The organism is Burkholderia sp. MSMB1072 (assembly GCF_001524725.1).
In the GTDB taxonomy this organism is placed as follows: domain Bacteria; phylum Pseudomonadota; class Gammaproteobacteria; order Burkholderiales; family Burkholderiaceae; genus Burkholderia.
The window spans coordinates 110,827-157,868 of the sequence record NZ_LOYC01000012.1 but is presented as its reverse complement, the minus strand read 5'-3'; the positions used below and the strand labels follow the sequence as shown (position 1 = coordinate 157,868).

Here is a 47,042-nt window from a genome sequence, read left to right as displayed (position 1 = left end):
TCCTTCGCAAGCGTCGCCTTCGCGCTGTTCAGCGCGGCGATGTACGGCGCCGGATCGATCTTGTAGAGGCGCTGGCCGGCCTTGACGTCGGTGCCTTCGGTGAATTCACGGCGCAGCACGATGCCGTCGACCCGGGCACGCACTTGCGCGACGAGAAATGCACTGGTGCGGCCCGGCAGTTCCGCCACCGCCGGCACGGCTTGCGGCTGGACGGTGACGACGCCGACTTCCGGCGTGGGCGGCGGCGGTGCCGATTCTTTTTTCCCGCACGCGGCCAGGAAAACGGCAGCCGTTGCGGCGGTGATTAAGCGGTATGGAACCCGTTCGACGCGCATGGAGCGACCTCTCACAATTAGACGACCTTCAATGGGAATCACCAGATCTCCTCATGGCCCTGACGCGCGGCGGACCTCCAGCTTCCTGTCCACCGCGGATGCGGACGCGTGTTGCGGGTGTGCGTTGCACCCTGCGAAGCGTTCGTGTACCGAACTGCTTCCGAAAAAGAACGGCAAGCCCGCGGTCCGGCGGGCTCGCGTTGCCGCGGGTTCAGCCAGACCGCTGGCTCGCGGGCCGGAACGCAGCGCCGACGAATTCGATGAACGCACGAGCGGCGGCCGGCAGACGCGCAGCGCGCGCATGCGCGAGCTTCAGCGTGACGGGCGCGAGCGGGTGGGCCGGCGCAACACGCACCAGCGTGCCGGCCGCCAGATCGGCGTCGACGAGATACGCGGGCAGCACCGTCGCGCCCATGCCGGCCACGGCCAGCCGCCGCGCCATCTCGAGATGGCCGACGCCCGTATTGCCGGGCGTCGCGCCGGACCGATTCCCGGCCGCGTGATCGTCGACAGCCGTCGGCTGCTCCAGCCGCACGGCCGCGATGTCCGGCCAGTCGCCCGACGCAGCCGCGCCTCCGTGCGCGGCGACGTAACCTGGCGCCGCGACCCGCACGGATTCGTACGCGGCCAGCGTATGCAGCGCATGGGCGCCGGACACCGGCATATCGTCCGTCAGGAACGCGACGTCGATGTCCTCGGCGGTCAGGTCGATGTGGGTATCGGTCAGCGTCACCGTCGGCCGCACGTCCGGAAACCGGTGCACGAAGCGATCGAGCAACGCGCTCAACTGGCTGAGCCCGAACGCGACCGGCGCGGCCACGCGCAATACGCCTTCCGGCTTGCTGCCCATCGCGACGAAGCGGCCGTCGATCTCGTCGATCGCGCCGAGAATCCGCTCGACGCGCGCGAGATACAGCTCGCCGATTTCCGTCAGCGACTGGTGGCTCGTGCTGCGTTGAAGCAGGCGCGCACCGAGGCGCGTCTCGAGCGCATCGACCAGCCGGCTCGCCATCGCCGTCGACACGCGCAACCGCGTCGCCGCCCGGCGAAACCCGCCTTCTCTTGCCACCGTCACGAATGCCCGAATCGATTGAAGTTGGTCCATTTGTCCGGATTTCCCTGCGCGAACGACTGCCCGTATGCCTGCACCGCCGCCGCGCCACAGCCGGCCCCCAACGGCCCGGCCAATGCGGCGGCACCGACACCGGCTCAGCCGGGTCGGCCGACACGTGCGACACGCACGGGCCGGCTTGCAACGGACGCAAACCGGCCTCGGCAAGCCCGATGCACGATCGTTCAATAGCAGTCCTGAGTCTTTTCCGGCGATTCGCGGGGCGACGCACGCGGCATGGCGGCGGCCGCGCATCACGCGGACGATGTTGCCCGCATCATCCGGGCGCGCTGAATCGCATTTCCTTCAGCAGGTGCAATGGTAGGGAAACCACCGAAAAATGGCTTGCCCGATCCTGCGATTGTTTTGCCTTAATTTCCGAATTTGTGCGCTGCACACCGTGCAACGACGACAGCACGATCGCCGACCATGCAGGTCCGGATGATCGGGCTAATTTCGGACAGGTTTAGGCAATCCCGCGCACGCAACTGGCCGTACGATGTGACCGCCGTGCCTGCACCGCGACAGCGGATCGCAGCCGCGCACATTGCATCGACCACGCCGCCACCCGCTTACGCAACATGGAAATCGACGCCGAAACGCCACCGCAACCGCGCAACCCGCCTGATCACGATGCTCGGACGCGCGCTCTGTCGCCCGCGGCCCGGCTCGCGGCGCTGATCGCTGCGTACGCGCCGCACGACGGCATGTTCGACCTCCCGTTGCGCGGCATGCGCGTCGCGCGCGCTTGCGCGCCGTCGCCGCAGTGGAACCACGGCGTGCACCACGCGTGCCTGAGCATCGTCGGGCAAGGCGCGAAGTCGATGCGGGTCGGCGACGAGACCTACCCGATCGACGAATCGCGGATGCTGGTCGCCACCGCCGACCTGCCCGTGACCGGACGCGTGACCCGCGCAAACCCGGCCGAGCCGTTCCTTTACGCGCAACTCGCGCTCGATCCGCACCGCATCGCGGCGCTCACGCCGGTGGTCTTTCCGCACGGGCTGCCGAAAACCGTCGACTACCGCGCGCTCGACACGCTCGACGCGACGCCCGAAATCGTCGACGCCGTCGCGCGGCTGATGCAACTGATCGCACAGCCCGACGACCTCGACCTGCTCGCACCGCTGATCGTCGACGAAATTCTCATCCGGCTGCTGCGCGGCCCGTCGGGCACACGCGTCGCGCAGATCGGCGACGCCGGTTCGACGACTCAACGGATCTCGCGCGCCGTCGCATGGATTCGCGACCACTACCTCGATCCGATAGCGGTCGACGCGCTCGCGCGACGGGTGGAGATGAGCCCGTCGACTTTCCACCATCACTTCCGTGCGGTCACGTCGATGAGCCCGTTGCAATGCCAGAAGGTGCTGCGGCTGCAGGAGGCGCGCCGCCTGATGTGCCTGTCGGCGATGGACGCGCGGCAGGCGTGCCGAAGCGTCGGCTATGTGAGCGCGTCGCAGTTCAGCCGCGAATACGCGCGGCTGTTCGGCGACGCGCCGGGCCGCGACGTCGCGAGACTGCGCGGCGAAGCGGTACCGCTGTCGCGCGTCGCACCATGAACGGATATCGCGACGGGTTCGCTGCTCACCGCGAACCCGATCGTCGGGCCGGCTCCCGGCTCATGCGAGCGAGGGCGGTGCGGCCAGGCTGACGTCGACGCGCTTCGGCAGGATGCCGGCCTGATGGAATACGTCCGCGATGCGCTGCTGGTACGCGAGCGTGTCGCGGGTGACGGGCTCGACACCGAAGCGTGCGCGGCGGAATGCGAGCGCCACGGCCGGCTCCGGAATCCCCCATAGCTTCGAGAATTCGGCCGCGCCCTGCGCGCGGTTCGCATCGAGCCAGCGCTGGATCGTCGCCAGTTCCGACACGGCCGCATCGAGCACGTCGGCATTGCGCTGCGCATACGTGCGCGATGCAAAGTAGTAGCCGCGGTTCTCGACGAGCCCCGTACCGTCCGCGACGATGCGCGCGCCGAAGGCCTGCTGGACCACCGCGAGAAACGGATCCCAGATGATCCACGCATCGACCGAGCGGTTCTCGAATGCGGCCCGCGCATCGGACGGCGACAACCAGACCGGCGTGACGTCGGTATAACCGAGCTTCGCGGCCTGCAACAGCCGGACCAGCAGGAAGTGCGTATTCGATCCCTTCACCAGCGCGATGCGCTTGCCGCGCAGGTCGGCAAAGGTCTTGACCGGCGAATCCTTCGCGACGACCACGGCTTCGGCTGCCGGACCGGCCGGCGTCTGCGCGTAGTAGACGAGCGGCGCGCCGGCCGCGAGCGCGAAAATCGGCGGCGCTTCGCCGACATCGCCGAAATCGATCGATCCCGCGTTCAGCGCCTCGAGTTGCGGCGGGCCCGACGGGAATTCGGTCCACGTGACGTTCACGCCGAGTGTCGCGAGCTTGCCCTGCAGCGTGCCGCGCGCCTTCAGCAGGCTGAGCGGCCCTTTCTGATAACCGATGCGCAATGTACGCGTGCCGGCCGAACTGGCCAGCGCAAGGCCCGGGTGGGCGGCGGCGCCTGCCGCGATTGCCAGGCCGGCATGAAGCAGCCGGCGGCGGGTACTGGAGTATCGATCTGCCATGTCGTTTCGGTTCGATGAACTGGGCGCGAGCGGAGCGCGCGCAGGCGATGAAGCAGGTCGAACCGATTCTAAAAGGCGGCCGCCGCACGCCGAACCAACGATGTTCGATATCGAAAGCAAGCGTTTTCATAAGGACCTGCCGCCGGCACGAGCAGCGTTGTCCGGAACCGTCCGTGTGCGCATACATTCGTCTCCCGATTTTAATGCAGGATTCCGAATCAATTACACCGGAAGACGGTGGTCGGTACTCACGATACCGACCTTGCGTAAATCAGGCCCTGTGTAAATCAGGAGTGACGGGACGGGCAGCAAGCGTTCAATGCGGCCTCGTCGGCGGCGAGCAGCTCGGGCACGCATTCCCGCAGGAAATCGACGAACGTGCGGATCTTCGCATCGAGATACTGACGCGACGCATACAACGTATAGACCGTCAGCTTCTGCAGCCGGTAGTCGGGCAGCACGCGCACCAGTGCGCCGCTCGCGAGCGCGGGCAGCGCAGCCGGTATCGGCAGCGAGCCGATCCCGAGCCCCGCGCGCAGAGCGGCGCCGAGCGCATCGGCGATATTCACCTGGAAATCGGGCACCGGTAGTTCGAACGTTTCGCGACCGTTCGGGCCGTCGAGATGCCAGCGGTCGCGCGGAAAAAGCGGCGTGACGATCTGCAGGCACGCATGGCCGGCGAGATCGCTCACCGTGCGCGGCGTGCCGCGCGTCTTCAGATAGGCAGGCGACGCGCACAACACGCTGCCCACGTCGCCGAGCCGCTGCGACACCAGCCCGGAATCGGGCAGCTCCGTCGTGCTCAGCTGCAGCGACACGTCGTAGCCTTCGTCGATGATGTCGGGCACGTGCTGCGACAGCGTCAGCTCGACCGCGACCGACGGATAGCGCTCACGGTAGCGCACGACCGCGGGCACCACGTAAGACTGGCCGAAGCTCGTCGTCGCGTGAACGTGCAGCCGTCCGGACGGCTTCGCCTGTGCATCGGCCGCCTCGGCTTCCGCTTCGTCGATATAGCCGAGGATACGCTGGCAGCGGTCGAGATAGCGCTGCCCGGCGTCGGTCAGCGCGATGCGGCGCGTGCTGCGGTTGAGCAGGCGCGTGCGCAGATGCGTTTCGAGTTGCGCGACCGAGCGCGACGCATAGGCCGTCGTGATGTCCAGGCGCTGGGCCGCGCTCGTGAAGCTGCCCTCCTCCGCGACCCGGACGAAAATGCGCATCATCTGTAACGTGTCCATCGACCTGTCCCCGGGATTGTCACGTCGCGCCACCGTGCCGCCGGCACACGCCGGTCTGGCGCGAATCGTGCGGAACAGTACAGCAGCGTTGCAGGCGTGTCCAGTTCGCCGTATGCGGCACGATCCGGATGCGGAATCGTGCCGCCGAGCCGCGCGTACATGCGTATCGAAGGTGCCGACAGCCAACGGAAGCGGTCGGCAAAAACCACCCGCCGACCATGAGCCCCTCGGCGCCCTTCGCGTCTCTCGCGCGTTACGCGGCGCCCGCCGCATCGAACGGATTGCACAACACGATCGTATCGTCGCGCTCCGCGCCGGTCGTGATCATCGAAACCGGCGCGCCCGCCACCGCTTCGATGCGCGCGATGAAGTCCTGCGCGGCTCGGGGCAGCGCCGCACGCTCGCGCACGCCCTTCACGGAGCCTTGCCAGCCTTCGAACCGTTCGTAGAGCGGCTTCGCGCGCGACTGCGCGTCGAGGCTCGCGGGCAGATGGTCGACACGCACGCCGTCGAATTCGTAACCGACGCACAGCTCGATCGACTCGAAGCCGTCGAGCACGTCGAGCTTGGTGAGCGCCAGCGAATCGATGCCCGAGACCCTCACGGCCTGACGCAATTGCGCGGCATCGAGCCATCCGCAGCGTCGCGGCCGGCCGGTATTGACGCCGAACTCCTGTCCGCGCGCACGCAGCGTTTCGCCGGTCGCGTCGGTCAGCTCGGTGAGGAACGGGCCGCCGCCGACCCGCGTCGCATACGCCTTCGTGACACCCAGCACGTGGCCGAGCTTCGCCGCACCGAGCCCGGTGCCGGCCGCCGCGGCCGACGCGACGGTGCCCGACGACGTCACGAACGGATACGTGCCCCAGTCGATGTCCAGCATCACGGCCTGCGAACCCTCGAACAGAATGCGCTCGCCTCGATCGGCCGCGTCGTTGAGGTCGGCCCAGACGGGACGCACGAACGGCAGGATCTTCGGTGCAAGCGCAACCAGCGTCGTCAGCATCGCGTCGCGATCGTACACGTCGAGCCCCAAGCCGCGGAACCACGCGTTGTGATGGTCGACGAGCACGTCGAGTTTGGCCGCGAGCCCGCCCGGTTCCGCGAGATCGCCGACGCGCAGCCCGCGACGCCCGACCTTGTCCTCGTAGGCCGGCCCGATCCCGCGCAGCGTGGTGCCGATGGGTTCGCGGCGCAAACGCTCCTGCGCCTGATCGATCGCACGGTGAATCGGCAGCACCAGCGTCGCATTCTCCGCGATCGACAGGTTGTTCGGCGTGACCGACAACCCGAGCGCGGCCATTCGCCCGATTTCCGCGAGCAGCGCTTCCGGGTCGAGCCCCACGCCGTTGCCGATCACGCCGCGCTTGCCGCGCACGATGCCGCTCGGCAGCAGCGCGAGCTTGTACGTGCGGCCACCGACGACCAGCGTGTGACCCGCGTTGTGGCCGCCGTTGTAGCGCGCGACGAGATCGGCCTGTGCGGCCAGCCAGTCCACGATGCGCCCCTTGCCTTCGTCACCCCATTGGGCGCCCACGACCACCACGTTCGGCATGTTCCGTACTCCATGTGAGAAATTCAGACACTTGTTCAGCCCAGGTCGGCCGTTTGTGTGCCATATTGGCGTAGCCGAATCGCCCGATCAAACGATTAAACCTGAACCCTCGTGTGAGTAAATTTCACGCGAACCGATGCAATGGCCCGACGACTCCCTCCGTTGAATTCGCTGCGCGCGTTCGAAGCCGCCGCGCGGCTCGGCAGTTTCACGCTGGCCGCCGACGAGCTGTGCGTCACGCACGGCGCGATCAGCCGGCATGTGCAGCAACTGGAAGCATGGCTCGGCCGGCCGCTGTTCGAACGCCACAACCGGCGCGTCGAACTGACCGCGGCCGGGCGCGCGTACCTCGCCGAGGTCGGCGCTTCGTTCGACCGGATCGCACTCGCCACCGCGCAGCACTTCGGCCATGCACAGCAGCGCGTACTGCGCGTCAGCGCGCCCGCGACGTTCTCGCTGCGCTGGCTCGTCCCCAAGCTGTCGTCGTTCCAGGTTGCGCATCCGGCTATCGAGGTGCGGCTGTCGACGTCGAACGAGCCGATCGAAAAGCTGCGCGACAAGGTCGACCTCATCGTTCGCGGCGGCCCGCAGGCCATCGATGGATACGTCGCGGAAGAGTTCCTGTCCGAAATCCGGCTGCCGGTGTGTGCGCCGAAGTTGCTGGAGGGCCGGTCGCTGGATACGCCCGCCGATCTCGCGGGCTTCACGCTGCTGCACGCGGCAACCTATCCGGGCATGTGGCCGGAATGGCTCGCCGCGGCCGGGCACCCGAATCTCGTCCCGCGACACTCGCTCACGCTCGAGCATTTCTACCTGACGCTGCAAGGCGCGCTCGACGGTCTCGGCGTCGCAATGGGGCCGATCGCGCTCGTGGCCGACGACATCGCCGAAGGCCGCCTCGTTCAGCCGTTCAGCGAACCGGCGCTGCCGCCGTGGCGCTACTTCACGTATGTGGCGTCGGCGCGGGCGGACGACGACGCCGTACGCGCGTTCAAGGACTGGTTGAAGGCAACGGGAAGCGCAACTGCGTCGGGTAGGCGGCGCTGACAGCCGCTGCATGCGTGTCGTGCCGTGCCTCTTCACGATAGGCAGGATTCCGAATCGAATTGGGTAAACGTGCGGACGTGCTTGCCTTCGTGCATCGCGACCGCGACGCACGCGGCAAGCCGCGGATCGAACCGTGGCTTGCCGCCGGACGACGCTTACCGGCTTACCGGCTTACTGGCTGGCTGCGGCGCCGGCCTTCTTTTCCGCGTTTTGCAGATTCTGCGGATAGTTCGGATCATTGGCCGCGGGCTTGTAACCGGCGTCTTCGAGTTTCTTCAGCTCGGCGGTGTTCTTCGCACGCGCAGCCTTGTGCTCGGCCTTGCGTTTGGCCCTGGCCGCCTTGCGCGCTTCGCTCTTCGCGGCCTTGGCGTCCTGTGCAGCCGGTGCGCTGGCGGCGTCGGTCTGCGCAAACGCCGGAACGGCCGAGCCGAACAGGAAAGCGGCTGCAGTCGCAGCCAGCGTGAGTTTTCTGATCTGGATTCGCATCGCTGAACTCTCTTTTTTGATGACCATCACGGTTTGAAAACCATCGAGATACCGCCCCTGCCCTGACCAGTCGTCATGTCGCGATCAGGACCAGAGCATCATAACCGTGTCGCAAAAAATGTGGCGCCAACGTGCTGACGGAATTGGGATACACGTATGGGAGACCCTTGGTTCGCGGGTTCGATGACGGAAATCGTTGGGCACGCGGCGACGCGCGGCGCCGACGGCTGTTTCACTGGTGGTGATATCGATACGCTCGTGCGCGACGTGGGTATCGTCGTGCTTGCACGATCGCCGCACAGTAGTCGATCCGTGCGTCGCGTCATCGTTCGACGCGGCTCGAACGACGGTTCCTCCCATAAACGACCACGATTCGCGTCGTCGGCGATCACGCTTATGTTGCGTCGTTGCGGCGTGCGGCGATTCGTCCGGCAACCGTTGCCGCCTTGTGACACAGAAGGCTGGCTGTGGAGGCAACGCTTGTTGTCGACTGGCAAGGTCTGACGAAAATGGCGGGGCTGTGGGAGTGGTGAAGACGTCGCATGATTGATTACACGAATGGGCCGAAATCCATCGTGAACGAGCAGCGCTCGTCTCGCGGATGTGCACATGGCTCTGTGAAGGCCGGTCTGCCCATGCGACGACCGGGCTTGCCGACGCATCGGGCGTCACGTATGGGGATGCTGATCGTTTCTTGTTTGCTCCCATCGATGATGCTTTGGCGGACGGAACGGCAATCTACACAGCTTGCTGATACCTGTGCTTCGCTTGATCGGTGAGCTTTTACGGGATTCCGGTTTTCGGAAAGGTGAGCATGTCCGGGAGCATCGTGGAATTCGATTACGGTGAGCTTCGGCACCGACGGCATCTTCACGTTGGCTCGCAACGATCTCGATGCATCCCGTCAAGATCGTCCCCGGCCGGCCCCACTCTGTGCGGTGGCATTTCGGCACCCGGTTCGTTTTCGAGCCTCGTGTGAGTCCCTCGTTGCCTGTGACGGGTACAGCACGACTTCCCGGGTGGGGCTCCAAAGGTAGAAAAACGGATGGGCGTGGAGATGAAAAACAGCCCGGCGCGGATTCCTCGCGGCACAGTCCACAGGCTAAATTTGACGAGCGGCATCACAGGCGATCGACAAAAACTTGTCCGCAGACGATGCGGCGCGAGTACAAAAAACCACTCGTAGGCAATCCGGGATGATTTCGAACTGCAGTGGAGGAAAGCAAGGGATCCATGCCGCCGGTCAATCACAGGTGCCAAGAGGGCCACCGGGCAAGTTTTTGGGTCCCATAAACGGGAACCTCTACGCTGAATCCGGGGATTTCTTCCCATAAGTTTCTACGTTTCGATATTTGTGAGTGGGCGCTCACCTCTTCGGGAAGTCTTGTCAGGCTTGAAGTCGTCCAGGAACAGGCCTCAAACGGGGGCCGCGTCAGCCTGGGTCGAGCGTTCCGGGCGTCTGGTATCCCACAGACGGCTCCCATTGGTAGCGGTTTATGGGGTTCGTCTTTCTGTGCAAGCACACGTGTGTTTACATCTTTGGTAAACCACGTTTACTTCTTTAACTACTTTTAGACGGCTCACAGCCTTGTCGGGTAAGGGTTTGAGCGGTGTTCGGTACCCATTTATGGGAGCACAGGTGGAAGGACATGGGGTTTCAGGTCTGTGGATTTGGGGTTTGGGGTACCGGGTTATGGGGAATCAGGGTTGTGGATATGGGGCGAACGTATCCGGTTATGGGAAATCGACCGTAGATCGCGCTGGGTAGTCGTCTATGGGAACCCATGAAGGTAGCCTTTTCTGGGATGTTTTTCTCGGTCGGTAGTTGGATATTGGCACAGCGATTTTCGTAGGGTAGCCAGTTATGGGAAGCCTCGAAGGTACCCATTCATGGGAGTGGGTCTTGATCAATTCGGCGCCTTTTGCACAAGGACCCCGCGAAGCGTTCCCATAGACAGGGCCGAGGCCGTGGACAGGTTACCTTTTATGGGGAAAATAGATGGTTGCCGTTTATGGGAGCGTTTTCTACCGTCAGGACGAAAAACAATTCCGTCGACGATGCTGACGGGTAGCCTCCTATGGGAATCGATGAAGGTAGCAATTTATGGGAGAAACCTCGGTCGTGTTGCAGGGCACCACGCATCCTCCCGGCGCTCTCGATTCCGCTCATTTTCTCCCATGGATGGGTACCTTCGCGGTGGCAAATCTTGTGCCGGGTTTCTCTGTCCACCCGGGAAAGGTAGCGGCTTTTGGGAGACTTTTTGAGCGAAAGGTAGACGGATATGGGGCCCTGTACAAACCGCGCAACCTTGGTTTTCCCTTTTATATCCGCTAGTTATGTCGGATAGTGAAAGTGATGCTGGAACGAGGACGTTGCTCCGCGGCACGAAAAGGTATAAAGTCCGCTTTCAATAAGGCAACCTTACCCGGACACTACGATGCCGCGCAAGCCCGCAAGCAAAGGCTCAGACAAACAGGTTTCGCTGTTTCAGACACCCGAGCCTCCCGACTTGCTGCGCAAGGCGGTCCAGGCGATTCATATCGCACCGAAGTCGGGAAAGATCGGTCTGCAGCAGCGCAAGATGTTCAGCTCGTTGATCAAGAACGCGCTTCGGCAGGAGGCGTTCGAACCGGGCCGGACGAGCTTCTCGATCTCGATCGCGTCGCTGTCGCACGAGAGCGGATTGAACAGCAACAACACGAAGTACGTGAAGGACACGGTCAACTCGTTGATCAGTACCGTCGTCAACTGGGACTACCTGGCCGCGGACCGTTCGACGGTCTGGAAAGCGTCGGGCCTGCTCGCCGGCGCCGAACTCGAGCAATCGGTGTTGAAGTACAGCTTCTCCGACCAGATCCGCAGCGAACTGCTCAATCCCGAAATCTACGCGTTGATCGATATGCGGATCGCCCGCGAATTCCGGCGGTCGCACTCGCTCGCGCTGTGGGAAAACACGGTGCGCTACGAAGGGATCGGCATCACCGCGAAGATTCCGCTGCCGAAATTCCGTGACCTCATTCTCGGTCAGGACAAGGCATCGCAGTCGTACAAGGAATACAAGCTGTTCAAGAGCAAGGTGCTGGTGCCGTGCATCCAGGAGGTGAACGAAGTATCGGACCACACGCTCGAGCTGATCGAACACAAATCCGGCCGCAGCGTGGAAGCGGTGCAATTCAAGGTGACACGCAAGGAAAGTACCGATACGGTCGAAGACGGCGACGTCAAGAACGAAGCGCTGGTCGACGAGGTCGCGAAGTTCGGTATTCCGCGCTCGGAAGCGCGCCGGCTGATCACGCAATACGGCGTGCAGCGCATCAAGGCGGCGATCGCCTATACGCTCAATCGGACTACGAAGAAGAATGCGGCGCCCGTCGACAACGTGGCCGCGTATTTCCGCAAGGCTTTGACGCACGGTTACACGCTGGCCGATGGGCAGGGGACCGAAACGGTCGCGCCGGCGAAGGAATCCGCGCAGAGCAAGCAGGAACAGATTCGCGACAAGTATCTGGCGGCGAAGGTCGAGGAAGCCGGTGCGTATTTCCGCGAACTGGAGATCGACGACCAGACCAAGCTGATCGAGCGTTACAACGAGACGGTGGCGGGTTCGAAGGACTTGACGTTGTCGCCGAAAAAGAAGGCGAGCAAGCTGGCGCAGACCAGCTTCTTCCGATGGCTCGCGCTCGACACCTGGGGCGAGCCGACCTCGGACGACCTGCTGGAATTCCTGCTCAAAAGCAGCCTCGCCGGCAACTGAACGAGGCCTCGCTACCGTGCCGTGCGCCGGACCGTCGTGCGGTTCGGCTTCGCGACGCAGCGCGGAGGCGAGGCCTTGTGCCGGTGGCGCGTTACTTCGACGTGGCCGTCGCCAGATCGGCGACGTACGCGTCGATGACGGTCTTGAGCTTGTCGGCAAGCGCTTCCTGGTGGGATGCGTCGACGCCCTTGAGCTGCAGGTCCAGACGCCCGTCCGGATAAGTCTTCAATTGGCCGATCGCGCGCGATTCGAGCGCGAAGTCATGACGAACGCTGTAGCGCGTGCGTCCGGCCTTCTTGGCGCCGTCGCTCTGCGTCCGTAGGAAATTCTCGAGATCGCGGACGGATTTCTTCCGGTCGATCACGGCCGTCAGCAGCCGGTCGGCCGTCGGCTCGCCCAGGCGTTCGAAGATCAGCTTCAGGAAGTACGCGGCCTGCAGACCGACCACGTCGCTCGCACTGGCCATCCGTTCCAGCAGCGTGTTCGGCAACGCATTCAGCGACAGCGTCTTGCTGATCGATGCCTTGTCCTTGCCGATTTTCTCTGCCAGCGTGTTCTGGTCGGCAAAGACTTTTTCGTCCAGGAGGCGCTTCCACGCGACCGCATCGTCGAAGATCGTCTGGCGTTCGTGGTCGTGGTTCGCCCGATACGCGATCGTATAGAGTTGCTCGGGGGTGTGATCCGTGCGGAACGTCGCATTGATCGTTTCGTCGCCGTTGATGCTCGTCGCACGCAGCCGGCGTTGCCCGTCGATCACGACGAGCTTGCCGGGAAACTCGGGGAGCCGCGTGACCTTGATCGGCTCGATCTGCCCTTCCCGCTTCAACGTCAGTGCGAGTTCGTGCAGGCTCGATTCCGAGTAGAACACGCGCGGGTTGAACGGGTTCGGGATGCAGTCCTTGACCAGCACTTTCTGCGGCGCGCCCAGATCGGGCGTACCGGCGGGCGCGGTTGCTGCCGAGGCACTGGCGAGCGTCGCTTCGACGACGGCAGCCGATGCGGCCGCCGGCTCGGGCAGCCGCGTCTCGAGTGCCGCATTTTCCTGCGCGAGCCCGCGCAACAGGCCGGCTGCCAGATGCAGGTTGCCGGCAGGCTTCTTGTCTTTCGAGGTGTCCTTAGCCATGGGCGGCTCCGGTAGCGCGCGTCGACGCGATGTATTGGGCCATTTCCGTGACCAGCTTTTCGATTTCCGCGCGGGCTTCCTTCAAGCCCTTCAGGTATCGATTGTGGTGATGGATCGTGGTGCCCAGTGCGAACGTCTGACGATAGACCTCGCGTTGCGCGATCTGGCTATCGAGCAGATGCTCCCCTATTTCTTCAGCTCTTAGAATTTTTAAAATTTCTTCACGCATTTTAGTTTTTCCATTGACACTATTCAGCATTAATGCGGAAGAAAGTTGAGGATTTCGAACGGCGCGCATCGACTCGATCATGCGGATCATCGCGACGGTGCTGTACAGATCGGCCGGCGACGGCGAAAGCGGCACGAGGCAGAAGTCCGCCACTTCGAGGACGGATGCAATACGCGGGTCTTCGAGGTTCCCAGGGCAATCGATGACGATTACGTCGAAATTTGCGTCCTGCTTCTTGATCTCGCCGCCGATGCCGCGGCCGGCGGGCGCCAGCGACAGGACCGTCATCGGGAGTGTGTTCTCGCCACTTGTGACCCAACGGACCGAAGTGCCTTGAGGGTCGGCATCGATCAGCGCGACCTTGTTGCCGCCGGCTTCGAACGCAGCCGCGATGTTGACGGAGATGGTTGTCTTTCCAGTTCCACCTTTTTGATTACTGACGGCGATCTTGAAAGCCATTGAATTCCTCCACGGAGTTTTGCGTAATATATGTAGTTATTCTTCGAATGTCCAGAAAATTGCTCCGAATCATGAATGTTCTATTGATCGTTGTGGTTGTTATGTGACAAATAGGCCGAATGGCCGGGTGCTATACACGGACAGTGATTCGATAAAGGCCATCGATCAAGATTGAAGAAAGAACAATAAACAACAGAAATCCAACTGTCTTTGGCATCAGTAACGAAGCCATTGCACGGAGACTTGGCGCCTCATCGTGCGTTGATCTCACTCGTGGCTCGATATGAACGCATGCCCGTGATGTTGTCTGCGGCGCGAAAACAGACAGTTGTCACGTGACAAGTCGCCTGGCACTCGATTCTTTCTAGAGATGTACGTTGCAGAGAAGTCCTTGACGCGATTGCGACTCGGGCGGCGGAGAAATTGCTTTATTCCGATTAGGGCCCGTGACGACGTCCGCTGATGTGGCAACGAGATGAGTTGTCACGTGACAAACGCCTCGAAGCGGACCCCCGGAGCGACTTTGCGATCCTTAAGGCGTAGTCATGGTTGAGCCAGCCCTCAGGGCGTAGGAAGCATATGCTCGGAGGAGGCATCGTCGGTAGCTTTGGGTCCGCAGGACTCGGGAGCGCATCGATGAGTTGTCACGTGACAACAAGAGCCGATGTCTGGTAGCTGGGCAGCGGGAAGCTATATAAAGTGATGCGCACCGGCCGGAGTTGAAAAGGACCGCGACCGGCTGGGATGGCGAGGCCCAGATCCGATGGCGGCTGATCACTCTGTCGTCGCACGTGCGCCCGTACGCTGACACGACGCCCCTAAGCAAATGCCAAGGCATGTCTCTACGGAGATATCGCAGCGACGTCGATATGTCCCTATTTAAATGAGGAGACTTTGGCGTTGCCGCTCATGCCGGTCAATAGGGCGGGGGCTGGCTTCGCTACAAATATCGGTGCTGTACGCGGACCGCAAAGCGCGAGATTACCACGCATGTGGGCAGCAATTGGCGCTGAATCCGTGCGCCGGATCGATGTGACGATCCAAACAGGCCGGGTCGTGAAACATTCTTCGAAAATCGATGTCTGCCGGAAATCCTTGTGTAGCAATGGCTTGCGCCATATTCTTCATGTTGTTTCACGCAAAATGGACGCGGTGGCGCTGAGAAATGGGGCTGTATGCTATTTCGGCGCACCAGCGTTGAAAATCGATGTGACCAAGCGCAGATTCGTTTTTATTAGTACGTGATTTGTGGTTTTTGATACGTTTTTGGATGGAGAGCCGCAGAAGGTCGTCGATGTACCAGAAGATCCGTGCCCTTTGAATCTCGTCGAGTCGCCAATCCACCCAACGTACGTCGATATTTAGCTCCAGTTGTCACGTGACAACGCATGTGTCGGCTCCCCGATTCCGGGAATCTCGACGCATCGCGAGAAGAAGCTCAGGCCGAAGGAGCGGGAACGAATCCTGGGGGCGACCAGTACAACGTAGTCTCCGGAAAAGGAATTGTCCACTTAACCCGCATGCGAGCAGCCGATCCGAACTTTTACTGAGCCCCTCCAATGCCGGCACATCTCCACCGCCGCTTGGCGCAATCAATAACTCGCCACGATCGATAGCGAGACGTCCGCGCCACCTCGCAGGCTATCGATATCCCTTCGCGGAGAATTACCGAACAGCCGGCTATATTCCCGGTTGAACTGGGTTGGGCTCGCATACCCGACGCGGAAGGCCGCCGACGCAGCGTCGAGCCGCTCGGCCAGCATCAGCCGACGTGCCTCGTTGAGCCGTATCCATTTCTGATACTGCAACGGACTCATGCCTGTGAGCTGACGGAAGTGGTGATGGAAGGTCGAACTGCTCATCTGAACCTGCGCCGCGAGATCATCGACGCGCAACGACTCGTCATAGTGTGCGCGCAACCACCGGATCGCGCGTGACACGCGGTTGCACTGACTGCCGGTGGACGCAATCTGGCGTAGCCGGGCGCCCTGATCGCTCGTCAGCAGCCGATAGTAAATTTCCCGCTCGACGTACGGTGCGAGAACGGGAATGGCGCTCGGGTCGTCCAGCAGCGCGAGTAACCGGTTCAGCGCGTCGTAGAGCGGTTCGGTCATGTCGCCGACGACGAGTCCGCGGCCTGCAGGCGTATCGTCGTGATCCGGTGCGACTTGCATCATCAACTCGGCCATGACGCGGAAATCGAGCTTGAGGCCCAGCCCGAGAAACGGTTTGTCGGAGCTGGCCTCGATGATCTGCGTCGAACCAGGCAGATCGAGGGACGTGATCAGAAAGCGGTCGGCGTCGTAAATATAGGCGTCCCCGCTTTGCATGACCCGCTTCGCGCCCTGAACGACGAGGCCGAAGCTCGGTTCGACCATGCATTCCATCGGCAGCGTTGGTGCTTCCCTTCGATGAAAGCTCAGGTTGGGAATGGCCGTGTTGAAGTGATCGACACCTTCGGTCCATTTCGCGACGCGCTCTGCAAGCGTCTGTCGCAGCTCGTTCTCGCGGCTGCGGCGGGTCGAACGGTGGCCTGTATGATCAAACGCCGCGATGCCGACGTCATCGTCTCGTTGGCCGGGTATGTATCGGACGGGTACCGGATGCATGACTTCTCTACTCGGGTAATCGGAACGACGGACAGCCCGCCGACGTGCAAGGAGGAGGCCAACAACGCGTGCACCGCCCGGAATCGCGACACCACCATCGGCCCGGAAGGCACGTAGCGCCCTGGTGGACTACTTCGTCGCCTGCGATGCGCAAAACTGCCAGCGTCGCGATTTCGTCGCCGGCGCTGCCGCGCGCTCGTCGACCGTACGCCACCAACGCTCACCACGATGCGGTGCGCCGAGATCGACGCGCTCGCCCATCCTCGGCGTCGACAGCTCGATGCCGCGCACGAGCGCCAACGCCGTGACACGCTCGAACGGCTCCTGCCAGCGGTGCATGGCGAGGTCGAACGTGCCGTTGTGGATCGGGATCAGCCAGCGTCCGCGCAAATCGATGTGCGCCTGCACGGTTTCTTCCGGCTGCATGTGCACGTACGGCCATTGCGCATCATAGGCGCCTGTTTCGATCAGCGTGACGTCGAACGGCCCGAGGCGCTCGCCGATCTCCCGGAAGCCGTCGAAATAGCCCGTATCGCCGCTGAAGAACAGGCGCAGGTCGTCGTCGACGATCACCCACGACGCCCATAGCGTGCTGTTGCCGTCGAACAGGCTACGGCCGGAGAAGTGCTGGGCGGGCGTCGCCGTCAGCGTCAGCCCGGCCACGTCCATGCTTTGCCACCAGTCGAGCTGGCGGACCTTGTTCGCGTCGATACCCCATTCGATCAGCCGATCGCCGACGCCCAGCGTCGTCACGAACACGCTCGTGGTTGCGGCGAGCGCGAGCACCGTGTCGCGGTCGAGGTGATCGTAATGATCGTGCGACAGGATCACGCCGCGCAGCGGCGGAAGATCTTCCAGCGCGATCGGCGGTGCATGAAAGCGCTTGGGGCCGATGCGCCGAAACGGCGACGCGCGCTCGGCAAAGACCGGATCGGTCAGCCAGAATTCGCCGCGCAATTTCAGCAGCAGCGTCGAATGGCCGAGCCGGTACAGGCTGCGATCGGGCGCCGCGTCGAGCTCCGCGCGGGCCAGCGAATCGACGGGCAAGGCACCGGCGGGCACGGTATGACGCGGCTTGTTGACCAGCATGTTCCACGCGATTCTCAACGTCTTTCCCAATCCTTCGGCAGGCCGCGGTGCGACATTGGCAAAGCGCTCGCCATTGTGCTGCGGCGAACTGCCGGACAGCGTCCGGCCACGTCGGGCTGCCGCGAACCCAAGAATGCGGTGAATCAAAACGAGAGGCGATGCCATGTCGGTTCGTCCGGAGAATAAAGTACACTGAACAGTGTAGTTTATTTTTGGGATAAGTAAACTGCCCGGTGTAAAATTTCCAAATGGATACCAGCACTCCCCCTCAGCGTCTGACCGACCGAAAGCGCGCAGCCATCGTCGACGCGGCAATCGAGGAATTTCTTGCGGCGGGCTACGATGCGACGAGCATGGATCGCATCGCTGCGCGCGCGGACGTGTCGAAGCGCACCGTCTACAACCACTTCCCGGGCAAGGAGACGCTCTTCGCCGCGATCCTGAACAAGCTGTGGGATGCGACCCGGACGGGCAACTCGCCGACCTATCGCGCCGACGTGCCGCTGCGCGAGCAACTGCTCGCGCTGCTCGACCGCAAATTGCGGTTGATGAACGACGAGGCGTTTATCGCGCTGGCGCGTGTCGCGATCGGCGCGGCCATTCATTCGCCGGAACGGGCGCGCGACATGGTCGAACGCCTCGGCGAGCGCGAGGAAGACGTCACGATCTGGGTGCGAGCGGCTGCGGCCGCCGGTCGTCTGTCGGTCGCCGATCCGGTGTTCGCCGCGCATCAGTTGCATGGGGCCGTGAAGGCATTCGCATTCTGGCCGCAGATCACGATGGGTCAGCCGCCGTTGACGGCGCAGGAGCAGCAGAAAGTGGCGGAATCGGCTGCCGACATGTTCCTCGCGTACTACGCGCGACCGGACGACGGCACAGCAGCGCATCGCACGCAGGACTGAACGCGCGAGCGGAAGCACCCGCAAGCACGGGCGAATCGAAATCGTTGCAATGCGCGAAACCGCCCAATCCGCGGAAAACGACCGAAAAATGGCGTCCATCCGTGCCGACCGGCCATCGGGCCAAACTCGACGATACCGTCGGCGCATCCAAAGCCGATTGCGAGCAACTATCCATGAAGACGCTGTTGATCGTCTATCACACGATGACCGGAGGCACGCAGCAGATGGCCGAAGCAGCTGCCGGTGCGGCACGCGAGCAGCCCGGCGTCGACGTCAGGCTGCAGCGCGCGGACGCGACGAGTGCAGACGACGTGCTGGCCGCCGACGCGTACCTGTTCGCGACGCCGGAGAATCTTGCGGCGATGTCGGGGCTGATGAAGGATTTCTTCGATCGCTGCTACTACGCGGCGCTCGATCGCGTGAACGGCCGTCCGTATGCGGCGATGATCTGCGCGGGAAGCGACGGACAGAACGCATTGCGCCAGATCGACCGGATTGCGACCGGATGGCGGCTGAAAAACGTCGCGCCCGGCCTGATCGTCTGCACGCATGCGCAGACGCCGGAGCGTATTCTCGCGACGAAGACGATCGACCGCGACGCGCTCGCACGTTGCGCCGAACTGGGCGCAGGGCTTGCCGCTGGGCTGGCGCTGGGCATTTTCTGATGACGGATGCGGCGGCGCCGATCCGCCGAATCGACGAAGGCACGCTCTGCGGCCGTTCGCTCGATGCCGTTCCGCAAACGCCGAACCGGCCGGATGCCGGCGCGCTAGCTGCCCTTTGCCGTCGCCGGAGGCTGGTGATATTCGGGCCAAAGACGTTTCACGAGATCGCGCGATGCGCCGTATGCGTAGCAACTGTCGATCTTGAGCGGCTTGCCGTCGCCGTCGCGGTAATCGAGCGACGATCGCCGCATGCCGACCATCGTCTGATAAGCCGTCGTGGCGATCGGGCCGAGCAATTCCTTCAGGTGCGTGCACGTATCGCAGGACGGCAGGCGCTTGCAAACCTCGCTATTCCAGCCGGCGCCGATGTTCAATCCGACGAGTGCCTGCAGCGAGTCGCCGCCGCCCGGACACTGCGCATACGGGTGCGAACGGATGAACGTGGATACGGCGCGCACGACCATGTCGATGTCGAAGACCAGTGTCACGCCGAGATCGTGGAGCGGCGTCAGCGCGGCGACCGTCCGCGTGCCGCCGGGTGGCTTGAAATCGCTGGTCTTGCGGTCCGCGAGGCAGGCCGTCACTTCGAACAGGCCATCGCTGCGTCGATAGCCGCGCATGTCGATCTGCCGATGGTGAATCTCCTCGCGCGTGACGTCGTCGTGCGGGGTGTCGTCTTGGGAAACCATGCATCCGCTCCATCGCTGGTAACCGGGTCTTTTCGCAGGCAACGGGATCGCGCACAGCCGATCGGGCGCGCGGTTAAAAACAGCGGGGACATGCTGCCAACGAAGTCGATTCGGCCATACTACGCACTTTCCGATATCTTCGTCCGCGACGCGATCGATGCGGACGCAACGAGTCGGGCGCCGATGCCGGTGCAAACGACGGTCGGTATGTCGCGCGACGTCGGCGGGCCACGCAACGGGTTGCGGATGCGGCACGACGCTGTTCGACGGCCGTCGCGCGGAAGACTGCGTGTCGGGTGCACGCACAGCCCGATTTCCGGTGGTAGCCGCGAATGGCGTGACATCCGGAAACGTATCCATATAATGCGCAACACGACCGCGCGGACGCATTTTCGGCGTCGCGGATCGGGCAAATGCAGACCGGCGAGTCAACCGGCCGTCCCGCGTACCGGTATACTTCCAATCCTGTCTTGTCCGGCATCGAGGCCGGGTGCCTGAAAACAGAGTGGCGTGCACGATGCGGCCCCGTAGTATTCCGCACCGGCGGCAGGCCGGCCGCACGCATGGCGGCGACGCTTTCGTGCCGCACGGCACGGCCGCACGAACCACACCTTATATTCCTGGTGGATTGAATTTATGGGTTTTGAACAACTTGCCGAATTGCGGGCGCAGCTCGCGGCGAAGGCCAAGCAGGAGCGCAACGCGAAGCGGCCGGCTGCGCCGACGGACGCCGGCGCGAAGCCGAAGTCCGGCGACCAGCCGTCCCGCGGCGCCAAGCCGGCTGCCGGCGCGAAGGCGCAGCACCGGGCGAAGCCTGCTTCGGCGAAGCCGTCGGCGCCGGTCGATCCGGTCATCGTCGCAATCGGCAAACTGCAGCGGAAGTTTCCGCGCGCGTTCCCGAAGAATCCGGCCCCCAAAGTGCCGCTCAAGGTCGGCATCTGGGACGATCTCGCACGCGAAGCGCAGGCCGTCGGCCTCAACGAAGCCGAACTGCGCGAAGCAATGTCGACGTGGTGCCGCGGCAACCGCTACTGGTCCTGCCTCGTCGAAGACGCGGTGCGCGTCGATCTGCAGGGCAACGAAGCCGGGCGCGTGACGCACGACGATGCGGCGCGTGCGCGCCGTCTGAAGGCTCGCCGCCCCGGCAAGGGCGCGGCACAATCGGCCAAGGGTGCGCCGCAGCAACCGAAGATCGAGCAGCAGACCGTTGTCGCGCCGCAATCGGCGCAAGCCGAAGCGGAAGCGAAGGTCCAGACCGACGCCGCGCCGCAGGTCGAACAACAAGCGGCCAGCAACGAGTAATTCGCACGACGCTCGTCGAACCTACTGTGCTTCCCCGCATGCAAGTCGCATGCAGCGCATGACACGACAGACCGACCTGCGTCGACAGACGCAGGTCGGGACTGCCTCCCCTGGCGCAAAACCTGCCGGTACATCACCTCCCTCGTCGAACAGACAACCCAACCGGACGACTGACGTTCATCGATCGACGTTGGCGCGCAACACGCTTCGATTGCGAAATAATATGCATAGCTGATTAATTCGGCGCGTCAATCTGAAATTCGTTTTACGCAATGTTTGCGTGGAAATCGTCGATCGACGCTATGTGCGATACCGGTCGCGGCGATGCTGATGGAGCCCGGCGTCTACGCGATCAGCCTCGGTTCCCGTTTATGGGAAACGCAAACAGCCGATCGTCGGTCCCGGCATGCGGAGTGCCGTCACGTCGTCGAGGCACGTATTGGCTCGCGCACTGGAAGCCGCTCGTCGCCGGATTCTGTTGGAGGTGCGGAACGCGCTCCGGCAACCGCCTGCACGTTTGACGAACATTCGGTCGTCGTTGCGTGAAATACCGGCGATCTGCGGGTTGCGTGAAAGCGGGAGGTGGCGTCGAAGTCGCGTAACGACAGGTTCCGGCTGACGATGCGACGCCACAGACATCGGCACGCACGTCGCCGCGACAACCATCACGCTCGACGAAAACAGAAACCGAAATCCTCGCAGCCCGGGCACCCGGGTGCGGGCCCGGGCGGCACGCCGAGCGATGCGGCTACTTCTTGCGCAAGGAATTTTTTCCAGCGCAGATGAGCGACGTTGCGCGCGGCGAGCGCGGGGAAAAAGCGCTCGAGCATCGCGGATACCGCGTCGCGCCCATCGAGCCCGAGGTCGCGCCACAGATGATCGGGGCGCAGGCATGCATGCGCGATGATCGAGGCGAGGCAGTCTGCATCGTCGCGGGCGACGGCGGGATTCGCGTCGGCCATCAGCCGTGCGTGCAGCGTCGCGACGAATGCCGAGTGGGCGGCCAGCAACGGTGGCGGCGCGACCGTCGGTGCGAGCGCGGCGGTATCGATCGATCGCAGATGCGGAAACTGCCGGGCCAGCAGGTCGGCGAACTGGCCGGCAGACAAGCCCAGCAGCGAGAGTTCGTTGCGACCCGCGCGTGCCGCGACGAGTGCACCGAACAACTGCGCGTCGGGTACGTCGACGTTGGTCGCTGCCGATTGCAACGACTGCAACACCCGTTCATGCGTGCGATCGGCCGAAGCGGTCATCGTCAGTCCCCGGACGAGAGCCCGTTCGCACTTCTACGCGGCGCACGATGAGTCGCCATCGCGTTCGTTACGCGATCACTCGACGCCGACGATCACGCTCGACGCCTTGAAGATCGCGGATGCGGCGGTGCCGCGCGCGAGGCCGAGACGATCGACGCTGTCGTTGGTGACGATCGCGACGATCTCCGCACCGCCTGCGGACTTGATCACGACCTCCGAATTGACCGCGCCCTTCGCGACCGACGCGACGGTGCCCGCGACGCAGTTGCGGGCTGACACCTTGCTGCTGTCGACGTCGACCATCACGATGACCGACGATGCCTTGACGAGCGCGAACGCCTTCGTGCCGGCCGCGAGGCCCAGCGACGCGGCGCTGCCGTGGGTGATCACGGCGACGATCTCGAGGCCGTCCTGCGTGCGCAGCGTGATTTCGTCGTTGACGGCACCGGGTTTGATGGCGCCGATCTGGCCGGCGAACTGGTTGCGGGCGCTGGTTCGCATGATGACTCTCCGGGTGGATGCCGCGGCCGGAGCGGCCGCGGCGGAAGATCAATGGAAGTACGTCGGCCAGTGTACCGTCAAAGCGGGTGCGCAGCGCGTCGCGGATGTTATCGCGCGAATCAGGAACCCCCACCGTCACGGCACGTTGCACCATGCATGCGTTTCGTGCCGACGGCGATGATGCTACGGCGCCGACGCGCCGGTCGCGGGTGCCGCAGCGGCGGCGCTGGCGTCCGCTGCGGCCGTTGCGTCATCGCTGTCCCAACCGCCGCCGAGTGCGAGGAAGAGCCGCACCTGGTCGGCCGCGACCTGGCCTTCGGCCGCCGCGACCTGCGCCTGCACGCTCGTCAACGTGCGCGTCGCGTCGAGATCGGAGAGGAACGATTCGCGGCCGGCCGCATAGAGGCGATGCGTTTCGGCAGCGGAATTGCGGGCCGATTCGTAGGCGGTGCGCAGCGCATCCGCGCGCTGCACGTCGGCCGCATAGGTCGCGAGGCTCGACTGCGTTTCGCGCAGCGCATTCAGCACGACGCCGTCGAAGTGCGCGAGTGCGCCGCCCGTCGCGGCCTCGGCTTCGCGCACGCGCGCACGCTGGCCGTTGACGGGGAACGACCAACTGATCAGCGGGCCGAACGACCAGCGATTCGTGGTGGACGAAAACAGGTCGGCGGCGACGCCGACCGAGCCCGCCGACGCACCGATGCTGACCGACGGGTACAGCGCGGCGGTCGCCACGCCGATCCGCGCGGTCGCGGCGGCGAGCTGCCGCTCGGCTTCGCGTACGTCGGGACGGCGGCGCAGCAGCGCGGCGCCGTCGCCGATCGGAATCGGCTGACGCAGCTTCGGCAGGCGTTCGCATTCGGTGGCGGCTTTCGGCAGATCGGCCGGCGCGCGCGCGAGCAGCGCGGCGAGCTGGTACTGCGCGATCTTGCGGCGGCCTTCGAAGCGCGGAATGTCGGCGGCGAGCGTGCGCACCTGCGTTACGCCGCGCGTCACGTCGGTCTGGTTGCCGCGCCCGGCGTCGCGCAGCCGCTGCGACAGCGCGACGCGCTGCCGCTGTAGCGCGAGCGACTGCTTCGCGATCGCGAGTTCGTCGCCGGCCGAGCATCCTTCGACGTACGCGCGCACGACGTCGGCGACGACCGTGATGCGCGCCAGGTCGCCGGCCGCCTTGACGGCCTCGCTGTCCGCGCGTGCGGCTTCGACGCCGCGCCGCAGCTTGCCGAACAGGTCGAGTTCGTACGACACGTTGATGCCGACCGTACCTTCGTTGACGACCGGCAGCTTGTTTTCGAGCAGGTATTGCTCGGCCGATTCCTGCGCACGCTGCACGGCCGCTTCCGCGCGGCCCGAGAAGCCGCCCTGTTCGTTCGCGACCGCCAGCGCCGCGCGCGAGCGGGCGAGGTTCGCCGCGGCGACGCGCAGGTCGGTGTTCGATTTCAGCGCATCGCGCACGAGCCCGTCGAGTACCGGGTCGTCGTACAGTTGCCACCAGTTGCCGGGCACCGCGTCGCGCGACACCAGCGCACCGCTCGCGTCGTCGAGCGCATGGTTCGCGAGCGGCGCATTGACGTACGCCTGTTGCGGCAGCTTGTAGTCGGGGCCGACCGACTTGCACGCGCCGAGTACGAGCGCAAGCGGGGCGAGCGTCGCCGCGACGCGCAGACGGTGCCGCTTCATTGCGATGCTCCCACGGCGCTCGCGGCCGTACCGGATGCGGTCGAGGCCGCACCCGCGGCGCTGGCGGCAACCGGTTTCGCATTGTCGTCGCGGCGCGATTCGGCGCCGCGCATCGACACGGTCGCGGTGCGGCCTGCGATCATCCGGAAATCGTCCGGCACCTCGTCGAGTACGACGCGCACCGGTACGCGTTGCGCGAGCCGCACCCAGCTGAACGCCGGGTTCACGTTCGGCAGCAGGTTCGCGCCTTGCGTGCGGTCGCGATCCTCGATCGCGGCGACGATGCTCTGCACGTGGCCGCGCAGCGCATGCGGCTCGCCCATCACGATGATGTCGACCGGCTGGCCGATATGGATGCCGCGCAGCTTGGTCTCCTCGAAGTAGCCATCGACGCGGAACGAGTTGCGGTCGACGACCGACAGCACCGCGCGGCCGGCCGGCACGTATTCGCCGACGCGGGGGGCGCGGTCGTTCAGGTAGCCGTCCACGGGACTGACGATCGTCGTGCGCTGCAGGTTCAGCTTCGCGGTGTCGAGCGACACCTGCGCATCGGCGACGCTGGCTTCGCCTTGTTCGACCCGCGTGCGGCTTTCCTCGACCTGTTCGCTCGCGACCAGGTTGCCGAGCTGCAGGTTGCGCGCGTATTCGCGCTTCGCCTGCGCGAGCGTCGCGCGGCGCTGCGCGAGCGTCGCTTCGGCGAGCCGCTCCGCGAGCGCGTAGCGCGCCTGGTCGATCACGAACAGCACCTGGCCGCGCTTAACCGCCTGGTTGTCGGCGACCTGCACCGACGTGATGAGGCCCGACACGTCCGGCGCGACCTGGATCACGTCGGCGCGCACGTGCCCGTCGCGCGTCCACGGCGAGAACATGTAGTAGTTGATGATGCGCCACAGCACGAGGCCGGCCACGACGACGACGATCAGGGTGAGCAGGACTTGCCCTGCCGAGAGCCAGGTTTTTTTCACGTTAGGTAGCCACGAGTTGGTGGGACACGATCACGACGGCGGCCAGCACGAACACGTAGATGCCGAGGTCGAAGATCGAACGGTGCCAGACGAGGCGGTAGAAGCCGACGCGCTCGAGCAGCGCGCGCACGACGATGTTGATCAGGTAAGCGATCAGCATCAGCACGAGCGGGGCCGGCACGAACACGCCGAAGATATCGATTTCGCCGATCATGGTCGCGGTCGGAAGGACAGGGTGGAAAGCCGGCTCATGCGCGCGCTCCGTCCGGCGCCTGAGGCGCTTGCGCGGCCGCGGCCGGATATAGCGACAGGCGCAGGCCGACGAGCGCGTGCAGCGTGTCGCGCAGCCGGCGATGCGTGGCTGGCGCCGCGGGTGCGGGCGCGCCGTCGGCCGGCGCGGTGCCCGGCAGGGTGCGACCGGCCACGCGCTGCAGCGCGTCGTCGATCGTCGCGAGCAGCGCGGGCGGCGCGGGCTGGCGCGCGTTCGCGGCCGCGCAGCGCGTGTAGTGATCGGTGACACCGGCCAGCACGCGATCGATCGCGTCGGGCACGTCGCCCGACAGGCGGCGGCGCGAGCGGCGCAGGTCGAGCGCATTCAGCGCGATGCGCAGGTCGCGGAAGCTCTCGATCGACGGGTGGCGATGGTCGTCGGACGCGCCGAGGCGCGGCAGCAGTTGCGTGACGCGGTCGAGCATCCGCGATGCGTGGTTGCGCTGATCGTCGAGCGGCTGCGTCGACGCGGCGCGCGCGACGTCCTCCCAGCCCGAGCGCAGCAGGCGCCGCACCGCGAGTTCCGCGCCGAACGGGCGCGTCGCACGCGTCCATACGTAGGCGAACAGCAGCCCGGCGACGCCCGCGAGGTTGCTGTTCAGGAACACGAAGAAATCGGCTTCGTACGCGCTCTGGATGCTGATGAAGGTGGCCGTGTTCACGGCGACGAGCATCGTCACCATGTTGAACTGCGGGCGCGGCAGCAGCGTGCCGATCAGGATGAACGGGCCCGCGAACATCAGCACGAGCATCGCGAAATCGTGCACGTGCGGCAGCACGACGAACAGGTACAGGCCCGCGAACACGACGCTCGCGGCGGTCGACAGGAAGAACTTGAACACCAGCGGCGCCGGCTCGTCGAGCGCGGCGAAAAAGCTGCACGACACGGCCACGAGCGTGACGGCGGCCGCGCCGTCGTGCCAGCCGGACGAGATCCACAGCCAGCACGCGAACACGATCGCGAACACGACGGTCAGCGTCGAGAACAGCATCATCCCGCGATCGAAGAAGCGCTCGGTGCCGCCGAGCCGCCAGTGCCGGTAGCGCGGCTGCCACACGCCCGACTCGTTCGCGATCAGCGCGCGCAGCGAGCGGCAGTCCTGCCAGATGTCGATGACCTGGCGCAGCCGCCACAGCGCATTCGACAGCAGCGCGCCGTCCCAGCTCGCCAGCGCGCTGTCGGGCGGCTGCAGCGCGGCGATGCGCTCGCGCAGGTCGTCCGCGACCGGATCGTGCGCCATGTCGCCGTCGGAGCCGGTCTTGACGGCCGGCAGCGGCGCATCGAACCACTTCGCGGCGTCGGCCAGCAGTGCGTCGAGCGCGGGCGGACGCACGTGCAGGTCGCGCATCAGCGCGATCAAGGGATCGGCGAGCGACGACATCAGCGGCAGGAACAACTGCATCCGGCCCGCGAGCGCCTGCGCGCGCGCGAGCACACGCGGATGCGCATGGTCGTAGCCCAGCTGGCTCAGCAGGAATTCGAGGCCGGTGATCGTCGCGGCGAGCCGCTGCCGGCACGCGGACAGCGCCTTGCCGGCCAGATGCCCGGACAGCGTTTCGCGGCCGTAGAACGCGGCGTCCTTGAACCATGCGTCGGTGCGCTCGATCAGCGTCGGCGCGAGCCGGTTCGGAAACACGGTGCTGCCGACCACGCTCGCGCACACGATGCCGAGCACGATTTCCTCGGTGCGCGCGATCGCGACGTCGAACACCGTGGACGGATCGGTGACGGTCGGCAGCGCGATCAGCGGCATCGTATAGCCGGCGAGCATGAAGACGTAGCTGCGCGCGGTGCGGTCGGAGATCGCGAGGTACAGCAGCGTGCCGCACCAGGTCGCGACGATGATGCTGAACAGGAGCGGCGTCTCGACGAACGGCGGCACGAAGAAGATCGCGGCGGCCGCGCCGAGCGCGGTGCCGAGCGCGCGGTACAGCGCCTTCGAGCGCGTCGCGCCGACGAACGGGTTCGACACGATGTAGACGCTCGCCATCGCCCAATACGGGCGCGGCAACTGGAAATACAGGCCGAGGTACAGCGCCAGCATCGACGCGGCGAACGTCTTGCCCGAGAACAGCCAGTCGCGAAGGCTCGGATAGGTCATGACGCGGAGTCGACGGGGCGGGACGGGTGCGACGCCGAAGGATGCGGATCGGCCGCGTTGAACGCGTTCAGCACGCGCAGCGTCGCTTCGAGATCGGCGCGCGACACGCCCTTTAGCACCTGTGCACGCAGCGCGCGCAGGTCCTCCTCCATCTTCGCGGTGATTGCGCGGCCGGCGGCCGTCAGCGAGATCGTCTTCGCACGGCGATCGTGCGGATCCTCGTCGCGGCGGGCGAGGCCGGCCGCGCACAACTGGTCGAGCAGGCGCACGAGCGACGGCCCTTCGATGCCGACGTGCTCGGCGAGCGTGCCTTGCCGCACGCCTTCGCCGAGGCGGCCGGCGATCAGCAGCGGCGTCGCGCAGGCCTCGGATACGTTGTACGCAGTCAGTACGCCGTCGCTGGTGCGGCGCCACTTGCGCGCGGTGAGCACGAGCAGGCTGCTGACGGCGAGGCGGAGGTCGTGCAGATTGGTCATGGGCGAGATGATAGGGCAAAAACATTCGATAGCAAACTATCGGTTTCGATCATCCGGATGACACTCGGACGACATGCCGCATGCGCACGGCCGGCCCGTCTGAAGCCATCCGGGCGGCGTGCCGGCCATGGTCGGGCGGCAAGGCTGACGATCCCGGGCCGCCGGCGCGCTGACAATATTGAATCGTCAGACGAGAACGGTCCGTCAGCACGGCGCGCGCGTTCAGTAAATTCGAAGCCCCGGCTCGGGAAAAACCGGACTTCGCAAAACGACCGTGGCGTGCAAATCGGGGGCTCTGCAAGCGCGCGGGCGGTTCCATGCGTGTCGACCTCATCCTCGCATGCCGCTCCCCACGTCGCGGCGGCGGCGCTCGACGACGGCAGGATGGTCGGCACGCGGGCGATCCCTGGGCATCGCGCATTCTGCGACGCAGGCGTCCCGCGACGTCCATAAAAGTGCCGGAGGCCCCGTACTCATACGGGCACGCCGATTGCGCCGCCGATTCGACCCATAAGTCCTGCTTTCGCGCGCGATTGCACTAGGACAATATTTTCGGGGTGTCTTTCTGAGCGACCATGCGGAAGCCACGACGGAGACATCGAGATGGGACGGACCGAGGTATCGGCAGGCTGGCGCGACGCGATCGGCGCGGTGCACGGCATCGAGTCGAAATACAAGCGGCTCGTGAAGGCGATCGCCAGCGACATCGAAAACGGCGCGCTCGCGCCGGGCGCACGGCTCGCGCCGCAGCGCGACGTCGCGTCGAGCCTCGGCGTCAGCGTGCAGACCGTCACCAACGCATACAAGGAGCTGGAACGCCAGGGGCTGATCCGCTGCGAGGTCGGCCGTGGCAGCTTCGTGGCCGCGCGCGTGACCGAATCGATGTCGAACTACATCCTCGATACGACCGAGCGCGAACTGGTCGACTTCTCGATCGCCCGCATCGTGCACACGCCGGAACACGATGCCGCGTGGCGCGGCGTATGTGCGGCGCTGGCCGGCACCGACGATCAGCCGTGGATCCGTTCGTTCCGGCCGATCGCCGGCCTCGACGCGCATCGCGACGCCGGCGCCGCGTGGCTCGCGTCGCTGAACATGCCGGTGCATCGCGAATCGCTGCTGGTCACGAACGGCGCGGCGCACGGGATCTTTCTCGCGCTCGCGTCGATCGTCGGGCCGGGCGATACCGTGTTGTGCGAGAGCCTGACCGATCACGGCGTGATCGGCTCCGCGAACGTGCTCGGGTTTACGCTGAAGGGGCTCGAGATGGACGAGCACGGCATTCGTCCCGAACATTTCGAGGAGATGTGCGACGGCGAGCGGATCAGCGCGCTCGTGTGTACGCCGACCCTCAATAACCCGACCGTGTCGCTGATGACCGATTCGCGGCGGCGGTCGATCGCACGCATCGCGACGCGCTACGGCGTGTACGTGATCGAGGACGACGTGTACGGCCCGCTCCCCGAGAAGACGGGCACGCCGATCGCCAGCCTGATTCCGGAGCTCGGCTTCTACTGCACGAGCATGACGAAATCGGTGCTGACCGGGTTGCGCACCGGCTATCTCGCGATGCCGCGGCGGCTCGCGTTGCGCGTCGAGAGCGTGCTGCGCGTGAGCAGCTGGATGGCGACGTCGCCGATCGCGGAAATCGCGACGCGCTGGATCGCCGACGGCACCGCGCGGCGGCTCGTCGAACTGCAGCGCCAGCGGCTCGCCGTGCGCCAGGAGATGGTGAGGGCCGCGCTGGGGCCGTATGTGCTCGGTGCGCACCCGAATGCGCTTTCGGCATGGCTGCGCGTGCCCGACTACTGGCAGGCCGAGCGGCTCGTACGCGAATTGCGCACCCGCAAGATCGCGGTGACGTCGCCCGATCCGTTCCTCGTCGGCGGCACGGAGCGGCCGAATGCGGTGCGCGTGTGCATCGGCGCCGAAACGTCCGATGCCGCATGCAACGCGGCGCTCGAGACGATCGCGGGCGTGTTCGAACAGTATCCGCACCTGAACGATTTCCACTGAACCGGCGGCGCTGCCGCGATGTCGCGCGCAATGTATCAGGACATTCGAAAGCGCGATTTGGAACATTAGACTGGATCGCATCACATTCGTCGCGAGGCGCGCGTTCCATGTCCTTCCTGTCGTTGTCCGACGTCTACCGCGCGCGCCGCCGCCTCGCCGGGCGCGCCGACGGTACGCCGCTCGTCGCGTCCGCCGCGCTGTCCGCGCGTGTTGGCGCACCCGTCCACCTGAAGCTCGAAACGCTGCAGCCGACCGGCAGCTTCAAGCTGCGCGGCGCAACCAACGCGCTCGCGGAACTCGCGGCGCAGGGCGTGACGCGCGTGGTGACTGCGTCGACCGGCAACCACGGCCGCGCGGTCGCGCATGCGGCCCGCGCGCTCGGCATCGACGCGGCCGTCTGCATGTCGTCGCTCGTGCCGGCCAACAAGGTCGAGGCGGTCGCGGCGCTCGGCGCGCGCGTGGTGATCGTCGGCGACAGCCAGGACGATGCGCAGGTCGAAGCGCGGCGCCTCGCGCGCGACGAAGGCCATGCGTACGTGCCGCCGTTCGACGATCCGCGCATCATCGCAGGCCAGGCGACGATCGGCGTCGAGATACTCGAGGCGCTGCCCGATACGGCGACGCTCGTCGTGCCGCTGTCGGGCGGCGGCCTGTTCAGCGGCGTCGCGTTTGCCGCGAAGGCGATCCGGCCGCCGATCGAAGTGATCGGCGTATCGATGGCGCGCGGCGCCGCGATGCACGCGAGCCTCGCGGCCGGCCGCCCGGTCGACGTCGACGAGCAGCCCACGCTGGCCGATTCGCTCGGCGGCGGCATCGGTCTCGACAACCGCTACACGTTCGACATGACGCGCGCGTTGGCCGACGACGTCGTGCTGCTCGACGAGCCGTCCATCGCGCGCGGCATCGCGCATGCGTATCGGGAAGAGCGGCTCGTCGTCGAAGGCGCCGGCGCGGTCGGCCTCGCCGCGTTGCTGGACGAGCGGATCGTGCGCCGCGACCGCAGCGGCCCGATCGTGGTCGTCGTGAGCGGCGCGAACATCGACATGGCCGTGCATCGCCGGCTCGTTTCGGAGCACTGACATGGCCCATCCCGTCACTTTGCTGGGTCAGGCGCAACTGCGTGCGCTGGTGCCTCTCGATCTGGCCGCGATCGACCAGGTCGAGGCCGCATTCGCGTCGCTCGCGACCGACGCGGTCGTGATGCCGCCGATCCTGAATCTCGCGCTGCCGGAGCGCCACGCCGAAGTGGACGTGAAGACGGCGTACCTGCCGCGTTTCGACAGCTTCGCGATCAAGGTCAGCCCGGGCTTCTTCGACAACCCGTCGCTCGGGCTGCCGAGCCTGAACGGGCTGATGCTCGTGCTGTCGGCGCGCACCGGCCTGACCGAGGCCGTGCTGCTCGACAACGGCTACCTGACGGCTGTACGCACCGCGGCGGCCGGCGCGGTGGCCGCGCGCCGGCTCGCGCGGGCCGATGCGCACCGCGCGGCGATCGTCGGCGCGGGTGAGCAGGCGCGGTTGCAGCTCGCCGCGCTGATGCTCGTGCGCGACATCACGCACGTGACGGTGTGGGCGCGCGATACCGCGCGGGCCACCGCATTCGCGGCCGACGTGCGCGCGGCGCACGGCATCGATGCGACGGTCGCGCGCTCGGTGCATGCGGCGCTGGCCGACGCGGACATCGCGGTGACGACCACGCCGAGCCGCGCACCGCTCGTGCACGCGGAAGACCTGCATCCCGGGCTGCACGTGACGGCGATGGGTTCGGACGCCGATTACAAGACCGAACTCGCGCCGTCGGTGTTTGGCGCGGCACGCTATTTCTGCGACCGGCTGCAGCAGACCCGCGTGGCCGGCGAACTCGCGCACGCGATCGCGGCCGGGGCCGTCGCAGCCGACGCCGTGTTTCCCGAACTCGGCGAAGTGATCGCCGGCCGCCGCGACGGCCGCACGCATCGCGACGACATCACGATCTGCGACCTGACCGGCACCGGCGCGCAGGACACAGCGATTGCCGTGCTCGCGCTGCAACGCGCCCGCGCGGCGGAAGTGGGCACGATTTTTCACAACGACCTCACGACTTGAGAGGAGACAGATGTCCGCAGTCATCGAAACCCAGAACGCCGCGCCGCGTCTCGCGTTTGCGCGCAGCGAATATGCCGCGCGCATCGCGAAGACGCGCGCGGCGATGGAGCGGGCCGGCATCGACCTGCTGATCGTCACCGATCCCACCAACATGGGCTGGCTGACCGGCTATGACGGCTGGTCGTTCTACGTGCACCAGTGCGTGCTGCTGGCGCTGGACGGCGAACCCGTGTGGTTCGGCCGCGGCCAGGACGCGAACGGCGCGAAGCGCACCGCGTTCATGGCGCACGAGAATATCGTCGGCTATCCAGATCATTACGTGCAGTCGACCGCGCGCCACCCGATGGATTACCTGTCGACCGAGGTGATTGCGGCGCGCGGCTGGAGTACGCTGCGCATCGGCGTCGAGCTCGACAACTACTACTTCAGCGCGGCGGCGTACGCGTCGCTGCAAAAGCATCTGCCGGCCGCGCGCTGGCTCGATGCGACCGCGCTCGTCAACTGGCAGCGCGCGGTGAAGTCGCCGCGCGAGATCGAGTACATGCGTGTGGCCGCGCGCATCGTCGAGCGGATGCATGCGCACATCGTCGAGACGATCGAGCCGGGCATGAAGAAAAGCGACCTGGTCGCGCAGATCTATGCGACCGGCATCGGCGGCGCGGACGGCATCGGCGGCGATTATCCGGCGATCGTCCCGCTGCTGCCGACCGGCGCGGACGCGGCCGCGCCGCACCTGACCTGGGACGACTCGACATTCTCGCGCGGCGCCGGCACGTTCTTCGAGATTGCCGGCTGCTATCGGCGCTATCACTGCCCGCTGTCGCGCACCGTCTATCTCGGCAAGCCGCCCGCGCACTTCATCGAAGGCGAGCGCGCTGTGGTCGAGGGCATCGAAGCGGGACTCGCGGCCGCGAAGCCGGGCAACGTGTGCGAGGACATCGCGAACGCATTCTTCGCGGTGTTGCGCCGCGCGGGGATCGAGAAGGACAGCCGCTGCGGCTATCCGATCGGCGCGAGCTATCCGCCCGACTGGGGCGAGCGCACGATGAGCCTGCGTCCGGGCGACCGTACGGTGCTCGAACCCGGCATGACGTTCCATTTCATGCCCGGGCTGTGGCTCGACGACTGGGGGCTGGAGATCACGGAAAGCATCCTGATCACCGAGACCGGCGTCGAGACGTTCTGCAACGTGCCGCGCAAGCTGTTCGTGAAGGAGTAGGCGATGCGTGCTTCCCCGATTACGCCGACCGTCGATTTCGACGCGGACGGCGAACAGCACGGCTTCCTGAAGCTGCCTTACTCGCGCGACGATTCTGCGTGGGGCGCGATCATGATTCCGGTGACCGTCGTGAAGCGCGGCGACGGGCCGACGGTGTTGCTGACCGGCGGCAATCACGGCGACGAATACGAAGGGCCGGTCGCGCTGTCGAAGCTCGCGGGTTCGCTGAAGGCGGCCGACGTGACCGGCCGCGTGATCGTCGTGCCGTTCATGAACTACCCGGCGTTCCGCGCCGGTTGCCGCACGTCGCCGATCGATGCCGGCAACCTGAACCGCAGCTTCCCGGGCCGGCCGGACGGCACCGTGACCGAGAAGATCGCCGATTACTTCCAGCGCCACCTGCTGCCGCTCGCGACGCACGTGCTGGACATTCACGCGGGCGGCCGCACGCTCGACTTCGTGCCGTTCGCAGCGATTCACGTGCTGGAAGACCGCGAGCAGCAAGCGCGCTGCGAGCGCGCGATGCGCGCGTTCGGCGCGCCGTATTCGATGCGCATGCTGGAACTCGACAGCATCGGCCTTTACGACAGCGCGGCGGAAGAAGCCGGCAAGGTGTTCGTGTCGACCGAGCTGGGCGGCGGCGGCACGTCGACGGCGGCGAGCGTCGCGATCGCCGAGCGCGGCGTGCGCGGCTTTCTCGCGCATGCCGGCGTGCTCGCGCGGCGCGAAGGCGAGCGCGCCGGCGCGGGCGGCGCGCCGCGTACGACGACGCTGCTCGACATGCCGGACGGCGCTTGCTACACGACCAGCGAGCATCGCGGCCTGCTCGAGATGTGCGTCGATCTCGGCAGCGAGGTCGAAGCCGGCGACGTGCTCGCGCGCGTACATGACATCGACCGCACGGGCGTCACGCCGGTCGAGTACGTCGCACGGCGGCGCGGGCTGCTCGCCGCGCGGCATTTTCCGGGCATCGTGCAGACGGGCGACACGATCGCGGTGGTGGCCGACATCGTCGAGCGCAACATCCCGGTGGCGGCCTGGAGCGACGCATAACGTGGTCAAGCTCGACCGATACGACCTCGCGATCCTGCGCCTGCTCGAGCGCGACGGGCGCATCACGAAGTCGAAGCTCGCCGAGGCCGTGAACCTGTCGATTTCGCCGGCGTGGGAGCGCGTGCGCAAGCTCGAGGAAAGCGGCGTGATTCGCGGCTATCGCGCGGACGTCGACTGGATCGGCGCGTTCTCCGGCAGCCGCATCGTCGTCGAGGTGACGCTGTCGCGGCACACCGCGCCCGACATGCGGCGCTTCGAGGATCGTGTGGCCGCGGCGCCCGAGGTCGCGCAGTGCTATGCGACTGGCGGCGGCGTCGACTACGTGCTGCACGTGATCGCGCGCGACATCGACCATTACCAGCGCTTCATCGATGCGTTGCTGATGGAAGACCTCGGCATCGAGCGCTACTTCACGTACATCGTGACGAAGGTGGTGAAGTGCGGATCCGGCGGCGCGCCGGACTGGCTGTGAAAGTTCGCGCCGGCACGCGGCAATACGGAAAAAACCGGCATTTCCGGCGGTGCAAACCGAAATTTCCGCATGCGCGGGCGCGACACAATGAAGTCCGTGCCCACCAACGAGGAGACGCAGCATGCTGCCCGGACACCCTGTTCTGTTCAAGTCGACTTGCTACGTCGACGGTCGCTGGATCCACAGCGATAGTGCCGCGACGGTCGCCGTCGTGAACCCCGCCGATCAGGCGGTGATCGGCCACGTGCCGATGCTCGAACGCGCGCAGATCGTCGCGGCCGTCGACGCCGCGCAGCGCGCCTACGGAACCTGGCGCTGGACGCCGCAAGCGGTGCGCAGCGCGGCGTTGCTGCGCTGGCATGCGCTGATCCTGCGTCACGTCGACGATTTGGCCGCGCTGCTGTCGCTGGAACAGGGCAAGCCGCTGGCCGAAGCACGCGGCGAGATCCGCTATGCGGCGAGCTTCGTCGAATGGTTCGCGAACGAGGCGAAGCGTGTGGCCGGTCGCACGATTCCGACCCACATCGACGGCGCGCATCTCGGTACCGTGATGGAGCCGGTCGGCGTCGCGGCGCTGATCACGCCGTGGAATTTCCCGGCCGCGATGATTACGCGCAAGGCGGCGGCCGCGATCGCGGTCGGTTGCACCGTGGTCGTGAAGCCCGCGCACGAAACGCCGTTCTCGGCGCTCGCGCTCGCGCAGCTCGCCGACGAGGCCGGCTTCCCGGCCGGCGTGTTCAACGTGGTGCTCGGCGAGCCGCAGATGGCGATGGAAACGCTGGTCGGCGACGCGCGCGTGCGTGCGGTGAGCTTCACCGGCTCGACGCGCGTCGGCCGGCTCGTGACCGAAACCGCCGCGAAGGCCGGCATCCGCAAGATCGCGCTCGAACTGGGCGGCAATGCGCCGTTCATCGTGACCGAGGATGCGGATGTCGATGAGGCGGTGCGGATTGCCGTCGGCGCGAAATTCCAGACGTCCGGCCAGGACTGCTGCGCGGCGAACCGGATACTCGTCGCGCGCCCGCTGTACGACACGTTCGTCGAACGGTATGCGAACGCGGTGCGCGCGCTGAAGACGGGGCCGGCGTTCGAGCAGGGCGTGGACGTCGGTCCGCTGATGCATCAGGCCGCGTTCGATGCGACGGTGGCGCGCGTCGACGATGCGCGAGCGCAAGGCGCGCGCATCGTCGCGGGCGGGCGGCCGCATGCGCTCGGCGGCTGGTTCTACGAGCCGACCGTGATCGCGGATGCCGCCCCCGGCATGCGTGTGGTCGACGAAGAGAACTTCGCGCCGATCTCGGCCGTCAGCGCGTTCGACACGCTCGACGAAGCCGTCGAAACGGCCAACGACACCGAGTACGGCCTCGCCGCCTACGTATGCGCGACGCGCATCGACACGATCTTCCAGCTCGTGCGGCGGCTCGATTTCGCGATGGTGTCGGTCAACGGCGTGAAATTCACCGGCGCGCCGATTCCGTTCGGCGGGATGAAGGCGTCGGGCCTCGGGCGCGAAGGCGGCACCGAGGGCTTCGAGCCGTTCACCGAAACCAAGTACTTCTGCCTCGGCAATCTCGGCCTGCCGGTTGCGGCGACGGCCTGACCCATTCAAAGGAGCACATCATGCAAAAATCGATCGACGCACTGCTGCGCGAGGACCGCGCCCACTTCATGCACCCGTCGACGCACGCATACGACCACGAGACCGGCGCGCTGCCGGGCAAGATCGTGCGCGGCGGCGAGGGCATCCGCATCGAGGATCACCAGGGCAAGCGCTATATCGACGCGTTCGCCGGCCTCTACTGCGTGAACATCGGCTACGGCCGCACCGAAGTCGCCGACGCGATGTACGAACAGGCGAAGCAGCTCGCGTACTACCACACGTACGTCGGCCACGCGTCGGACGCGATCATCGAGCTGTCGTCGCGCATCATCGACTGGTCGCCGGCGGGGATGAAGAAGGTCTATTACGGGATGTCGGGTTCCGACGCGAACGAGACGCAGGTCAAGCTCGTCTGGTACTACAACAACGTGCTCGGCCGCCCGAACAAGAAGAAGATCATCTCGCGCGAACGCGGCTATCACGGCTCGGGCATCGTGACGGGCAGCCTCACCGGCCTGCCGAGTTTCCACCAGCATTTCGACCTGCCGATCGATCGCGTGAAGCATACGGTGTGTCCGCACTGGTATCGCAAGGCGCCGGCCGGCATGAACGAAGCGCAGTTCGTCGCGTACTGCGTCGACGAACTCGAGAAGCTGATCGCACGCGAAGGCGCCGACACGATCGCCGCCTTCATCGCGGAGCCGGTGATGGGCACGGGCGGCATCATCGAACCGCCCGCCGGCTACTGGCCCGCGGTCCAGGCCGTGCTGCGCAGGCACGACATCCTGCTGATCTCCGATGAAGTCGTGTGCGGGTTCGGGCGTCTCGGCTCGAAGATGGGCGCGCAGCACTTCGGGATCGAGCCCGATCTGATCACGGTCGCGAAGGGCCTGACGAGCGCCTATGCGCCGCTGTCGGGCGTGATCGTCGGCGAGAAGGTGTGGGACGTGATCGCGCGCGGCTCGCAGGAGCACGGGCCGATGGGGCACGGCTGGACGTATTCGGGCCATCCGGTATGCGCGGCCGCCGCGCTCGCGAACCTCGCGATCCTGGAGCGCGAGAACCTGGTCGGCAACGCGGCCGACGTCGGCGGGTACTTCGGCGCGAAGCTGCGCGACGCATTCGATGCGCATCCGCTCGTCGGCGAGGTGCGTAGCGTCGGCATGCTGGCCGCGCTCGAGTTCATGGCCGACAAGGACGCACGCACGCCGTTCGATCCCGCACTGAAGATCGGTGCGCAGGTGTCCGCGGCCGCATTGCAGCGCGGCGTGATCGCGCGTGCGATGCCGCATGGAGACATTCTCGGTTTTGCGCCGCCGCTCGTGATGACGCGGGAAGAGGCTGACGAGATCGTCGCGATCGTCAAGGATGCAGTGGACGAGGTCGCCGAGCGGAACCTGTCGACCGTCGCGTGATGTTCAAGCGGCCCTGATGCGCGCTCCGGCGCGCGAGGCGACGCCGCCGCATGCAAGTGCGGCGGCGTTTTTTTTTGCCGATACGGTCTGGAAAAGCCGTCGGTGCATCGCCTGCGGTGCACGTCGGCTACCGACCGTCCCTCAGTAATCCCACACGACCGGAACGAAACGGAACCCGTCTCCGTGTCTTGCAATATGGCCGATGGACGGGAACGCGACATGGGCCGCGGCGAGCAGCGCGCCGGAGTCCGCGGCTTCGTTGAACAGCGCGATACGCACGTCGACCGCCGCGTCCGGATCGTGTTCGAAGCCGTTTTGCCAGTCGGGATGGTCGAAGTTGATCTCGAAAATCGCGTCGCCCGCGAACGTCAGCCTTTCTCCGTTCGATGCGACGTCGACCACGCAGTGCCCCGGCGTATGGCCGCCCGTCACCCGCGCCGACACGTCCGCGGCGACTTCCACGGTCCGGTCGAACTGCACGATGTTTTCGCCATAGAGTTCCACGAACCGCGCCGCTGCCTTGCGCAGCGCGGGCGGAACGGTTTCCGGCATCACCGTCTTGCTGAAGTCGGGATTTTTCCAGAACGCCACTTCCGCGGCCGATACGTGAATGCGGACGTCCGGGCGCAGCTTTGCCTTGACGCCGTCGACGTTCAGCCCGCCGACATGGTCCATGTGCATGTGCGTGATCACGATATCGGTGATCGCGGCCAGGTCGATGCCGGCCGATTCCAGACGCATGACCGAGCGCCCGGCGCGCGTGAAGTATTCGAAGCCGTCGCCTACGCCCGAGTCGATCAGGATCAGACGGTCGCCGCTGCGCACGAGCGCGATGTTGAGCGCCCAGTCGAACATGTCGCGTTGCAGGAAGCGGCCGTCGAACCATGCGTTGCGGTCCGCTTCGCTCACATTGGTCGACATGGTGGAAGTCGGCAGCGGCAGCACGCCGTCGCTGATCAGCACGACGTCGACCTCGCCGATGCGCACGGCGTAACGGGACGAAACGAGCTCGCCCGAACCTTCGTTGCCCAGGTAGGCGATGACGGGCTGGACGTTGCGGATGGGTGCGTTCATGTTCAGTAATCCTGTTCGTCGAGTGGGGATCGAGCCGCGCGACGCCGCGCGGTTCGCGAGCGCGATCGTGACGGTCGCGCGCTTCGGTTCGACCGGATTTCGATCGAGCGTCGCCAGCGATTGTAGTGACGGCCGACACACGCCAACAGCGCTGCACGCGTGCACATCGTGTTGTCCGGGCGACAACAATCCGTCAGCGGGGCTTCACCGCTCGAAATGCACATCGCCCGCCGTCCGTTGCCGGACGGCGGGCGATGCAATGGATGCCGTTTATGGGAAGCCGGGCGCCGCCGGCGCGCGGGTCAGCCCGGCTGGCCGGGAAGGGTGTCGCCGCGCAGCGAACACCCGCGCGTCTCGATCACCGCCAGCAGCGCGATCAGCCCGACCGCGCAGGCGGCCATCATGTAGTAAGCGGGGATCAGCGCGTTGCCGGTCTTGCCGATCAGCCAGTCGTTGACGATCGGCGCGGTGCCGCCGAACAGCGACGTCGACACGTTGTACGCGATCGCCATGCCCGCATACCGGACGTGGGTCGGGAACATCGCCGGGAACATCGCGGAAATGGTGGCGAGCTGCGGCACGTAGAGCACGCCGAGCACCGCGAAGCCGATGAAGGCGCCGAGCGGACCGTGCGTCATCAGCGTGAACATCGGCACGGCCGCGACGAACAGCCCGACGAGCGAGATCCACCACATCGTCTTGCGGCCGACGCGGTCCGACAGCCAGCCGGCGAACGGCAGCAGCACCATCATCGCGAGCATGCCGATCAGCGGAATCAGCAGCGACATGTTCTCGCTGACGCCGAGCTCCTTGTGCATGTAGGTCGGCATGTACGCGAGCAGCACGTAGTTGACGACGTTCAACGCGACGACGAGCCCGCCGAGCAGCACCAGCGGCTTCGCGTAGCGCACCAGCAGCAACCGGATCGGCAGCGCGGCGGCGACGTTTTTCTCGCGGCGGTGCGCCTGTTCCTCGAGTTCGCGGAACACCGGCGTTTCCTCGAGGCGCGAGCGCAGATAGAAGCCGATCAGGCCGAGCGGCGCCGCGACCAGGAACGGCAGGCGCCAGCCCCACGCATGCATCGCCGAATCGCCGAGCAGCAGCGCGAAGCCGAGCATCAGGAACGCGCCGAGCGAGAAGCCGGCGAGCGTCGCGAATTCAAGGAAGCTGCCGCACAGGCCGCGCCGCGAATCGGGCGCGTATTCGGCGATGAAGGTGGCTGCACCCCCGTATTCGCCGCCGGTCGAGAACCCCTGCACCATGCGCAGCACGATCAGCGCGGCCGGGGCGAGCCAGCCGGCCGTCGCGTAGCTCGGCAGCAGGCCGACGAGCAACGTCGCGCCCGACATCGTCAGGACCGTCAGCGCGAGCACGCGCTTGCGGCCCAGCCGGTCGCCGAGCGGCCCCCAGAACAGGCCGCCGAGCGGGCGGATCAGGAACGAGATCGCGAACGTGCCGAGTGCGAACAGCGTCGCGCTCGCGGTGTTGCCGGGAAACAGCGCGGCGGAAATATACGCGAGACCGTACGCGTAAATACCGTAATCGAACCATTCGGTCGCATTGCCGAGGGCGGCGGCCGCGATCGCGACCCGCGGCAGACAGTGCGGCTCGTCGCCGCGTTGGATGGTCGCGTCGTCGGGAGTCGACGACGCGGCGGAAACTGAAGTCCACGATGGCACGTATCGCATGAGGGATCCTCGCTATCAGCATGCGCCCGGGCGGGCGCCGACGAGGATCAAAGTAATCCCGCCAATTTGCGATGCCCGATGTCATAGGACGATGTGGGGATCGGGGTTTTCCCGTGCCGGGGCGGGGCGGCCCGCGCAGGCCGCGGCTGGCACTTCGCGGCGCCGGGCGGCGAACGGCGGTAAGCTGCGCGCTGCCGCGCAGGATTCGTCGGACCGTGCAGTGCGTGGCGTCCCTTTTTTCACCATCCATCAGGAGCGCATATCGTGGCGACTTACATCGTTTTTACGCGGGAAAGCACCCAGGACCAGCGCGAGCTCGACACCTATTCGAGCCAGGTCGGTGCGACCCTTGCCGGCCATCCGGTGAAGGTGCTCGCCGCATATGGGCCGCAGGAGATTCTCGAGGGGGACGGCCCGGAAGGCGTCGTGATCGTCGAGTTCCCGTCGAAGGAGGCCGCGCACGCGTGGTATCACGGCTCCGAATACCAGCGGGTCGTCCAGCACCGGTTCAAGGGCGCCCGCTATCGCGCGGTGCTGGTCGAGGGCGTCTGAGCGCGGCCGCGCGCCGTTACCGGACGTGCGGCTGCAACGCCCGCAACCAGTACGCGACGGCCACCGCCCCGCCGTCCGGCGTACCGATCGCCCGCTCGCCCAGATAGCTTGCCCGCCCCGCGCGCGGCGCCATGCGCGCCGTTTCCTGCGCACCTTGCTCGGCCGCTTCGACGGCCGCCGTCCATGCGCTCGGGGGATCGCGATCGCTGTCCAGCGCGCGGCCGAATGCGTCGACGGCCGGCACCAGCGCATCGAGCATCGTCCGGTCGCCCGCCCGCGCGCCGCCGAGTTCGCCGATCGAATCCACCGCCGCTCGGAATGCCGCGGCCCAGTCGCGCGGCGACGGCTCGGCGATGTCGGCCAGCCGGCGCGACGCGCGCAGCAGCGCGGTCGCATAGAACGGCCCGGAACTGCCGGCGATCGCGCGGCGCAACGCGGCGCCGAGCGCCGCGAGCGCACCGGACGGCGTGCCGTACGCGGTGTCGGGCAATTCGAGGATCGCCTGCGCGGCGCGCCGCATGCTCGCGCCGAGATCGCCGTCGCCGGCTGCCGCATCGAGATCCGTCAGCGTCTGCTCGTGGTCGATCAGCGTCTGCGCCACGGCGTGCAGCGCCGGTTGCAGGCGCGCGGCCCACGCGCGGCCGGCCGCATCGAGCGGCGGCTGCGGCGCGTCCTGCGACGCGGCCGCGGCCACGCGGATCCGCGCGTTCACGAGGCCGCCGCCCGGCCATGCGCGCGCCTGCGTCGGTGCATCGAGCAGCGCCGCGCGCTCGTCGTTCAGCCGCAGCACCGAGATCGAACAGCCGGGCATGTTCAGCGCGGACAGGAACGTGCCGGCCCATGCGCGGGCGACGACGATCCCGCGCCGGCTCAGGTTGTCGAACGCGGCGCGCAGCATGATCGCGAGCTCCATGTCCGGCGTCGCGCCGAGGCCGTTGACGAACAGCGCAACGCGTTCGTCGCGATCGAGCACGAGATCGGCAACGATGCTCGACAACAGCGTGTCGGCCAGCGCATCGGCCGGCAGCGGCGCGCGGCGCTCGACGCCTTTCTCGCCGTGGATGCCGAGGCCCAGCTCGATCTCGTGATCGGCGAGGCTGAAGCCCGACTTGTCGGCGCCCGGGATCGTACAGCCGTCGAGCGCGACACCCATCGTGCCGAGCTCGGCCGCCGCGTCGCGCGCGATGCTCGCGACGCGGGCAAGCGGCAACCCGCGCGCGGCGGCAGCGCCCGCTAGCTTGTGGATCAGCACGGTACCGGCGATCCCGCGTCGTTGGCCGCGCTCGACGCGGCCGCGCAGCGACACGTCGTCGGCGACGATGACGGTTTCGACCGGAATGCCTTCCGCGCGCGCGAGCTCGGCGGCGAGCCCGAAATTGAGCCGGTCGCCGGTGTAGTTCTTCACGATCAGCAGCGCGCCGTTCGGGCCGGCGCTCGCGCGGATCGCGGCGAGCACGGCGTCGGTCGACGGCGACGTGAACACTTCGCCGCACACGGCCGCGCTCAACATCCCTTCGCCGACATAGCCGCCGTGCGCGGGCTCATGGCCGCTGCCGCCACCGGACAGGATCGCGACCGGCCGCTGCGACGGCTCGGGCAGCGGCTGGCGGACGAGCACGTGCTCGTCGCCGAGGATCGCGAGATGCGGCGATTGCCGCGCGATGCCTTCCAGCATTTCTCGCACGACGTCGGACGGGCGGTTCACAAGCTTTTTCATGGCGACGGATTCCGGACGGGTGAACAGGGCTCGGCCGGGCGCGCACGCGCGCCGGACGACTTTCGTTTTCGTGTTGCGGAAGATCGTACGTGACCGGTTGCCGTTGCCGACGCTCGCATGGCGGGCGACCGGCGCGGATCGGGCAACGAAGCGTACGCTTCGCGCCACGATACATCAGGTTCGGACGTTGCGACATGGATCGCGATGCCATGGCGCCGGAGCGGAACGGCGGCGCGCGCTGGCGCCGCTATTTCAGCGCGGAGATCGCCTTCGCGCGAATCAGCCGCGCACGCAGCACGTTGCGGCTGATGCCGAGCAGCTGCGCGGCCCGGATCTGGTTGCGGTGACTGAATTCGAACGCGACACGCATTACCGTGTCCTCGATACGTTCGAACAGGTTGCCGTGCCCGCCGTCGAACAGGTCGCGCAGCGCGTGTTCGAGCGCTGCCTGCGCGTCGGCGGACGAATCGGCTGCCGGCGCGGAAACGGCCGGCAGGCACGGCGGCGCGATGTGCAGGTCGGTGTCCTGCAGCGCATCGTGGCGGCTCACCAGCAGCGCGTGATGGATCACGTTCTCCAGTTCGCGGATATTGCCGGGCCAGCCGTGTGCCTCGAGCCGGTGCTCGGCGCGCGCATCGATGCGGCGCGGCCCGCCGCCGAGCCGGTCGCGGTAAATGTCGAAGAAGTGGCGCGCGAGCGGCAGGATGTCGCCCGGGCGGTCGCGCAATGGCGGGACCGCGAGCTGCACGACGTTGAGCCGGTAGAACAGGTCGCCGCGAAACCGCCCGGCCGCGACCGCCTGCTGCAGGTCGACGTTGGTGGCCGCGACCACCCGTACGTCGACCGGAATGCCCGTGCGCGAACCGAGCCGCACGACCTCGCGCTCCTGCAGCACGCGCAGCAGCTTCACCTGCATCGCGAGCGGCAGGTCGCCGATTTCGTCGAGAAACAGCGTGCCGCCGTGCGCGGCTTCGAACCAGCCGGGCTTCGCGCTGAACGCGCCCGTAAACGCGCCTTTCTCGTGACCGAACAGTTCGCTGTCGACGAGCGTTTCGGAGAAGGCGCCGCAGTTCACCGCGACGAACGGCCCGTCGCGACGCGCGCCGAGCGCGTGCACGTGGCGCGCGATCAGTTCCTTGCCGGTGCCCGTCTCGCCGACGATCAGCACGTTCGCGTCGCTCGGCGCGACGCGGCGAACTTGTTCGAGCAGCGCGAGCGAACGCGGATCGGCGAACACCAGCGCATGTGCGCGGGCCGGCGCGTGACGTTCGGGCAACGTGAGCACCGGCGCCGCGTGCTCGGCGGGCTGAAGTCCGGCCGGGTCGCGGGACGCGGTGACGACGCGAAGGTTGAGCGGGCGCGGCGATGCGGAAATGGAAGTCATGGCGATGAACCGTTGGATGGCCGGGCAAAGCGGGCCCGTGCCGGCGGGCGCCGCGGTCTGGCTGCGGCGTAGTCAGCAGAGTGTTGAACGTTTCGCCGCGCGCGAAAAGCATCGATTTCTGATAACCAAAGCGCGATTGCTGCGGAACCTGCAATGGCGCGCACGAGCGGCGGTGCGACGACGTCCAAGCATCGAATTCGACGCTGGCGCGCGCGATGCGTTGCTGCCTGATCAGCAGTGCATCAGCAAATCCGCTGCGCACGGTTCATCGTGGTGCGGAATATCGATGTGACGCGTGAGTCGGGATGCTTGCCACTATCGCGCATTTGGCGGAACGCCAGTTCCGGCAGGCGATAGTGAAAAACTTCGTGATCCGGATGAAATTTCCTTCACGCATCCGCGCCAATGGCACGCTCCTTGCTGACCCGAACCGGTATCGCCGCCCTGCACGCGGCTTCACCACGGGAACGCATCGCATGAGCCACCCCCTCAACGTCGTCGCGATATCGGGCAGCCTGCAGCGGCCGTCGCGCACGCTGGCGCTGACCGACGCGATCGTCACGGCGCTCGGCGCCGCGCTGCCGATCGACGCGCGGCGGATCGAACTCGGCGAGATCGGCAGCCGGCTGGCCGGCGCGCTCACGCGCGCGCAGGTGCCGGCCGATCTCGATGCGCTGATCCGCGCGATCGAGACGGCCGATGCGCTCGTCGTCGCGAGCCCGGTGTATCGCGCGTCGTACACGGGCCTCTTCAAGCATCTGTTCGACCTCGTGCGCCACGACGCGCTCGTCGACGTGCCGGTGCTGCTCGCGGCCACCGGCGGCAGCGAGCGTCATGCGCTCGTGATCGACCACCAGCTGCGCCCGCTGTTCAGCTTCTTCCAGGCGCGCACGCTGCCGATCGGCGTGTACGCGTCCGAGGGCGATTTCGACCGGTACCAGATCGCCAGCCAGGCGTTGCGCGGGCGCATCGCGCTCGCCGTCGACCGTGCGGTGCCGCAACTGCGCCCGCACGCGCTTTCCGCCGCGGCCGCGTAAGCCGCTTTTTCGTTTCCCCTTCGACCAGGACATTTTCATGAGCCTTCCCGACCCTTCCGCCGACGGCGTCAAATTCGCGTACTGGGTGCCGAACGTCAGCGGCGGCCTCGTCGTCAGCACGATCGAGCAACGCACCGACTGGAGCCTCGAATACAACCAGAAGCTCGCGCGCACGGCCGAAGCGGCCGGCTTCGACTATGCGCTGAGCCAGATCCGCTTCACGGCCGGCTACGGCGCCGAATACCAGCACGAATCGGTGTCGTTCAGCCAGGCGCTGCTGCATGCGACGACCAAGCTCAAAGTGCTCGCGGCGATCCTGCCGGGGCCGTGGCATCCGGCCGTGGTTGCGAAGCAGCTCGCGACGATCGATCACATCTCGAACGGGCGCATCGCGATCAACGTCGTGAGCGGCTGGTTCAAGGGCGAATTCACCGCGATCGGCGAGCCGTGGCTCGAGCACGACGAACGCTATCGGCGCTCGAAGGAATTCATCCAGGCGCTCAAGGGCATCTGGACGCAGGACAACTTCACGTTCAAGGGCGACTTCTACCGCTTCAACGATTACACGCTGAGCCCGAAGCCGGTGCAGAAGCCGCATCCGGAAATCTTCCAGGGCGGCAGCTCGCGCGCGGCGCGCGACAACGCGGCGAGCGTGTCGGACTGGTATTTCACGAACGGCAATACGCCGGAGAACCTGAAGGCGCAGATCGACGACATTCGCGCGAAGGCGGCCGCGAACAACCATCGCGTGCGTATCGGCGTCAATGCGTTCGTGATCGCGCGCGACACCGAGGAAGAAGCGCGGGCCGTGCTCGACGACATCATCCGGCATGCGCACGTCGAAGCCGTGCACGCGTTCGGCGATGCGGTGAAGGAGGCCGGCAAGGCGTCGCCCGAAGGCGAGGGCAACTGGGCGAAATCGACGTTCGAGGATCTCGTGCAGTACAACGACGGCTTTCGCACGAACCTGATCGGCACGCCGCAGCAGATCGCCGAGCGGATCGTCGCGCTGAAGGCGATCGGCGTCGATCTCGTGCTGGCCGGCTTCCTGCACTTCATCGAGGAAGTGGAATACTTCGGCCGGCGCGTGCTGCCGCTCGTGCGCGAACTGGAGGCGCGTCGGCAGGCCGTTGCCGCGTGACGCCTGTCCGACGCACGCGCGCGGGCCGCGATCGCGCAGGGCCGCGCGACGGCGTGACGTTCACGCGACGCCCGCCAGCCTCGATGCCTCGATCACCATCTGCACGCCGAGACTGCCGAGGATGATGCCCATCGCCCAGCGCTGCGCGAGCAGCAGC

General features: G+C 66.2%; 42 protein-coding genes and 1 pseudogene (1 of these 43 running past the window's edge). 20 read left to right on the top strand and 23 right to left on the bottom strand.

What is annotated here, in order from left to right:
• Window positions 1-335, bottom strand: a pseudogene (locus WS89_RS07550) (biotin/lipoyl-binding protein); the annotation flags it as partial.
• 211 nt (window positions 336-546) lie between these two features.
• A complete protein-coding gene (locus WS89_RS07545; RefSeq protein ID WP_059790282.1) occupies window positions 547-1,440 on the bottom strand; it encodes a LysR family transcriptional regulator in 894 nt (297 codons plus the stop codon).
• Between the two features lie 587 nt (window positions 1,441-2,027).
• Here WS89_RS07545 and WS89_RS07540 point away from each other — a divergent pair.
• On the top strand, window positions 2,028-3,008 hold the full coding sequence (locus WS89_RS07540) for an AraC family transcriptional regulator (RefSeq protein ID WP_059498809.1): 981 nt from the start codon (window positions 2,028-2,030) through the stop codon (window positions 3,006-3,008).
• Between the two features lie 60 nt (window positions 3,009-3,068).
• Here WS89_RS07540 and WS89_RS07535 read toward each other — a convergent pair whose 3' ends face one another.
• From WS89_RS07535 to WS89_RS07525, 3 genes are all read right to left on the bottom strand, one after another.
• A complete protein-coding gene (locus tag WS89_RS07535; protein ID WP_059790280.1) occupies window positions 3,069-4,040 on the bottom strand; it encodes an aliphatic sulfonate ABC transporter substrate-binding protein in 972 nt (323 codons plus the stop codon).
• A 287-nt stretch (window positions 4,041-4,327) separates the two neighbouring features.
• Window positions 4,328-5,278 (bottom strand): LysR family transcriptional regulator, encoded by a 951-nt coding sequence (locus tag WS89_RS07530; RefSeq protein WP_059790278.1) that lies wholly within the window; start codon window positions 5,276-5,278, stop codon window positions 4,328-4,330.
• 253 nt (window positions 5,279-5,531) lie between these two features.
• Complete coding sequence (locus tag WS89_RS07525) at window positions 5,532-6,830, bottom strand: adenylosuccinate synthase (RefSeq protein WP_059790276.1); 1,299 nt, start codon at window positions 6,828-6,830, stop codon at window positions 5,532-5,534.
• A 141-nt stretch (window positions 6,831-6,971) separates the two neighbouring features.
• Between WS89_RS07525 and gcvA the strand changes: the two genes are divergently transcribed.
• Window positions 6,972-7,877 carry a transcriptional regulator GcvA gene (gene gcvA / locus WS89_RS07520; protein ID WP_059790274.1) on the top strand — a complete coding sequence of 302 codons (906 nt, stop codon included), beginning with the start codon at window positions 6,972-6,974 and terminating at the stop codon, window positions 7,875-7,877.
• 171 nt (window positions 7,878-8,048) lie between these two features.
• On the opposite strand, the gene WS89_RS07515 is transcribed toward gcvA, so the two are convergent.
• Window positions 8,049-8,363, bottom strand: coding sequence for a hypothetical protein (locus tag WS89_RS07515; protein ID WP_059498804.1), 315 nt, complete (start codon window positions 8,361-8,363; stop codon window positions 8,049-8,051).
• Window positions 8,364-8,519: 156 nt separating this feature from the next.
• On the opposite strand from WS89_RS07515, the gene WS89_RS33655 reads away from it, so the two are divergent.
• Both WS89_RS33655 and WS89_RS07510 read left to right on the top strand, forming a co-directional pair.
• Window positions 8,520-8,867, top strand: coding sequence for a hypothetical protein (locus WS89_RS33655; protein ID WP_156440521.1), 348 nt, complete (start codon window positions 8,520-8,522; stop codon window positions 8,865-8,867).
• A gap of 1,934 nt (window positions 8,868-10,801) precedes the next feature.
• On the top strand, window positions 10,802-12,118 hold the full coding sequence (locus WS89_RS07510; RefSeq protein WP_034208836.1) for a replication initiation protein: 1,317 nt from the start codon (window positions 10,802-10,804) through the stop codon (window positions 12,116-12,118).
• A 91-nt stretch (window positions 12,119-12,209) separates the two neighbouring features.
• Here the strand turns inward: WS89_RS07510 and WS89_RS07505 are convergent, their stop codons facing one another.
• On the bottom strand, window positions 12,210-13,241 hold the full coding sequence (locus WS89_RS07505; protein ID WP_059790273.1) for a ParB/RepB/Spo0J family partition protein: 1,032 nt from the start codon (window positions 13,239-13,241) through the stop codon (window positions 12,210-12,212).
• Window positions 13,234-13,929, bottom strand: coding sequence for a ParA family protein (locus tag WS89_RS07500; protein WP_059790270.1), 696 nt, complete (start codon window positions 13,927-13,929; stop codon window positions 13,234-13,236). The genes WS89_RS07505 and WS89_RS07500 overlap by 8 nt, the downstream gene beginning before the upstream one ends.
• A gap of 990 nt (window positions 13,930-14,919) precedes the next feature.
• Here WS89_RS07500 and WS89_RS33650 point away from each other — a divergent pair.
• Window positions 14,920-15,174: a hypothetical protein gene (locus WS89_RS33650; RefSeq protein WP_156440520.1), complete on the top strand. Its 255-nt coding sequence runs from the start codon at window positions 14,920-14,922 to the stop codon at window positions 15,172-15,174.
• A 347-nt stretch (window positions 15,175-15,521) separates the two neighbouring features.
• Here the strand turns inward: WS89_RS33650 and WS89_RS07495 are convergent, their stop codons facing one another.
• Window positions 15,522-16,538 carry an AraC family transcriptional regulator gene (locus tag WS89_RS07495; RefSeq protein WP_059790268.1) on the bottom strand — a complete coding sequence of 339 codons (1,017 nt, stop codon included), beginning with the start codon at window positions 16,536-16,538 and terminating at the stop codon, window positions 15,522-15,524.
• A 129-nt stretch (window positions 16,539-16,667) separates the two neighbouring features.
• Entirely contained in the window at window positions 16,668-17,792 is a 1,125-nt protein-coding gene (locus WS89_RS07490; protein ID WP_059790266.1) for an MBL fold metallo-hydrolase, read from the bottom strand.
• An 83-nt stretch (window positions 17,793-17,875) separates the two neighbouring features.
• Between WS89_RS07490 and WS89_RS07485 the strand changes: the two genes are divergently transcribed.
• Entirely contained in the window at window positions 17,876-18,529 is a 654-nt protein-coding gene (locus tag WS89_RS07485) for a TetR/AcrR family transcriptional regulator (RefSeq protein ID WP_059790263.1), read from the top strand.
• Window positions 18,530-18,702: 173 nt separating this feature from the next.
• Entirely contained in the window at window positions 18,703-19,194 is a 492-nt protein-coding gene (locus WS89_RS07480; RefSeq protein ID WP_059498819.1) for a flavodoxin family protein, read from the top strand.
• A 104-nt stretch (window positions 19,195-19,298) separates the two neighbouring features.
• On the opposite strand, the gene WS89_RS07475 is transcribed toward WS89_RS07480, so the two are convergent.
• Window positions 19,299-19,883, bottom strand: coding sequence for a DUF2889 domain-containing protein (locus WS89_RS07475; protein WP_059790261.1), 585 nt, complete (start codon window positions 19,881-19,883; stop codon window positions 19,299-19,301).
• Between the two features lie 636 nt (window positions 19,884-20,519).
• Between WS89_RS07475 and WS89_RS07470 the strand changes: the two genes are divergently transcribed.
• Entirely contained in the window at window positions 20,520-21,185 is a 666-nt protein-coding gene (locus tag WS89_RS07470; protein WP_059790259.1) for a ProQ/FinO family protein, read from the top strand.
• Window positions 21,186-21,850: 665 nt separating this feature from the next.
• On the opposite strand, the gene WS89_RS07465 is transcribed toward WS89_RS07470, so the two are convergent.
• From WS89_RS07465 to WS89_RS07435, 7 genes are all read right to left on the bottom strand, one after another.
• Window positions 21,851-22,438: a nitrogen fixation protein NifQ gene (locus WS89_RS07465; protein ID WP_059790257.1), complete on the bottom strand. Its 588-nt coding sequence runs from the start codon at window positions 22,436-22,438 to the stop codon at window positions 21,851-21,853.
• 75 nt (window positions 22,439-22,513) lie between these two features.
• Window positions 22,514-22,939, bottom strand: coding sequence for a TOBE domain-containing protein (locus tag WS89_RS07460; RefSeq protein WP_059790255.1), 426 nt, complete (start codon window positions 22,937-22,939; stop codon window positions 22,514-22,516).
• Window positions 22,940-23,122: 183 nt separating this feature from the next.
• On the bottom strand, window positions 23,123-24,619 hold the full coding sequence (locus WS89_RS07455) for an efflux transporter outer membrane subunit (RefSeq protein ID WP_059790253.1): 1,497 nt from the start codon (window positions 24,617-24,619) through the stop codon (window positions 23,123-23,125).
• A complete protein-coding gene (locus WS89_RS07450) occupies window positions 24,616-25,584 on the bottom strand; it encodes an efflux RND transporter periplasmic adaptor subunit (protein ID WP_059498794.1) in 969 nt (322 codons plus the stop codon). Before WS89_RS07450 ends, WS89_RS07455 begins: the two co-directional genes overlap by 4 nt.
• A gap of 1 nt (window position 25,585) precedes the next feature.
• Window positions 25,586-25,798, bottom strand: coding sequence for a DUF1656 domain-containing protein (locus WS89_RS07445; protein ID WP_059498793.1), 213 nt, complete (start codon window positions 25,796-25,798; stop codon window positions 25,586-25,588).
• Between the two features lie 34 nt (window positions 25,799-25,832).
• Window positions 25,833-27,956 (bottom strand): FUSC family protein, encoded by a 2,124-nt coding sequence (locus tag WS89_RS07440; protein WP_059498792.1) that lies wholly within the window; start codon window positions 27,954-27,956, stop codon window positions 25,833-25,835.
• Entirely contained in the window at window positions 27,953-28,432 is a 480-nt protein-coding gene (locus tag WS89_RS07435) for a MarR family winged helix-turn-helix transcriptional regulator (protein WP_059498791.1), read from the bottom strand. Before WS89_RS07435 ends, WS89_RS07440 begins: the two co-directional genes overlap by 4 nt.
• A 603-nt stretch (window positions 28,433-29,035) precedes the next feature.
• Here WS89_RS07435 and ehuR point away from each other — a divergent pair.
• The 8 genes from ehuR to WS89_RS07395 all read left to right on the top strand — a co-directional run bounded on the left by ehuR (window position 29,036) and on the right by WS89_RS07395 (window position 38,292).
• Window positions 29,036-30,448 (top strand): MocR-like ectoine utilization transcription factor EhuR, encoded by a 1,413-nt coding sequence (ehuR, locus tag WS89_RS07430; protein ID WP_059790251.1) that lies wholly within the window; start codon window positions 29,036-29,038, stop codon window positions 30,446-30,448.
• A gap of 107 nt (window positions 30,449-30,555) precedes the next feature.
• Window positions 30,556-31,527 carry a hydroxyectoine utilization dehydratase EutB gene (eutB, locus tag WS89_RS07425; protein ID WP_059790249.1) on the top strand — a complete coding sequence of 324 codons (972 nt, stop codon included), beginning with the start codon at window positions 30,556-30,558 and terminating at the stop codon, window positions 31,525-31,527.
• Between the two features lies 1 nt (window position 31,528).
• Window positions 31,529-32,533: a cyclodeaminase gene (locus WS89_RS07420; protein ID WP_059790248.1), complete on the top strand. Its 1,005-nt coding sequence runs from the start codon at window positions 31,529-31,531 to the stop codon at window positions 32,531-32,533.
• A 10-nt stretch (window positions 32,534-32,543) separates the two neighbouring features.
• Complete coding sequence (gene doeA, locus WS89_RS07415; RefSeq protein ID WP_059790246.1) at window positions 32,544-33,752, top strand: ectoine hydrolase DoeA; 1,209 nt, start codon at window positions 32,544-32,546, stop codon at window positions 33,750-33,752.
• A 3-nt stretch (window positions 33,753-33,755) separates the two neighbouring features.
• Window positions 33,756-34,805, top strand: a complete 1,050-nt coding sequence (gene doeB, locus WS89_RS07410; RefSeq protein WP_059790243.1) for a N(2)-acetyl-L-2,4-diaminobutanoate deacetylase DoeB — start codon at window positions 33,756-33,758, stop codon at window positions 34,803-34,805.
• Between the two features lies 1 nt (window position 34,806).
• Window positions 34,807-35,277, top strand: a complete 471-nt coding sequence (locus tag WS89_RS07405) for an Lrp/AsnC family transcriptional regulator (RefSeq protein WP_059498785.1) — start codon at window positions 34,807-34,809, stop codon at window positions 35,275-35,277.
• Between the two features lie 121 nt (window positions 35,278-35,398).
• The gene (locus tag WS89_RS07400; RefSeq protein WP_059790241.1) at window positions 35,399-36,877 is read left to right on the top strand and encodes an NAD-dependent succinate-semialdehyde dehydrogenase; all 1,479 of its coding nucleotides are present in this window, start codon (window positions 35,399-35,401) and stop codon (window positions 36,875-36,877) included.
• 20 nt (window positions 36,878-36,897) lie between these two features.
• Window positions 36,898-38,292: an aspartate aminotransferase family protein gene (locus WS89_RS07395; RefSeq protein WP_059790239.1), complete on the top strand. Its 1,395-nt coding sequence runs from the start codon at window positions 36,898-36,900 to the stop codon at window positions 38,290-38,292.
• 141 nt (window positions 38,293-38,433) lie between these two features.
• Here WS89_RS07395 and WS89_RS07390 read toward each other — a convergent pair whose 3' ends face one another.
• Both WS89_RS07390 and WS89_RS07385 read right to left on the bottom strand, forming a co-directional pair.
• On the bottom strand, window positions 38,434-39,366 hold the full coding sequence (locus tag WS89_RS07390; RefSeq protein WP_059790237.1) for an MBL fold metallo-hydrolase: 933 nt from the start codon (window positions 39,364-39,366) through the stop codon (window positions 38,434-38,436).
• Between the two features lie 302 nt (window positions 39,367-39,668).
• Window positions 39,669-41,054: an MFS transporter gene (locus WS89_RS07385; RefSeq protein WP_059498781.1), complete on the bottom strand. Its 1,386-nt coding sequence runs from the start codon at window positions 41,052-41,054 to the stop codon at window positions 39,669-39,671.
• A gap of 264 nt (window positions 41,055-41,318) precedes the next feature.
• Here WS89_RS07385 and WS89_RS07380 point away from each other — a divergent pair, with 264 nt between their 5' ends.
• Window positions 41,319-41,606 (top strand): DUF1330 domain-containing protein, encoded by a 288-nt coding sequence (locus WS89_RS07380; RefSeq protein ID WP_059790235.1) that lies wholly within the window; start codon window positions 41,319-41,321, stop codon window positions 41,604-41,606.
• A gap of 16 nt (window positions 41,607-41,622) precedes the next feature.
• Here the strand turns inward: WS89_RS07380 and dhaL are convergent, their stop codons facing one another.
• Together dhaL and WS89_RS07370 are read right to left on the bottom strand one after the other, a co-directional pair.
• Window positions 41,623-43,323, bottom strand: coding sequence for a dihydroxyacetone kinase subunit DhaL (dhaL, locus tag WS89_RS07375; RefSeq protein ID WP_059790233.1), 1,701 nt, complete (start codon window positions 43,321-43,323; stop codon window positions 41,623-41,625).
• Window positions 43,324-43,570: 247 nt separating this feature from the next.
• Entirely contained in the window at window positions 43,571-44,707 is a 1,137-nt protein-coding gene (locus WS89_RS07370; protein WP_082741818.1) for a sigma-54 interaction domain-containing protein, read from the bottom strand.
• Between WS89_RS07370 and WS89_RS31990 the strand changes: the two genes are divergently transcribed.
• From WS89_RS31990 to sfnG, 3 genes are all read left to right on the top strand, one after another.
• Window positions 44,706-44,999, top strand: a complete 294-nt coding sequence (locus tag WS89_RS31990; protein WP_082741817.1) for a hypothetical protein — start codon at window positions 44,706-44,708, stop codon at window positions 44,997-44,999. The two genes, WS89_RS07370 and WS89_RS31990, sit on opposite strands and share 2 nt — an antisense overlap.
• A gap of 184 nt (window positions 45,000-45,183) precedes the next feature.
• Entirely contained in the window at window positions 45,184-45,744 is a 561-nt protein-coding gene (gene msuE / locus WS89_RS07365) for an FMN reductase (protein ID WP_059790231.1), read from the top strand.
• Between the two features lie 37 nt (window positions 45,745-45,781).
• Window positions 45,782-46,885, top strand: coding sequence for a dimethylsulfone monooxygenase SfnG (gene sfnG / locus WS89_RS07360; RefSeq protein ID WP_059790228.1), 1,104 nt, complete (start codon window positions 45,782-45,784; stop codon window positions 46,883-46,885).
• Between the two features lie 60 nt (window positions 46,886-46,945).
• On the opposite strand, the gene WS89_RS07355 is transcribed toward sfnG, so the two are convergent.
• On the bottom strand, window positions 46,946-47,042 hold the end of the coding sequence (locus WS89_RS07355) for a LysE family translocator (protein WP_059790299.1). Its footprint extends 551 nt past the window's final position; 97 of the gene's 648 nt are visible here — the last part of the coding sequence; the start codon falls outside the window, past its right edge — the gene reads right to left on this strand; it ends in the stop codon at window positions 46,946-46,948.

What these genes read in the sequence shown, in the direction of transcription:
- WS89_RS07545 (WP_059790282.1), bottom strand. Translation starts at nt 1,440, where the DNA reads ATGGACCAACTTCAATCGATTCGGGCATTCGTGACGGTGGCAAGAGAA.
- WS89_RS07540 (WP_059498809.1), top strand. Translation starts at nt 2,028, where the DNA reads ATGGAAATCGACGCCGAAACGCCACCGCAACCGCGCAACCCGCCTGAT.
- WS89_RS07535 (WP_059790280.1), bottom strand. Translation starts at nt 4,040, where the DNA reads ATGGCAGATCGATACTCCAGTACCCGCCGCCGGCTGCTTCATGCCGGC.
- WS89_RS07530 (WP_059790278.1), bottom strand. Translation starts at nt 5,278, where the DNA reads ATGGACACGTTACAGATGATGCGCATTTTCGTCCGGGTCGCGGAGGAG.
- WS89_RS07525 (WP_059790276.1), bottom strand. Translation starts at nt 6,830, where the DNA reads ATGCCGAACGTGGTGGTCGTGGGCGCCCAATGGGGTGACGAAGGCAAG.
- gcvA (WP_059790274.1), top strand. Translation starts at nt 6,972, where the DNA reads ATGGCCCGACGACTCCCTCCGTTGAATTCGCTGCGCGCGTTCGAAGCC.
- WS89_RS07515 (WP_059498804.1), bottom strand. Translation starts at nt 8,363, where the DNA reads ATGCGAATCCAGATCAGAAAACTCACGCTGGCTGCGACTGCAGCCGCT.
- WS89_RS33655 (WP_156440521.1), top strand. Translation starts at nt 8,520, where the DNA reads ATGGGAGACCCTTGGTTCGCGGGTTCGATGACGGAAATCGTTGGGCAC.
- WS89_RS07510 (WP_034208836.1), top strand. Translation starts at nt 10,802, where the DNA reads ATGCCGCGCAAGCCCGCAAGCAAAGGCTCAGACAAACAGGTTTCGCTG.
- WS89_RS07505 (WP_059790273.1), bottom strand. Translation starts at nt 13,241, where the DNA reads ATGGCTAAGGACACCTCGAAAGACAAGAAGCCTGCCGGCAACCTGCAT.
- WS89_RS07500 (WP_059790270.1), bottom strand. Translation starts at nt 13,929, where the DNA reads ATGGCTTTCAAGATCGCCGTCAGTAATCAAAAAGGTGGAACTGGAAAG.
- WS89_RS33650 (WP_156440520.1), top strand. Translation starts at nt 14,920, where the DNA reads ATGTGGGCAGCAATTGGCGCTGAATCCGTGCGCCGGATCGATGTGACG.
- WS89_RS07495 (WP_059790268.1), bottom strand. Translation starts at nt 16,538, where the DNA reads ATGCATCCGGTACCCGTCCGATACATACCCGGCCAACGAGACGATGAC.
- WS89_RS07490 (WP_059790266.1), bottom strand. Translation starts at nt 17,792, where the DNA reads ATGGCATCGCCTCTCGTTTTGATTCACCGCATTCTTGGGTTCGCGGCA.
- WS89_RS07485 (WP_059790263.1), top strand. Translation starts at nt 17,876, where the DNA reads ATGGATACCAGCACTCCCCCTCAGCGTCTGACCGACCGAAAGCGCGCA.
- WS89_RS07480 (WP_059498819.1), top strand. Translation starts at nt 18,703, where the DNA reads ATGAAGACGCTGTTGATCGTCTATCACACGATGACCGGAGGCACGCAG.
- WS89_RS07475 (WP_059790261.1), bottom strand. Translation starts at nt 19,883, where the DNA reads ATGGTTTCCCAAGACGACACCCCGCACGACGACGTCACGCGCGAGGAG.
- WS89_RS07470 (WP_059790259.1), top strand. Translation starts at nt 20,520, where the DNA reads ATGGGTTTTGAACAACTTGCCGAATTGCGGGCGCAGCTCGCGGCGAAG.
- WS89_RS07465 (WP_059790257.1), bottom strand. Translation starts at nt 22,438, where the DNA reads ATGACCGCTTCGGCCGATCGCACGCATGAACGGGTGTTGCAGTCGTTG.
- WS89_RS07460 (WP_059790255.1), bottom strand. Translation starts at nt 22,939, where the DNA reads ATGCGAACCAGCGCCCGCAACCAGTTCGCCGGCCAGATCGGCGCCATC.
- WS89_RS07455 (WP_059790253.1), bottom strand. Translation starts at nt 24,619, where the DNA reads ATGAAGCGGCACCGTCTGCGCGTCGCGGCGACGCTCGCCCCGCTTGCG.
- WS89_RS07445 (WP_059498793.1), bottom strand. Translation starts at nt 25,798, where the DNA reads ATGATCGGCGAAATCGATATCTTCGGCGTGTTCGTGCCGGCCCCGCTC.
- WS89_RS07440 (WP_059498792.1), bottom strand. Translation starts at nt 27,956, where the DNA reads ATGACCTATCCGAGCCTTCGCGACTGGCTGTTCTCGGGCAAGACGTTC.
- WS89_RS07435 (WP_059498791.1), bottom strand. Translation starts at nt 28,432, where the DNA reads ATGACCAATCTGCACGACCTCCGCCTCGCCGTCAGCAGCCTGCTCGTG.
- ehuR (WP_059790251.1), top strand. Translation starts at nt 29,036, where the DNA reads ATGGGACGGACCGAGGTATCGGCAGGCTGGCGCGACGCGATCGGCGCG.
- eutB (WP_059790249.1), top strand. Translation starts at nt 30,556, where the DNA reads ATGTCCTTCCTGTCGTTGTCCGACGTCTACCGCGCGCGCCGCCGCCTC.
- WS89_RS07420 (WP_059790248.1), top strand. Translation starts at nt 31,529, where the DNA reads ATGGCCCATCCCGTCACTTTGCTGGGTCAGGCGCAACTGCGTGCGCTG.
- doeA (WP_059790246.1), top strand. Translation starts at nt 32,544, where the DNA reads ATGTCCGCAGTCATCGAAACCCAGAACGCCGCGCCGCGTCTCGCGTTT.
- doeB (WP_059790243.1), top strand. Translation starts at nt 33,756, where the DNA reads ATGCGTGCTTCCCCGATTACGCCGACCGTCGATTTCGACGCGGACGGC.
- WS89_RS07400 (WP_059790241.1), top strand. Translation starts at nt 35,399, where the DNA reads ATGCTGCCCGGACACCCTGTTCTGTTCAAGTCGACTTGCTACGTCGAC.
- WS89_RS07395 (WP_059790239.1), top strand. Translation starts at nt 36,898, where the DNA reads ATGCAAAAATCGATCGACGCACTGCTGCGCGAGGACCGCGCCCACTTC.
- WS89_RS07390 (WP_059790237.1), bottom strand. Translation starts at nt 39,366, where the DNA reads ATGAACGCACCCATCCGCAACGTCCAGCCCGTCATCGCCTACCTGGGC.
- WS89_RS07385 (WP_059498781.1), bottom strand. Translation starts at nt 41,054, where the DNA reads ATGCGATACGTGCCATCGTGGACTTCAGTTTCCGCCGCGTCGTCGACT.
- dhaL (WP_059790233.1), bottom strand. Translation starts at nt 43,323, where the DNA reads ATGAAAAAGCTTGTGAACCGCCCGTCCGACGTCGTGCGAGAAATGCTG.
- WS89_RS31990 (WP_082741817.1), top strand. Translation starts at nt 44,706, where the DNA reads ATGGCGATGAACCGTTGGATGGCCGGGCAAAGCGGGCCCGTGCCGGCG.
- WS89_RS07370 (WP_082741818.1), bottom strand. Translation starts at nt 44,707, where the DNA reads ATGACTTCCATTTCCGCATCGCCGCGCCCGCTCAACCTTCGCGTCGTC.
- msuE (WP_059790231.1), top strand. Translation starts at nt 45,184, where the DNA reads ATGAGCCACCCCCTCAACGTCGTCGCGATATCGGGCAGCCTGCAGCGG.
- sfnG (WP_059790228.1), top strand. Translation starts at nt 45,782, where the DNA reads ATGAGCCTTCCCGACCCTTCCGCCGACGGCGTCAAATTCGCGTACTGG.